Raw genomic sequence first — 57,671 nt, 5'->3', positions numbered from 1 at the left:
GTTAGTTAATCAGGGATATAAATTTACAGCGACTAAAATAACAAGTGAATTTTCAACAAAAGATTATTATGAAAAATCGGATTTTAGAAAAATTAATATACTTGCTATGACTGAGAGCGGAGATATTACATTTTTTACTACAACTGGACAACCTAAAGTTTCTGAAGGGGATTATATAGTATCACTTACTCCTCCTGATGAAATGGGATACAATGAAATAAATTTTGAAAGTTTTGAGAAATATGAAAAGGTACTAACAAATATAAGAGATAAGTTTCAAAAAAATTTCAATAATTAGAAATTACGAAGAATATTGCTTTTTGTATATAAATATTGTTAAGTTATGAAAATATATTTTTGAAGTTAGTATATTAATTAAATTATTTGCTGAAAAGAAATTATAAAATAGACTTTGGATATGTTTCAATTCAAAGTCTATTTTTATATATAAAATTAAAAAATAAATATGATTGTCTATATTTTTTTGACAAAAACATATTCGACTAAGTTAGTATCTTCATTTGAAAGTTTTTCGTTGAATTTGTAAGCATCAATATCGAAGTTTTTTAATAGTTTGTAATTGTCAATCCTGTTTTTAATTATATAATTAATCATATTACCCCTAGCAGTTTTTGATGCAGTTGCAAGTGTTTTTAAGGTATTATTTTTTTCAATCTTAAATATGCAGGTGATGTATTTTACATTATCATCGACATATTTTTTCACACATTTAGAGTATTCATCTGATGCAAGGTTTACAATTACACCATTAGAAGCTCTTTTTAATGATTTATATAACTTATCTGACCAGTATTCATATAGGTTTTTGTGTCCATCTATATTTATTTTTGTCATCATTTCCAACCTATATGGATAGATTGAGTCCAGTGGTTTCACTATCCCATAAAGTCCGGAAAGTATTCTAATGTGCGAATTAGCATATTGTAAATCATCATCTGTTAAACTGAATACATTTATATTTTGATACTGTAAACCGCTGTAGCTTAAAATGGCCGGTGTGCCGTTCTTATCAAATTTAAAGTTTATAAATCTATCGTAGTTTAGCTTTGCAAGTTCACTTTTTATTTTCATAATTTTACTTATTTCATTTACATCAAGTGTTTTCAGCTTGTTAACTATGGATTTTGATTCAATTATGTATTCAGGGCTTGACGTGCCTGATATATCAATGTCATTAAAACCCTTAGCTGGCGATATAAAAGTAATCATAGGTTTACCCCTTTCAAAAATAATCATATTATATAGTATTTATTATATCAATTTTTTTTATTTTTAATAGACCTGAGCAATAAAAATTATTTATATTCCATATTGAAAAATTGATATAAGATGTTTTTATAAAAATAAATATTTTGTATTAAAATATATATTTAAATTTCAACCCAATTATAAATATTGCATATATTAGTAAAAACAGAATATTTATTATTGATAATAGAAATAAAGTTCGTGAAAAATGGGCTTTTTTTGAAAAAAAATAAATAAACTATTGAAAAAGTCTGTATATTAGGATATTATTTTAGTATAAAGTTCGTATTATTTAGAACTATAGTTAAAAAAATGAGTATAAAAGAAGTTTTTTAAAATGAAATTTAGAAAAATTATAAATATTATTTTTAGTAAAAGGAGAATTATAATGAAAATAGCAGTTATTATGGGATCAAAATCCGATTATCCGAAGTTGGAAAGTGGAATCGATTTATTAAAAAAATTTGGGGTTGATGTTGTGGTTAGAGTACTGTCGGCACATAGAACTCCAATAGAATTGACTGAATTTCTTGAAGAAATAAAGAATGATACAGATGTAATAATCGCAGCTGCTGGAAAAGCAGCTCATCTTCCGGGAGTAGTAGCAGCCCAATCTTTAATTCCTGTAGTTGGTTTGCCTATTAAATCATCTACAATGGACGGACTTGACTCGCTTTTATCTATGGTTCAGATGCCAAGTGGCATACCTGTAGCAACTGTTACAATAGATTCAAGTATTAACGCTGCATTGATGGCTATGCAGATGGGAAGTATAAAATTCCCTGAATTTAAAGAGAAAATAGCTGATTATAGAAGGGAAATGGCAGATAAGGTCTTAGAGGATGATGCTAGTTTAAGATAGTTAATGGTGATTGGTATTTATATAATTTAAGAAGGAGATTTTAATAATGTTGACTTATAAGAGTTCTGGTGTAGATATTGACGAGGGAAATAGAGCAGTTGATTTGATAAAGGGAAAAATAAAAGGAACATATGATTCAAATGTAATTGGCGATTTGGGGAATTTCAGCGGATTATATTCTTTAAAAGACTATATGGGTATGGAAGAACCAGTATTACTTGCCTCAACGGATGGAGTGGGTACTAAACTTAAAATTGCCCAAATGGTCGACAAACATGATACTGTAGGTATAGATTTGGTGGCTATGTGTGTAAATGATTTGATCTGTCAAGGTGCTAAACCGATGTTTTTTCTTGACTACATTGCACTGGGCAAGCTAGTTCCTGAACATATAGAAAAAATAGTGGGTGGAATTGCCGATGGATGCAAAATCAGTGGATGTGCTCTTATAGGTGGAGAAACAGCTGAAATGCCTGGTATGTATGGAGAAGATGATTACGATTTAGCCGGATTTTCAATAGGTATAGCAGATAAAAATAAAATAATAAGCGGTAAGCAGGTTAAATCAGGAGATGTACTTGTGGGAATTTCTTCCAGTGGAGTTCATAGTAACGGATTCTCTTTTGTGAGAAAGATATTTTTAGAAGAATATAAAATGAGTTTGGAAAAAAATATAGAAGAATTAGGTATGACTTTGGGAGAAGCATTACTGACTCCTACAAAAATATATGTGAATTTAGCTTTGGATTCTATAAAAAATCACAATATAAAGGCTATAGCCCATATTACAGGTGGTGGCTTAGTGGAAAATATAGTGAGAGTAGTACCAAAAGGTCTAGGGCTTGATATAGATGCAAAATCCTGGAAGAAACCTCCTATTTTTGAAATGATAGAAGGATTTAACGCAGTTGAAAAAAGAGAATTACACAAAAGCTTTAATATGGGAATAGGGCTTGTAATGATAACAGATAAAGAAGAGGCGGAAAAATTAGTAGATTTTATAAATAATAGAAAAAGTGATAATGTTCCTTTTGTTGAAGATAAATATAAAGAGCTCATGGATGATAAAGCTTATATAATAGGAAGTGTTACAGACAGACATGAAGGAGTAGAATTTGATTTTTAGGGGGTCCAAGATGAAGAATATAGCCGTTTTGATTTCAGGTGGTGGATCTAATCTTCAATCTATTATAGATGCAATTGAATCGAGGGAAATCAAAGGAAAAATAAGTGTAGTAATATCTAATAAAGAGAATGCATATGGACTGGAAAGGGCTAGAAAACATAATATAAAGGCTGTATTTTTAAATGACGAAAGAGAAATAATAAATGAATTAAAAAAGAATGAAGTAGATCTAATAGTTCTTGCCGGATTTTTAAAAATACTTAGCTCTGAGTTTACAAATTCTTTTGAAAATAAAATTATAAATATTCATCCATCTCTAATTCCTTCGTTCTGTGGGAAGGGATTTTATGGATTGAAAGTTCATCAGGCAGCAATTGATTATGGAGTGAAAGTTAGCGGTGCAACTGTTCACTTTGTAGATGAAAATGCAGATACAGGCGCTATAATTGCACAAGATACGGTAGAAGTTTATCCCGAAGATTCAGCAGAGGATTTACAAAAAAAGGTCTTAGAAATAGAGCATAAAATTCTTAAAAAAGTAGTCAAAGATTTTTGTGATGATAAAATAAGAAAAAAAGACAGGGTTGTGTTTATAGATAAATAGTATGAGCAAATAAAAAAATAAAATTTTGATAATAGTTTTATTCATTAACATTCATTTTTTGTTTAAAAGATGATATTGTAAGACAGTTGGATATTGATTTTGGAGGTATTTATAGGATGAAAAGAGCTTTAATAAGTGTTACAGATAAGACGGGTGTAGTAGAGTTTGGTAAAAAATTAAATGAGTTGGGGTATGAAATAATATCTACAGGCAATACTTTTAAGAAACTTCATGAAAATGGTGTTAATGTAATTCAGGTTGAAGAGGTAACAAATTTTCCTGAAATACTTGATGGTAGGGTAAAAACACTAAATCCGTATATTCATGGTGGAATATTGTATAGAAGAGATTTACACTCTCATGTAAATACTGTAAAGGAACATAATATAGGTTCAATAGACATTGTTGTAGTAAGTCTTTATGATTTTGAAGGTGCTGTAAGAAGTGGTAAATCACATGAAGAAATAGTTGAAAATATAGATATAGGTGGTCCTTCTATGATAAGATCCGCGGCAAAAAATTATAAAGACGTTACTGTAGTTGTAGATATAGCCGATTATCCAAAGGTAATTGAAAAATTGGAGAATGGTGGCTTAACCATTGAAGACAAAAGAGAGTTTGCTTATAAGGCTTTTGCTACTACTGCCAGATATGATGCTCTTATATCTTCATATTTTGCAGAAGTAGTTGGCGATAAATATCCTGAAATCCTAAATCTAACATTTGAAAAAGAAACTGAACTTAGATATGGTGAAAATAGTCATCAAAGAGGATTTTTATATATTCAGCCTAATGCAAAAAATCCTATATTGAATTATGAACAATTACACGGAAAGGAACTATCTTTTAATAATATAAATGATCTTGCAGGATGCTTGGAATTTATGAGAGAATTTAGAGATTCCAAGGAAGTTTGTGCAGTTGCAATTAAACATGCAAATGCCTGTGGGGTAGGGCTTGGAAAAAATACTTTAGAAGCATATACTAAGTGTTATGAATCAGATAAGATATCAATTTTTGGAGGTATTGTAGGCATTACATCTACTGTAGATAAGGCTACTGCAGAGATGTTAAATAGTATATTTTTGGAGATAGTTGTGGCTTATGATTTTGAACCGGAAGCTCTAGAGATACTTGAAAAGAAGAAAAATATAAGATTATTAAAACTGAAGAAAATAGAAGAAAGTTTGCAAACGTATGATATGAAGTATCTTGATGGTAAGCTTCTTCTTCAAGATAAGGATGTAATTATTGCAGAAAAGCAAGAAGTTGTAACAAAAAAACAGCCTACTGTACAAGAGTTAAAAGATATGGAATTCGGAATGAAGGTTGTAAAGAATTTGAAATCGAATGCAATAGCAATTGTAAAGGATGGTCAGACTCTTGCAATGGGATGTGGTCAGACTTCAAGAATATGGGCATTAAGCAATGCAATAGTAAATAATAAAGATGAAAAGAATTTTGAAGGTGCAGTTCTAGCTTCTGATGCATTTTTCCCATTTGATGATTGTGTCAGATTAGCTGCGGAATATGGAATAAAGGCAATCGTACAGCCGGGTGGTTCTATGAGAGATGAGGATTCAATAAAGGCTTGTAATGAATTGGAAATCAGTATGGTATTTACAGGTATAAGACACTTTAAGCACTAAGATTATTTTATATAGGAGGATATCATGAAAGTATTAGTAGTAGGTGGTGGCGGAAGAGAACACGCGATTTGTTGGAAACTGAATGGTGAAAAAAATGTTGAAAAAATATATTGTGCACCGGGAAATGCCGGAATTGCGGATGTTGCAGAGTGTGTTGATATAAAAGACACAGAACTTGAAAAACTAGCTGATTTTGCTATACAAAATAAGATAGATCTTACCGTTGTGGGGCCGGAGGTTCCTTTAGTAATGGGAATTTCTGATTTATTTGCAAGTAAAGGACTAAGGGTGTTTGGTCCAGATAAAAGCTGCTCTAGATTAGAGGGGAGTAAGCTCTTTTCAAAGGAATTTATGGTAAGACATAATATACCAACTGCAAAATACAAAGAATATACTGATATAAACAAGGCAATAGATGAAATAGATAGTTTTGGATATCCGGTGGTGATTAAAGCGGACGGATTGGCCGCTGGAAAAGGTGTCATAATACCTACGAATAGAAAAGAGGCCATAGATACTCTGAATATGATAATGAGGGATAAAAAATTTGGTGATTCCGGAAATTTAGTAGTTGTAGAAGAATTTTTGACTGGAATAGAAACTTCCATTTTGGCATTTGTAGATAAAAACACAATAATACCGATGGAAAGTGCTAAAGACCATAAGAAAATTTATGAACTTGAAACAGGACCAAATACGGGTGGTATGGGAACTTTTTCACCAAGCACTATTTACAATGATGAACTGGCAAAAAAAGTATACGATGAAGTGCTTATGAAATCATTAAAAGGATTTCAGGAAGATGGGCTGGAATTTAGAGGGATATTATTTGTTGGTTTGATGATAACTCCGGAAGGTGAAAAAGTACTGGAATATAACTGTAGATTTGGAGATCCTGAAACACAGTCAGTTCTTATGAGACTTGATTCCGAATTAAGTGAAATAATGTTGGCTATTACCGAAGATAGATTAGGTGAAGTGGAAATAAATTACTCTAATGATGCTGCGGCTTGCGTTGTGCTTGCTTCTGGAGGCTATCCGGAAGAATATGAAAAAGGTAAAGCTATAAGAGGACTTGAAGATGTAGATGATAGCATAGTTGTATTTCATAGTGGTACAAAACTATCCAATGGTGAAATAGTAACCAATGGAGGTAGAGTTTTAGGTGTGTGTTCGAGAGGTAAGGATGTAGAAGCGGCTGCAAAGAATGTTTATAAGAATATAGAAAAAATATCATTTGAAGGAATGCACTACAGAAAGGATATAGGAGTTAATTATGAGCAAGGTAAATAGAGTTTTTGTTGAAAAAAAAGACGGGTTTGATTTAGAATCTGTTGCAATGCAAAACGATATAAGGGAAAGTCTACATATAGATATAGGGAAAGTAAGAGTAATAAATAGATATGATATAGAAAATATAAGTGAGAGTTCTTATAAAAAAGTAGCTGAAACTATACTTTCCGAGGCTAATTTGGACAATGTATATTATGAAGAGATTCCAAATATTACAAATGAGAGAGTATTTGCTATTGAATATTTGCCGGGACAGTATGATCAAAGAGCAGATTGGGCTAGTATGTGCGCTGAAATAGTAAATGATGGAAAAAGGCCAAATATAAATTCTTCAAAGGTAATCGTAATTGAAGAAGGTATAACTGATGATAAATTTGAAAAAATTAAATCATACCTGATAAATGCAGTAGACAGTAGGGAAGCATCTTTAGAAAAACCTGAAACTCTTGAAATGGAATATGAAAAGCCGAAAAAAGTAGAGATATTAGACGGCTTTACAGAACTTGATTCAGATGGCCTTTTAGAATTTCTTCAAAACAATGGTCTAGCTATGACCATAAAAGATTTAAAGTGTATTCAGAATTATTTTAGAAATGATGAGAAAAGAAATCCTACAATTACTGAAATAAAAGTTCTCGATACTTATTGGTCAGACCATTGTAGGCACACAACATTTATGACAAGATTTTCTGATGTGAAAATTCCCGAAGGCAGATTTACGGATATAGTAAAAGATACATATAATAAGTATTTAGAAGATAGAAAATTTGTATATGGTGATAGAGAAAAAGATATTTGCCTGATGGATATAGCTACAGTAGCTATGAAGAAACTTAAAAAAGAGGGAAAACTGGATGACCTTGATGAAAGTGAAGAAATCAATGCTTGTAGTATAAATATAGATGTTGAAGTAGATGGTAAAAAAGAAAAATATTTATTGATGTTTAAAAATGAAACACATAACCATCCTACTGAGATTGAACCTTTTGGTGGAGCTGCAACTTGTCTTGGAGGGGCGATAAGGGATCCGCTTTCAGGTAGAAGTTATGTGTATCAGGCAATGAGAGTGACAGGTTCAGCCGATCCTAGAGCATCATTAGAAGAAACTCTTCCCGGAAAATTAATGCAAAAAAAGATAACTACAGAAGCTGCCAACGGCTATAGCTCTTATGGTAATCAAATAGGTATACCGGCAGGTCAAGTTGTCGAAATATATGATGAAAATTTTGTGGCAAAGAGAATGGAAGTTGGTGCAGTAATAGCAGCCACACCGAAAGAAAATGTAATCAGAAAAAGACCGGAAGCCGGGGATGTAATTATTTTACTTGGTGGAAAAACCGGTAGAGATGGTTGTGGTGGAGCCACAGGTTCTTCGAAGGAACATAGTGAGGAAAGTATTTCGACTTGTTCTGCTGAAGTACAGAAAGGTGATGCACCTAATGAAAGAAAAATACAAAGGTTTTTTAGAAATCCTGAAGCTGCAAAGATGATAAAGAGATGCAATGATTTCGGGGCAGGTGGTGTATCTGTTGCTATAGGAGAAATTGCTGATAGTTTAGAGATAGATCTTGATTTGGTACCAAAAAAATATGAAGGTTTGGATGGTACAGAGTTAGCTATTTCCGAATCACAAGAAAGAATGGCGGTGGCAATCGAGGTTTCAAATAAGGAAAGATTTATTGAATTGGCAAAAGAAGAAAACCTTCAAGCAACTCATGTAGCTACAGTTACAGATTCCGGATATTTGAGAATGAAATGGAATGGTGATTATATAGTAAATATAAAAAGATCATTTCTAGATACTAATGGCTCTAAACAGGATGCTGATATAGAGGTTATGGCTATTGATGAAGAATCAACTTATATAGATTTAACAGAGGTGACTTCAAAATATCAAAGCCTTGAAGATAAGTTTATAAATGCATTTAAAGACTTAAATATCTGTTCACAGAGAGGAATGATTGAAAAATTTGATAATTCTGTAGGTGGAAATACTGTTATAATGCCTTATGGTGGAAAATATCAGGCTACTCCAAATAACGGTATGGTGGCAAAAATTCCCGTGCTGAAAGGGGAAACTAATACATCCTCTATAATGACTTTTGGATATAATCCTAAAATTGGTAAATGGTCTACTTTTCATGGTGCATTAAATGCAGTTGTAGAGTCCGTATCCAGATTAGTTGCCCTGGGTGGAGATTATAGTACAGCCAGACTTACTTTTCAGGAATATTTTGAAAAATTAGGAAAAGAAGCTACTCGTTGGGGAAAACCATTTGCAGCATTACTTGGTGCATACTATGCTCAGACAAATTTTGAAATTCCAGCAATAGGTGGTAAGGATAGTATGAGTGGAACGTTTAAAGATATAGATGTACCTCCTACTTTAGTTTCGTTTGCAGTAAATACACAAGATGCAAAATATATAGTTTCTCAAGAATTTAAGAAATCAGGCAATTTAGTTGTATTAGTTGAAACTCCTTATAAAGACTATGCATTTCCGGATTTTGATATAATGAAAAAGAATTTCGATGTAATTCATAATGCTATAATGTCTGAAAAAATTCTTTCATCTTTTGCATTAGGATATGGTGGTGTAGCTGAAGCCATTGCTAAGATGGGGTTTGGTAATAGAATAGGAATCAGTTTTGATGAAGATGTTGCAGATTTATATTCTGATAAAGATGAATTATTTAAACAGTCATATGGAAGTATATTAATTGAAATAGCTAAAGAAGATATAAATGTACTTGATGGTTCAAATTATATAGTTATAGGTGAAACTACAGATAATTCTGTTATTGAAATTTTTGGTGAAGAAATAGACCTGGTCAAGTTATATAATGAATATGATAGTGTACTAGAATCTGTTTTTCCGACAAAGGCTAAGAAGTCAATTACTTCTAATATAGAGAATATCAGCTTTAAGAGAAGTGGAGAAGTGGCAAAATCTTCAATTAAGATTGCAAAACCTAGGATTTTTATACCGGCATTTCCAGGTACAAATTGTGAATACGATTCCGCCAGAGCATTTGAAAGAGCAGGCGGAGAGGCTCATATAGGTGTATTCAGAAATATGAATTATTCTGATATAGAATCATCTATTGATATGATGGTTGAACAAATTAACAGGAGTCAGATTGTTATGTTACCCGGTGGATTTTCTGCCGGCGATGAACCGGATGGTTCAGCTAAATTTATAGCTACTGTATTTAGAAATCCAAAGATTGAAGAAGCTGTAATGAAACTTTTAAATGAGAGAGACGGATTGATGATAGGTATATGTAATGGATTCCAAGCTCTAATAAAATTGGGTCTTGTTCCTTATGGGGAAATAAAAATACCATCAGCAGATATGCCTACCCTTACTTATAATAATATAGGTCGTCATCAGGCAAAAGTGGTTCAAACAAGAATAGCATCAAATAAGTCTCCTTGGTTTGCTGATACAGAAGTAGATGATATTCATTCGATTGTAATATCTCATGGAGAAGGTAAATTTGTGGCAAGTGATGAAGTTATGAAGTCTTTAATAGAAAATGGTCAGATAGCGACACAGTATGTCGATTTAAGAGGAAAAGCAACTTATGATATAGATTTTAATCCAAATGGATCCTATTATGCCGTAGAGGGAATCACTTCAGCTGACGGTAGAATTTTAGGGAAAATGGGTCACTCTGAAAGAATAGGGGAATATGTAATGAAGAATATAGTAGGAGAGAAGGATCAAAAATTATTTGAATCAGGAGTAAAATATTTCTTGTAATTTAGATATTCTGATATATTCTTATATAAATGCATCACAAATTTTTATAGTAGGTTTATAATACTACGGTTTAAATTAAGAAGTCATTTCATTTGTATGGAATGGCTTTTTAATTTTGAGAAGTTACCAGTGTAGTAGGAAAATATAAAAAAAGATAAATAGTAACTATTTTCATTGATAAAAGCTGATTTTGATTATAAAATATAATTAGATACCAACTTTTAATGTAAGTATTTCATATTATAAAAATGTTTTTATTGCAATGGATAGTGGGTAAACTAATGATATTAGACAATTACAAAAGAAGGAGAAAAAAATGATTAATATAGGAGCACATTTATCTATTGCAAATGGATATTTAGCGATGGCAAAAGAAGCGACGGCAATGGGAGCGAATACATTTTCGTTTTTTACTAGAAATCCTAGAGGAGGCAAGGCAAGAGCGTTAGATATGGATGATATTGCTGCATTTAATAAATATATTACAGAAAATAAGTTTGCTAAATTGGTTGCACATGCGCCTTATACATTAAATGCTGCAAGTTCTACTGAAAAAACGAGGGATTTTGCTTTTAAAGCAATGAAAGAGGATTTAGAAAGAATGGAGTTGATACCGGGAAATTATTATAATTTTCATCCGGGAAGTCATGTTAAACAAGGGAGTCAAAAAGGAATAAAGCTTATTTCAGAGCTTTTAAACGAGGTTTTAAATGAAGAAATGACAACAACTGTATTATTGGAAACAATGGCAGGAAAAGGAACTGAAATAGGAAGAAATTTTGAAGAAATTAAAGAAATTATTGATAAGGTTAAACTAAAAGAAAAGATAGGGGTTTGCTTGGATACTTGTCATGTAAACGATGGCGGATATGATATAGTTAACGATTTGGATGGCGTTATTGAGGAGTTTGATAGAATAATAGGACTGGAAAAGTTAAAAGCACTTCATATTAATGATAGTAAAAATCCCATAGGAGCTCATAAAGACAGACATGAAAAGATTGGAGATGGTTTTTTAGGAATTTCAACATTTGAAAAAATAGTAAATCATCCCTACTTAAAAACTTTGCCTATGATATTGGAGACACCAAATGACTTTGAAGGTTACAAAAGAGAAATAGAAATTTTAAAGAATTTAGAAAAATAAAAAAGTATTATCAATTAATATGATAAAAAATATAATTGAGAACGTAAAAATATTGAAAATCAATAAAAATAATCAAAATTTAACTTGTAATTGAAAATAAAAGTGGTATAATATAATTAAAAAAAGAATGGAGTGATGCTGATGTTAGTATGTAATAGAGGATATATTTGCACTTTATTTTTATTAGCTAGTATTTTAGGTAAAAACAAAAAAGGTTCATTAGGGTTATATTCTAAAAATAAATTAAATACTCTTGAACTTCCATCTTTTAAGAACATATTGGAAGTTAGAAGTTCTGTAAACGGAAGAATAAGATTTTTTGTTCCTGTTTTGAAATCAAATTTGGAGTTAGCTGAGCTTTTGACATCTCAGGTAAAAAAGATTTCTGTAATAAAAAAATGTGAAGTGAATTTAGTCACAGGTAGTGTATTAGTGGAATATGATTCCGATAACCTAGATGCTCAAACACTGGAGGGGGTAATAATGAAATTACTTTCTTTAGATGAAAAGTTAGATGAAGGAAGAACCTCTGAAATTGAAAAAAAAGTAGGAACTTTTAAAAATGCAATTAATAATGGAGTATATGATTTTACTGGAGGAATTTTAAATATTAAATCATTAATGGCATTATTATTTTTAGGAGCCGCTGTTTACGATGTAAAAAAGATGGGCGCAAGGAGAACTCCTGACTATATCACGTTTTTATGGTGGACTACTACATTATTTATGTAAGGATGATAGAATATGATTAAGTTTAAAACAGCTTTAATTAATATGCTTTTCAGGTTTGAAATACTTTCAGATTTACCGGGGAGACTAAGATTAAAAGTAAATAATCACAAAAAGATACCGCCAGAAGCTATACAATATCAAGATTATGGAATAGAAGCTATAAAAAAATTGGATGGAATAAATAATATAAAAATCAATAATATTATTGGTACTATATTAATAGAATATGATAAACGAAAGTTAAATTCCAAGATGATTGTGAGTTGGCTTAATGCTGTAAAAAAATTAGCTTTAGATAATGAAAGCTTAATTAACAGCTTGGAAGGGAAAACGGAGGATGAAATAAAAAATATTCTTTTTAGTTTACTTGAAAACTATATGAAGATTAATAGTATTAAGTAAAGGAGAGTGAAGTTTTGATACAGTTAGGTAATAAGGTTTTTTCGCTGAAAGGAAAGATGATTTCTAATATTAGTGGAAGATGCCGTATCAAATACAATGGATTGAAATATATTTCTGACAAATATGAAGATCTTATGAATGAAATATATGATATTCATTATATAAACTTTGTGCAGATTAATTCTGCAACAGAAACTATTTTAATTAAATATAATGAGAGTGAATCTTTTGATAGTGTATCAGATTTGCTCGAAGTTCTTGATTTTATAGTAGAAAAGTATTCGCTGGATATCTATAAAGGATATTTAGATAAAAAAAGTAGTGAGTCAAATGCCAAGTATAGTGCTGAAAACAGTTCTTCAAAAAAATTGATGGGAAGGTTGATTTTAAATGGAGTAGTGATACTTGGTACAAAAATTATTGGTGGAATGAATTTTCCTGTAGTGAATAGACCTATCTATGATAGATTCACCACTATACCCGCTTTGACGAGCTTAGCACTTACTTCCCCACTTTTAAAAACTTCATGGGAGGGATTGGTTGAAACAAAAAGACCAAATGCTGATTTTTTAACGGTTACGTCAATTGTGGCAAGTTTACTATTAGGAAATAGCATTTCAGCGCTTACTATAATTGCGCTTTCGGATATAGCCGAATTTATGACTGCGTATACCGTAGAAAAAACAAGAAGTTCCATAAAAAATCTTTTGAGTTTGGAACAAGATATTACATGGAAAATAAATGAAGATGGCAGTATAGAGAAATGCAGTGTTGATAAATTGAAAAAAGGTGATAATGTCGTAATTCATACAGGTGAAAAAATATGCGTGGACGGCGAAGTAGTCGATGGTGAAGCGATTGTGGATTTGAGTTCTGTTTCAGGCGAATATATGCCGGTTATTAAAAAAACCGGAGATAAAGTATTTGCAGGAGGACTGATAAAAAACGGAACAATAACTGTAGAAGCTGAAAAAGTTGGCGATGATACTGTTATTTCAAGAATAATAAATTTGGTGGAAAATAGTGCTACTCAACAGGCACCAATTCAAAAATATGCAGACAAATTTTCAAACTATTTGGTACCGCTTAATTTATTGCTAAGTGCCGTTGTATATGGTGTTACCAAGAGTAGTACAAAAGCATTAAATATGTTGGTAATAGACTATTCTTGTGGTATAAAACTATCGACTGCAACTGCGTTTTCTGCATCGATTAATACGTCTGTAAAAAATGGTGTGTTAATTAAAGGTGGTGCATTTATAGAACAACTTACTTTGACAGATACTATTGTACTCGATAAGACAGGTACAATAACTGAGGGAAAACCAAGAATAAAAGATATCTACCTTGCAAATGGAGATTATACAGAAAAACAGCTTGTAGAGTATGCTTGTTCTGCAGAAGAATCTTCTTCTCATCCCCTATCTTATTGCGTATTAGAATATGGTAAATTGCTAGGGATAAAAATACCTAAGCATGGAACTATTGAGACTGCAGTTGGAAGGGGAACTTATACGGAAGTAGATGGAAAAACAGTCAGAGTTGGTAATCTAAAATTTATGCAGGAAAATGGAATTGAACCGGATAGGGGAGCAATTGAATTTGCAGAAGGTGCAACGCCTATCTTTGTATCATATGGTGAAGATTTCATCGGTGTATTAGGAGCTTATGATAAGCCAAGAAAAAATATAAAAAGAGCTATCAACATGATGAGATCGAATGGTATAAATGAAGTTACGATACTTACTGGTGATATGAAAAAGCAAGCACTAGAAGTTTCCAACAAGGTTAATGCAGATAGTTTTAGAGCAGAGTTATTACCTGAAGATAAGGCGGATCAAATATTAAAAATGAAATCTGAAGGTACTAGCGTAATAATGGTTGGTGATGGTATAAATGATGCACCGGCTTTATCTTATGCGAATGTAGGAATCTCACTGGGAAGTAAATCTACTGATGTTGCAATTGAGACATCTGATATAGTAATAAATTCAGATAATCCGCTAATGATTCCTAAAGTTATGGAATTATCCGGAATGACAATGGATATAGTTAAGCAGAATTTTGCACTCGTTATAGGAATAAACACTGTAGGGCTGATATTGGGAGCAACAAGTAATATTTCTGTGTTTTGGAGTGCGGTAATGCATAATATGAGTACAATTTTCGTGATTGGAAACTCTTGCAGGTTGTTATTCAACAAATCTCTGAAAGGAGTAAATTAATATGGAAAAGTGTTATTGTAGAAATTATGTGAATATAGATATTGTTTTTTCAATATCGGGAAGGCTTAGATTAAGAGTAAGAAAAAATCCAAACAATCCGATTGATTTACTAAAGTCTTTGAAAAGAGAAGGAATGATTATTAAGGGGAGTTTCAATGAAATAACTCATAATTTTCTATTAGAATATGATGCGGAAAATATCGACTTAAAGAAGCTTATATTGAATTTCTGTGGTATATATTCAAAGGATATAAGAATTAATAATATGAAGGTTAATTTTAGAATGTCAAAAAAGAATAGTATTGGATATAGTTCAATATTATCACTTGGTTTCATTGTTTTGGATTTGAGTTCGCATTATTTGGGAATTGGCGGAAATGCAATGAGATACAAGAATTTTATACGATGGTGTGCTGTTGGTTCCACTATAGGTGCTATATTTGAACATGGATATAATGAGCTTAATGAAAATGGAGCATTCGATCCGGAAGTAATGTCAATAATGTATTTATTTAACTCAATTAACAGTGGGACAGTAGTTAAAAATGACGGAACACCAGCAGGCCTATATTCTCCAGCAATTGCTTGGGGTATTACATTTGGAAGACATATATTAACCAGGAATAACCAATCCATAATGATAGGTACCGTCATAAGAGGAGATGAAGTCAAAGTAGTAGAGGAAAATAATAGAACATTTTTTTTCAACCAATTTTTAGGTTCATGCTTGGATGTGTATCAAAATGTAAGTGTAAGGAGAAGTTTTTTGAGATAAATCAATTGAAAATAAAAAATTAATTGATTGTAATAAATGATAATAATGAAATTTAGGAGGTAAATAAAATGATGATGAGAAATAGGGCAGGATTAGTAAAAGGAATTGCTATAGGTGTTGGTGTTTGTGCAGCTGGATACCTAATTTATAAACAAAATGAGGAAGCGGTGAACGCATTTTTAAATAATCATGGGTTTAATATAGAAAGTGATAAGGGAACTGATTATTATTCAATGTCTCTAGAAAAATTAATGGAAACTAAAGAGGTAATTGAAGATATTATAGCAGAAAAAGATTTAACTGGAATAACAATGGTTTCTACAGAAGAAGTTTAATAAAATTTATTATTTTCAATAGTAAACGTATTGACAATGTTTTCATAATGTGTTAAATTTTAGTTAGTTAAATAAATAATTAGAATTCTTCAGGGCAGGGTGTGATTCCCTACCGGCGGTATAGCCCGCGAGCCTTTATGGCATGATTTGGTGAGATTCCAAAGCCGACAGTATAGTCTGGATGAGAGAAGAAAAATCATTATGTGTATTGTGAATTTTTGCTCTGAAATGTGTATCATTTCAGAGCATTTTTGTTATATATTGACTTATAATAAATTATTGGGAAATCATACCGGATAAGCTAATAATATAGTAAATAAATAACATTATATGATACTTACTCTTTTGAAATAGACCTTGAATTATTCAAGGTCTATTATTTTTCTGAAAAATCAGGAGGGATGATATTGAATAGTATAGATAGCAAATATATGAGAATAGCTATTAAATTGGCAAAAAAAGGTGAGGGAAAAGTAAATCCAAATCCACTTGTAGGTGCAGTGATAGTAAAGAAAGGTGAAATAATATCTAAAGGATATCATAGAGGCTATGGACAATTACATGCAGAAAGGGATGCCTTGAACAGATGTATTGAAGATCCGAATGGAGCAACTATGTATGTTACCTTAGAACCGTGTTGTCATCATGGTAAAAATCCTCCTTGTACTGATGCTATTATCGAAAGTGGTATAAAAAAAGTAGTGGTAGGTTCAAATGATCCAAATCCACTGGTGATGGGAAGAGGTTTTGAGATTTTAAAGGAAAAAGGTATAGATGTAGTTAATAATTTTTTAAAAGATGAATGTGATGAATTAAATGACGTTTTTTTTCACTTTATAAAAAATAAGACACCTTATGTTGTGATGAAATATGCTATGACTATTGATGGTAAAATAGCCACTTCTTCCGGTAAATCAAAATGGATAACTAATGAGAAATCCAGATATAACGTTCATTTAGATCGAAATAAATACAGTGCTATAATGGTTGGAATTGGTACGGTAATGAAGGATGATCCCATGCTCGACTGTAGAATAGACGGTGGTAGAAATCCGATAAGAATAATATGCGATAGCCACTTAAGAATAAGTGAAAATTCCAAAATAGTTAAAACGGCTAAAAGAAATAGGACAATTATTGTAACGAAGTGCAGGGAAAATAAAAAAATAGAAATTCTTAAAAAAAAGGGCTGTGAAATATTACTGGATAATAGTATAGAAAAAAAGATAGATTTGAATTGGCTAATGAATGCATTAGGTAGTATGGAAATAGACAGCATTTTGTTAGAAGGAGGTTCGCAGTTAAATTGGTCTGCACTAAATTCCGGGATTGTAAATAAAGTACAGGCATATATTTCTCCTAAAATTTTTGCAGGCGAAAATTCTCCAACTCCCATTTCCGGAGCAGGAATATTGGAACCTTCTGAATCTATTAAATTAGTAAATGTTAGAATACGTAATTTTGATGAAGATTTTTTAATTGAAGGTGAGATGAAAAAATGTTTACAGGAATAGTAGAAGAAATAGGTAAGATAAAAAGGATACAAAAAGGTGCCAAGTCTGCTATATTAACGATATCAGCGAATGAAATTTTAGAAGATGTCAACTTGGGAGATAGTATAGCAGTAAACGGTGTTTGTCTTACTGTCACAGATTATGATAAAAATCAATTTAGTGTAGATGTTATGCATGAAACTTTAGATAGATCATCACTTGGTAAATTATATTCCGGTTCAAGAGTAAATCTTGAAAGAGCGATGAGTATAAATGGAAGATTTGGTGGTCATATCGTATCCGGTCATATTGATGGAATAGGCAGGATATCAGGCATAAAAACAGATGATAACGCAGTTTGGTATACGATAGAAACGAAATCAAAAATATTAAAATACATAATAGAAAAAGGTTCAATAGCTATAGATGGAATAAGCTTGACAGTGGCAAATGTAAATGATAAAGATTTTAGTGTGTCTATAATTCCACATACTTTATCTAATACAATATTAGGGGATAAAAAAATAGGCGATGTAGTAAACTTAGAAAATGACTGTATCGGAAAGTATGTTGAGAGAATGCTTGCATTTAATAATAACGATGAAAGTGAAGAAAAAGAAAAAATAACCTTAGATTTCCTTTTAAGTAAGGGGATTATATAAAAAAAACAGTTAAATTGGTTTAAGGAGGTATTTATTATGTTTAAATTTAGTACAATTGAGGAAGCAGTAGAGGATTTACGTAAAGGTAAAATAATACTTGTGACAGATGATGAAGATAGAGAAAATGAGGGTGATTTTATTTGTGCGGCCGAATTTGCAACTACTGAAAATGTAAACTTTATGGCAGTTCATGGAAGGGGTTTAATATGTATGCCTATGAGTATAGAATATGCCAGAAAGCTAGACTTACCTCAAATGGTTACTACTAACACTGATAATCATGAAACGGCTTTTACTGTTTCAATTGACCATATAGATACAACCACAGGTATTTCGGCAGTTGAGAGAGGATTCACTGCAAGGGAATGTATTAGAGAAGACATAAAACCAAGTGATTTTAGAAGGCCTGGTCATATGTTTCCACTTACAGCCAAAAAAAATGGAGTCTTAGAAAGAAATGGTCATACAGAAGCCACAGTAGATTTACTTAGAATAGCAGGGCTGAAAGAAGTTGGATTGTGTTGTGAAATAATGAAAGAAGACGGAACAATGATGAGAAAAAGTGAATTGATTGAACTTGCGGAAAAGTTCGATATAAAATTCACTACTATTAAGGAATTACAAAATTACAGAAAAAAGAATGAAAAACTGGTGGAAAGAGCAGTAATAGCAAACTTACCTACAAAATACGGCGAATTTAAGGCATATGGATATGTAAATAAAATTAACGGGGAACATCATATAGCTCTTGTAAAGGGGGATATTGGCGATGGGAAAAATGTTCTTTGTAGAGTGCATTCAGAGTGTCTTACAGGAGATGTTTTTGGTTCTATGAGATGCGATTGCGGAGATCAATTGGCATCGGCCATGAAGCAAATCGATTCAGAAGGAAGAGGTATACTTCTATATATGAGACAGGAAGGAAGAGGTATAGGTCTGATTAATAAATTAAAGGCATATGTACTTCAAGAGCAAGGAATGGACACGATGGAGGCAAATTTAGCCCTAGGATTTGACGCAGATTTAAGAGATTATTTTGTAGGAGCTCAAATATTAAAGGATTTAGGAGCAAAAACTCTTAGACTATTGACTAATAATCCGGATAAAGTATATCAGTTAAGCGATTTTGGAATGGAAATAGTTGAAAGATTGCCAATTCAAGTTCAAGCTAATAAGCATGATTTCAAGTATCTTGAAGCTAAGAAAAATAAAATGGGACATATTCTTGACCTATCTAGTATATAGCATTAATAAATATAAAATTATATTACAACTTAAATAATAGATTATATAAAATAAGGGGGTAAAAAAATGAATGTTTTTGAAGGTAGATTAGTAGCAGATGGAGTAAAAATAGGAATAGTTGCCGGACGTTTCAATGAATTTATAACGTCTAAATTATTATCGGGAGCAGTCGATGCATTGACAAGACACAATGTTGATGAGGATAATATAGATGTTGCCTGGGTTCCGGGTGCATTTGAAATTCCTTTAATTGCATCTAAAATGGCAAAATCAGGAAAGTATGATGCAGTGATATGTTTAGGAGCTGTAATTAGAGGAAACACTTCCCATTATGATTATGTTTGTAGTGAAGTATCAAAAGGAATTGCACATATTTCACTAGATAGCGAAATACCTGTTATGTTTGGAGTAGTTACAACTGAAAATATAGAACAGGCTATTGAAAGAGCTGGTACTAAAGCCGGAAATAAGGGATTTGATGTAGCTGTAGGAGCAATAGAAATGATCAACCTAATAAATGAAATTAGATAAGGTAAGTATAAAATTTTGTTATTAGATAAATAAAAGGACCGGAATTTTTAAACTGATTGAACTTATCCAAAAAAAAGTTGGATTTAAAATGATTTGGATATAGTTTATTCAAAAATTCCGGTTTTTTGTAAATTTATAATTATACTATTTTGCTTCTTCTTCAAAATCTTTGTACATTAATGAAGGTTGAATTCCTGTATTATTCTGATATTTTCCACTTTTATACAGATCAAATTCGCCCAGAATATCATGATAGTAAATTTGACAAATTTGTGTATTAGGATATATTCTAATAGGCTGAACGCAGAATATTTCCAAGGTCCAGTAACCTGCAAAACCAATATCTCCAAATCCGGCTGTTACATGTATAAAAAGACCTAATCTGCCTGTAGAAGATCTTCCTTCAAGCATTGGAACAAATTTTTCGGTTTTAGTGAATTCATTAGTTCTTCCAAGATAAAGTTTATTAGGTTCCAAAAGAAGGCCTTCTTCCGGAATTTCTATTTTTTTAACTTTATTAGGAACCTTCATATCTAGTATTTCATTTTCGTATACTAATAATTCATTATATAATGACAGATTATAGCTATTCGGATTAACTTTATTTTTATCAAATGGTTCAATAATTATATTATTTAGCTCAACATTTTTTAGTATTTCCTTACCGGATAATATCATAGTTTTTCATCCTTTCATAATTAATGTATAGATTTATTTTATCAAATAAATAGAAAAAAGTCATTAAAACAAATTGAAAGTTATAAATTCAATTTCGCTATTTTTTAATTATCTTCAAATATAAACTAACTTTTATAAATATGCAATGGAATTATATTAGATAGTAAAGTCAATTTTAGAGGATAAAACTTTATATTTACTTAATAACTTTTATTTGATAAACTTTATTATATAAGAGAAAAGTAATGACAGATTTATAAGGAGGATATTTTTATGTTAGAAGTAGGTTTAAAACATAAATGTGAATTGATTGTTGACAAAAACAATACTGCTGCATCAGTAGGTAGCGGTGGATTAGAAGTATTTGGAACTCCATATATGGTAGGATTGATGGAAATGACTTGCAAAGAATGTGCACAAAAATACCTGGATGATTCACAGGGAACGGTTGGGATATCGATTTCTACAAACCATAAGGCTGCAACACCAATAGGAATGAAAGTTACTTGTGAGTGTGAGCTAATTGAAATTGATAGATCTAGATTGGTTTTTTCAGTGAAGTGTTTTGATGAATTAGATGAAATTGGAGAAGGAAAACATGAGAGGTTTATAATTGACAATGAAAAATTCTTAGCCAATGTAAATTCAAAAATTGAAAGAGCAAAAAAATAAATGATTTTTAAGTTACCATTTTATTAATAAAATGGTAACTTTTTATTTTTTGTTGTTTTAACAATATTTTGATGAATAATTTTATGCTATAAATAGAAATATAGTGTAAAAGTGATAAATAAAAGGTATAAAAAAACTAAATTATACTGCGTATAATATATTCTAAATTGAGAGGTGAATAGTAATGAATAAGTATTTTTCAATAGATGATAAGATATTTGATATTATTCAAAGTAATCCTAAGTCAATGAATTTTTTTATAGCAAATGGTTTTGAACAATTTAATGATAAAAAAATCTTTGAAAAGATGTCAAAAAATGTAAGTTTATCTATGGCTTTAAAATTAAAAAAAATGAATGTGGAATTATTTGAGGAAAGACTGGTTTCTTATTTAGATAATCAAATGAACAATATAGATTTGGATTTATTTAAAGTGAAAAATAAGAAAAAAGCAGATGTAAATATAGAAGGGGTATTACCCTGCCCTATAAGAATTCCGCTTTTAGAAAAATTTGAGTTATGGTTAAAAGAAAACAGGATTGAACTGGATTACAGTATTGATTATGAATTGAAATCTGCAAATTTAGGGTTAGACTGGATAAAAGAGCAAGTTAAATCAGGTGATATTGATAAAGTTCCCGATATTTTGATGTCTGCAGGTTTTGACTTATTTTTCGATAGAGAGTTAATGGGACAATATTTAGATAAAGGATTGTTTGAATCTCAAGTTGGAGAAATAAATTCGGATTTTTGTAATGAATATATAGATATTAGAGATCCTCAAAATAAATACATAATAACAGGTGTGGTACCTGCAGTTTTTCTTGTCAATACTAAAGAATTAAGAGGAAGAAAAGTACCAAAAACCTGGGATGATATTTTAAGTCCGGAATTCGAAGATTCTGTGGCAGTTCCTATGGGAGATTTAGATTTATTTAATGCACTTGTAGTAAGTATATATAAAGAATATGGAATGGATGGAATAAAACGATTAGCAAGATCCTATATGAAAAACTTACATCCGGCAGAAATGGTAAAGGCAAAAGGGAAAAGCAAATCTCAAAATCCCGTTGTAAGTATAATTCCTTATTTTTTCACTCAGATGATCCAAGGAGAAGAGCAGATTGCTATATGGCCTGAGGATGGTGCTGTAATCAGTCCGATATTCATGATAGCTAAAAAGGATAAAAAAGAAAAAACTCGACCTGTAATAGACTTTTTTATGTCTTCGGAAATAGGAGAAGTTTTTTCAGCTAATGGAAAATTTCCATCGACTAATAAAAATGTAGACAATAAATTATCTGAAGACAAAAAATTTAAATGGGTAGGTTGGGATTTTATATATAATACGGATATAGGTTCATTGTTAAGAGAATTAGAACATAATTTTAATGAATATATTTTAAAGTAGGTGAGAGTATGAATTTGGTAGTTTTTTCCGGTCCTCCATCATCTGGAAAGACCAGTGTAATTATAAAGACAATTGAGTCTTTAAAAAATCAAGGAATAAAAGTAGGTGTTGTTAAGTTTGATTGTTTACACACTGACGATGATATATATTATGAAAAAGCAGGTATACCCGTAAGAAAAGGACTTTCGGGTTCACTTTGTCCGGATCATTTTTTTGTTTCAAATATAGAAGAAGTAGTTCAGTGGGGAAAATCAAATAAACTGGATTTATTAATAACTGAATCAGCAGGTTTATGTAACAGATGTTCTCCATACATAAAAGAAATAAAGGGGATTTGCGTGATAGATAACCTTTCCGGAATAAATACACCAAAGAAAATTGGACCCATGCTTAAAGCGGCGGATATTGTGATTATAACTAAAGGTGATATAGTATCTCAAGCCGAAAGAGAAGTGTTCGCTTCTAAAGTAAATTCCGTGAATCCAACCGCTATTACTATGCATGTTAACGGATTGACTGGACAGGGAGCTTATGAATTAAGTACATTGTTGACAGAAGAAAAAAGGGAAATAAATACAGTAAAAGGAATGAAATTGAAATTTCCTATGCCATCAGCATTGTGTTCATACTGTTTAGGTGAAACCAGAATAGGGGAACAATACCAGATGGGAAATGTCAGAAAGATAAACCTGGAAGAATCGCATCAAAAGAAGTAATTCAATATATTGGGGGATAATATGAGTAAAATAGATACATTGAAAATAAAAGAAATTATAAATAAATATCCATTTGTTGAATCTTATTTTGAGGAGAATAAACTGGATATAAAAGGATTTGAAAATTTTACATTTATGCAATATTTAGAACATTTTGAGGAAAGTGAAATAGAAGATCTGGCATTAGATTTAAACAAGTTAGAGATTGATTTAATAGAATATATTGAGCAAATGAAATCTTTTTTAGGTATAGAAGAAAGTAACAATGTAAAAAAGCTTTCGATTTTAGCCGGTACTAATAAGTTTGGAGAAAGAGAAAACTATAAAAGACTGGACATAGAAAAATCGGAAATGATAGCAATAGTGGGTCCTACAGGATCAGGAAAATCCAGGCTATTGGCTGATATTGAATGGGCAGCACAAAATGATACACCAACAAAAAGAAGTATATTAATAAACGATGAAGTACCCGATAAAAAATGGAGATATTCATCTAATAATAAACTGGTGGCACAGTTATCTCAAAATATGAATTTTGTGATGGATCTTTCTGTAAAAGAATTTTTACAACTTCATGCAAAAAGTAGAATGGTAGAAAATATTGAAGAAATAGTCGAAAAGATTATAATTGAAGCCAATAAGCTGGCCGGTGAAAAATTTAATATGGACACTCAAATTACAGCTTTGAGTGGTGGTCAGTCAAGGGCTTTAATGATTGCTGATACCGCAATATTATCATCTTCTCCGATAGTATTAATAGATGAAATAGAAAATGCCGGAATTGATAGAAAAAAAGCTCTCGAGTTATTAGTTTCATCAGACAAGATTGTTTTAATGGCGACACATGATCCGATGCTCGCATTACTTGCGGACAGGAGAATAGTTATAAATAATGGAGGTATTGCAAAAATTATCAATACATCTGTTGAAGAAAAGAAAAAGTTGAAAGAATTGGAGGAAATAGATAGAAAGATTCAGGAGTTGAGAAAATCTCTTAGATATGGGAAAAATATTAGCTAAATTATTAAATGGTGTATATATAAAATTTGAAGGGAAAATATTTTTGATAAGTTATGGGAACTATTAAAAATATTTTTCTCTATTTTTTATGTATAAAAAAATTATTAATTAGAAAATAGAGCTAGTTTTATTAAATGAAATATATTATATTACAAATAATATTAAAAACTATTTATTTTTATTAATAAAAATGCTATAATTTTACTAGAATATAATAAAAATGCTTTTAGTTCTAATAAAATGAATTTTATATTGAATAATTATTAAGAGTAAAGGGGTTCTTTAATCTATAATTTATTAAATTTTATAAAAATTTATATAAACTCATGAAAGGAACAAACTATGAAAAAAATAAACTCAAAGTTGTCATTTTTTTTGGCAATTTTTATATTTTTGGGATCTTTTGCTGCTTTAACTCAGCAGATTTATGCAAATAAAGATGTAAAAATCTTTAAATCATTATTGAGTAAGCAAAACAAGTTTAGTAACTCTATTAATAATGAAAAGAAAGATATTTTGAAAAAAGATATAAAATCAGATTACAGTTTAGATTCGAAATTTGCATCTATTAGCCTCAAAAATAAAGAAAAAAGAAATTTATCCACGGAAACTTTTGCAGATAGAGAAAAATATTCTTGTGAAATAACACTTGATCCACTGGCAAATGGAAAGAAAGAATATTTTTGTAATGAAGAAATATTATTATATTCGAATTTATCTTTAAGTGGTGGTTCAACCACTTTAGAAAAAGGTGGATATATGCTTATTACTTTGCCGTGTAAAATATTTAAAAGACCCAAAGAGAAAGATATTTCAAAAGGATTTGATAAGCTTATAAGCGTTGGAATAACGGGAGATGAAGATTTTTATTATATAAAACTTAAACTAGATACAATACTAGCAGGTAATAGTGGAGCATTGCCATTTAAGGTAAGGTTTAAAGAAAATTCTTTGAAAAACATGGATAAACATAATATTTCAATAGGACTCTATAATACAGAAGGAAAAGTGTTAGATAAAAATAATTTTGAACTTATATCACGTGCTTTAGTGCCTGGAATTATTGACTGGACATTGAGACCGGTGGTATTGAAAAAAGAACCTATAGGTGGAATTATTCAAGAACAAATAGAACAATTTGAAGTGAGGCAGGAAATTATAACTGATTCAAATAAAATAGATATTAGAAGGGGAAAAATGGTTGTCACAATGCCTCTAGGTCTAGTGCCTACGGATTCAAATTGGGTTAAAATAGGAGAAAATAAATATGAAAAGATTTTCGATAATATAAATACACCACCATTTGTAAGTGCAAATATTGGTGGACTTAAATATTCTAAAGATTTAACATTCGAAGTAGTTTATACAAAATATATAGAAAAATTAGATGGTAGTGGATGGGAAGAAATTAATACTGCCAAGTTTAAAAATAATGTAAAATTACCACCAAAACCAGTAGATCCAACAGAATCAAAAGCTGAGGTTTATATTGACTATGAATATATTCCGCGATTATTAGATAAAAATCTAAATGTAATTCGTGAAGGAAATAGACTTTCCCTTCCTTTCACAAAAGAAGATATTGGATCTTTATATGTTGCAGAAAGTTATAAGCCTGAAAGATATGTAATACTTAAAAGGAAAGACGAAAAGGATCCTATAAAATTTGTTATAAAAGAAATTTGGTATAATGTTCCTAAATCTTTATATCCAAAGAGTATACGTTTGATTAATGCCACTTCAACTCCTATGCCATCTGATATACGTGTTGTTGGTGAAGTAGGAAATGAGATAGATGAGTTGACGAACAATTGTATGGTTATTAATGCTGATGATATGCATACGGGGAAAAAATCTGCGAAATGGCAAGATATACCAGAAAAACCATATACTGCCCTTAGAATAACATTTCCAGGAGAAGGAGTTATTTTTGAAGGAAAGGAAAATTTTGAAAAATTTATAAATGGTTTTGCGTTTGAAAGATTGAGTAAAATAGGTTCGGAGGTTTATGAGGATTTTCAAAAAAAGATTGAAAAAGGCGACTCTCCAAGAGAGAGTTACTATCCTAGAAAAGGTCTTCGTTGTGAAGCCAATACAGAAGTAACTTATTCTCAAAGAAAGAATGAAATAGTTACAACAGTTCCTTCTGGAAATCAAGCTTTTCCTAATATAACATTTGATGCTAATTATTTAAAAATAAAAAAAGGAATACTTTCTGTTAAAAGAAAAAATTCTGGAGATTCTGATTGGGGTTCAAATGGTGCAAATAATTTTTATGCAGGTAATGAGATTGGACTTTCAAGTGATTTTTATTTAGAAAGAGTAGGGGATGTGGAAAATGTTGAAACTAGAAATCTGACCCTTAATTACTTGGTACCTATAGGTATCGAGCCTCTAAGAGAACAAAAAGATTTTTCGGAAATAAAAATTAAACCTTCAAATTTAAAAGGATATCAATTGATAATAGCTAAACCTAGAAAAATTACGTATCCTGAATTAACTAAATACAGTAATTTTGTGAGTAATTCCTATACTATTGGATTTGAGGTAAAACCCTGGTGTGAACAAGGAATTCATAAATGCTATCATGCTGTTTTAATAGATAATAATACACCCGTTTATAATAAGGGTAGAACTAGAGGATATATAATGGAGGGAAAAGCTGAGAAGCCCTTTATTGGAATTCATAAAAATGGCGAAAATCATCCAATCGATTCTTCAGCATTAACTCAGTTTGAATCTAAGGAAATATCGATATCTCCACCACAACAACTTATTGGATTGACAAAAGTAAAGTTATCAGAAGAAAATGATGACTCATACGGTCATTCTACGGGAAGGAAAATTACAAAAAGTACTAGAGAAGCGAGTGTGGATTTTCGTCAGGAATTTAAAAATGATTCATTATCAGATATTAGTAAGATGACTTTTTTAAATATTCTTCCTAGAAAAGGTGATCTCGCACCTTCACCAAATAAAGATGGTAAATATAGTCCAAGAGGATCTTCTTTTGAGTTACCTCTTATAAAACCTGTATCTAATGACTTGTTTGATTTATATTATTCTACAGAATTACCGGGTAAAACCATTGAGGAAAACATGATAAAAACGTTTGTTAAAAAACCTAATGACTATTCAAAAGTTACTATGATTAAAGGGGTTTTAAAACCTAATGCTATTATTGAAAAAGGAAAGAAAGCGTATGTAGTTACCAGACATAAACTACAAGCAGAAAAATTGAATCCTAAAGAATATGCTGCAAATTCCATGGCATTTATTATATCAGACAGATTGGAAGAACAAGGATTGGTGGAAGGATATGAAGCAAGAGTTAATGTTTTTTCTCCAATTCGTGACGTTAAAATTAAAAAGATAGATGAAAATACATCAGAACCTTTACAAGATGTTGGATTTACTTTATACAAAAAAGGAGAAGACAAACCATTTTTGGGGGAATTATTCACTGATAAAAATGGGATAATTAATTTTCCGAATTTAGAGGTAGATCAGACCTACGTTTTAAAGGAAAGTACTGTTCTTAGAGAATATATGAAATTGAAAGACATTGAATTTACAGTAAAAGAATACAAAGTGATTATTGACAATGAAGAAAGAGATTTCATTTTAATAAAAAATAGAAAAAAAATTATGCCTCAGACAGGTGGTATGGGTACTATAAGTTTTGTAACTTTAGGGATTGTAATCATGGCAGGTTCAGTATGTTATAAAAAAAGAAAAACTGGAGAAATTAAAGAATTTAAGACTTGCAGACACACATAATCGATATTTAAAGCTGATAAAATTGTAAACTTCTTATAGTAAATTTGAAAAAAAGAGTGGTTTAGTTTAATATACAAGGATGCTAAAAGTATATGAGATGACAGTTGACATATAAATATTAAATAGAATTAATCAAGATTTGACTATGTAGATGAGAACATCTAAATTTATTTTACTAAAAAGATTAAGACATCTGTAAGTAATTTTTCTGTCAATATGAAGATTTAAAGTGGTGATATAAATAAAATTTATTTTGAAACAATATATTACTTACATAGTTTTAGATTATTATAAAATATTGAAAATAAAAATATAATATAGATTTAGAAAAATTCAATTACGAAAAAAAAGGAGTAAAAATATTAAAAATTGGGTATTTATAAAATATTCTAAAAAATTTCTATATAATTAAAACAGTATTTTTATATATAGAAATTTTATATATAGAAATTTTATATATAATTAAAATAATAGGAGGAAAAAATGAAAAAAAAATCTAAAAAAATAGTATCGATTTCTCTTGCATTGATGTTGTCTATTTCATATTCATCAACAATTTTATATGCAGAGAACAATGTTTTTGACACTGAAGTTGTTGAAAGTACGGTGAATTTAGAAATGTTTTCAGAGGAAAACAAATATAATGGTACTGTTGAATTTATGAATCAGTGGACAGGAGAATCATCAAAAAGAGTTAATACAACTAGAAATTTTACAGTAGCAACTGATAAACTAGGAAACCCTGAGTCAAATCCGGGGTTATTTAGAGGGGCCGCAAAAATATTTTTAGGTTGGTCAGATAAAGAGCCTGTAAATAATGGTGAACTTGCTGATGGTGCTAGATTATTTTCAACAGAGGATACGATAGCGACAGTGTTTCCTAATGGTATACCAGAAAATGCTAAATTATATGGGGTATATTTTAGTTTAAATGATCCGGAAAAACCTATTCCAGGTGACAATTTTGGTTTAGGATTTGCTTTGTTGAGTGGTATAAATAAGATAAAAATCAATAATAACAAGATAGCTATAAATCCTGATATGGAAGGAAATGATATACTTCCAGACACAAAGACAGTTGAATTAAAAAAGGAAGCAAATGAAGATATAACTATTTTGGATGAATATTCTAAAAAGGATGATGTCGATCATATAAACGAAGTGGTATTAAAAGCACAGTTTGAGATGGATAATACTACTGCTATGCTAGTTTATAAAAATCCTTGGGTTGGTTATGCTGGTCATGTGCTGACATCCGGTTATAATGCTAATAAAAAGGATGGAGGAAATTTCAAAACTAGTGATAGAGATGCCGGTTATACGTATGTAGATTTAGAGGTAAATTTAGATCCCCAGTTTACTGTTCCAGAAAAATTATATTTAGAATTTAAAGGTTATTCTTGGAGACCTTTATATGTGTTTGGAGAAAATAAAATTCTTTTAAATGTATTAAATCCTGCGGATGATACAAATTTAGGAAATAATAAGGATAGTTTTAATACTCTTATAAACAATGTAAATCCAAAGGTGAAGTTTGGTGTAGAAACAAAAGGAAATCATAAGCTAACTATTAGAACCATTATTAGACATGATGACGAAAATGGAGTCAAAGAAAGAATTGAAGAGAGTAGCATAACTCCTGAGCCAAATGGAACTATAGCAGAAAAAATACTTGAAAATATGACTCTTAGAACTCTTACAACAAAAGAAATAAAAGCAATTGCACCGGCTAAATCAAAAGTAGATATAAATAAGAGCGTTATTAGAATTGATGATTCTGTTGCCAAGACTTTAGCAGATACAGATGGTGTTAACAAAATACCAGTTATAGGTATTATTAGAGGTATGGCAGTTGCCGATGCTGGTAAAGTAAGTTTTCTTACGCTTAAAAAAACAAATAAAATTGACGAAGTTTCATCAAATACTTTATCAATTGGATATAAGCTAAAAAAAGTTAGTCCTGGAGGTGGAGGATCAGATACTCCTAAACCAAAGCCAGAGATACCTGATAGAATAGATGGTAAAGATAGAGTAGAAACAGCTGTAGAAGTAAGTAAAGAATTATATCCAAATGGAGCAAAAGCAGTAATCCTTGCAAATAAAGATAAGTTTTCAGATGTATTAACTGCAGTGCCATTTTCAGTACAGATAAATGCACCGATATTATACACAAACATTGTTGACTTACCGGAAATAACATCAAAAGAAATACAAAGATTAGGACCAACTCATGTTTATATAAATGGTGGAACATCATCAGTATCAAAAGAAATAGAAGAAAATTTAAAGAAAAAGGGATATGTGTTGCATAGATTTAATGGTGTTGATAGATATGATACAGCGAGATTGATAGCTGATAGAATAAGAAGTGCAGGGAATAAAAATGTAGTGGAAATAGCTTCAGGAGAAGTATTTCCAGATGCATTATCAATGTCAATGCTTGCAGTAAAACACAATGCACCAATATTACTATCAAAGAAGAATGATTTAACAAATATAACTAGAAGAACTTTAGATGCTTGGGATATAGAAACAATTTATATAGCAGGCGGAAAGAGTACAATTTCTGGAAAGATTGAAAATGAATTAAGATCAGGTTTCAAGTTAGATATAAATAAAAAAGTTATTGGAAATGGAACTTTTGGAAAATATGATGGTAAATTCAGCGGAGCTAAAAATGGAACGAGATATGGTGGAGTAAATAGATATGAAACATCTGCTATAATAGCAAAAGCTGCAATACCAGATGCTACACTAGGTATAGTCACAAGTGGGGAAATATTTGCCGATGCATTAATAGCGGGACCATATGCAGGAAAACATAAAGCACCAATACTATTAACGCATAAAAATTCAGTACCAAAAAGTGTAGAGAACTATATTAAGTTAGCAAAAATAACTAAATTTAAAGCAATAGGTGGAATAAGCACTTTAAGTGAATATGTATTGACATACTTATCTGGGATTAAAAAATAATTTTTTGTATGTATTAGCGCATTATAAAATGAATAAATTGTTTTAAAATATTAATAGAAAATTTCTTGAATTATAATTAAGTAGATAAGATATTTGTAAACAAAAATAAATAACCACTGGCTTATGTATATTTCTTGTTTAGATGTAAAAATCTAAGTTTTGAGAAAATAATACATAGACCGGTGGATTTTTTATTTGTAGAAAGTAAAAAACAGAAAATTACAAAAATTTATATATTTATTGAAAACTTATTAAAACCAGTTCAATTTTGAAGTATAATATAGTTAACATACTTATTTTTTATTAGTATAAGTTTTGATTAAACTTTTTAGTTAGCAAGTAATATATTGTCTAATGCATAATAGGAAGAAATTAAATTATACTGATTTTTGGAAGGATTTTATTGATGATATTAATGAATGTTAAATATTGCAAAAAAAGCCGGAATTTCAAAAGATTAGGATAATTCTTGATGGAGGTGTTGGATTTCAAAAAAACTTATGAACAAAATTTAATGGTGCTCAATAGGACATATGAGCTTTGTAAATATGATTTGCCGGTTAGAATAGCCACTTCTAAAAAATCCGTGATAGGTTTAATCATAATAAGCCCATTGATAAAAGGGTGGCTGGACATTAGCATCAACGGCAATGGAGTAATGAAGTGAGCTTCTTTTGTAAGAGTTCACTATGTAGAACCAAATTGTGATTTGATAAAGATGGTAAAATCTATAGTCAACGAGAGTAAATGGAGTTTATAGGAGAAGTCTAGAGGAGGGAGAAATTATGGATAAGATAAAATTAGAAAGTATTGAATTTTACGCATATCATGGAGTATTTGAGAGTGAAAAAAAACAAGGACAAGTATTTAGTGTGGATTGTGAAATGGAAGTTGATACATCAAGTTGTGGCGATAATATATACAAGACCGTAAATTATGGTGATGTTGCTCTTGATATTAGAAATTTTTCAATAAGTAATAAATATGATTTGTTGGAAACAATGGTAAATGATTTGGCAAAATTTCTTTTACTAAAATACGATTTGGTAAAATCAATAGAGCTGATTGTCCATAAACCAAATGCTCCTATTCCTGTGAGATTTTCCGATGTGAGTGTGAGAATAAAAAGGGAAAGAAGTATCTGCTATTTGGCTATATGTTCTAATTTGGGAGACAGAGAAGCAAATTTAGATCTACTATCTAAAGAAATAAAAAAAGATTCATATATTAAAGAAATGAAAAAATCGACATATATTGAAACGAAACCATATGGAATATTAGAACAATCGGATTTTCTAAATGCTGTTGTAAAAATAGAAACAATATATACACCTTATGAGCTTCTAAAATTTTGCAAAAAAGTCGAGAAGAAGTCTGGAAGAAAAACTACAAGGAAATTGGGAGAAAGAACTCTTGATGTAGATATTTTAATATTTGGTGACAAAATTATTTTTGAAGAAGATTTAAAAATACCCCACCCGGAAATGCATATAAGAGAAAATGTTTTAAAGTCTTTAGAAGAAATCGAGCCATATTTGGTTCATCCTATAAAAAAACTAAATATTTTAGAAATGATAGATTTGATCAAAGATAATGATTAATTTTTTATTATGTTTGTGTTAGGAGGGGGCCGCAATTATTGAGAAATATATTGAAAAAAGCGTGTTGAGGCAGATAAAATTAGTAGAATATATTTATGAGTTAAAGTTTTTATCAGTCAATGAATTAGCCAAAAGATTGGAAATTACTATAGCAACTTTAAGTGAAGACTACAATGTGATTTGCAAAATTCTTGATGAATATATATTTTATTCAAGTTTAAGTGATGGAATGTTGACTGTTTTATTTAAACATGGATGTGACAGATATGATTTAATTAGAACACTATATAATGAATCAGATTTTTTAAAGGTATGTAAAAACTATATATTGGGGATAACAAGTTGTGCAATTATTTCTGATAAATATCATTTTTCATATAGTAAAACGTTTAAAATAAGAAAAAAAGTCGAAGATTTCTTTATACTATCGAAGATTATGGACGATAATAAAAACTTCATAGATAATGAGATAAACCATAGAATGGTGAAAATTGCTGTTTTTGTGAGATTAGGGATTCCAGAGGAGATATATAAATCTGAGTATTATCCGGAAGTAGAAAAACTGGCAAGAATATTAAAGGATAGAGTTTGCCCAAGACTTGATAAAGGTGATGAAAATTTTCTAAAGCTTACAATTTCCGTTATGTTTGAATCAGTTAATAGGGGAGTCGATTTATATTATAACCAATATGATTTGTTTAAAGACGGATATATTTATAAAGATATAGAAAGAACTGTAAAAGAATTGGGCTATAACAGCTTTTTTAATAAATATGAAATAGCTTTTTTATCCATGATTTGTATAGCATTGCCATTGAACCTGGATAGCTATGATGCGGTCTACTTTCATTATACGTATATGAGAAAGAAAATATTAGAGTCTTTTCCGGAAGTGTCGAAAATCGAAAAACTAATACTAGATGAATTTAATGTGGATTTAGATATTATTAATGATATACTTTTTAAAAGACCCTTTTTAAAATTTTTTTATCTATGGAAAATGAATATATCAGCATTTATTTTAGAAAGACATTTTTATTTGAATACCGAACAGATTAAAATTGTGGGAAAATTAAAAAACATATTAGAAAGGTGTTCTAATGAACTTGAGGAAGAAGTATTTGATGTTCCTGAAAATATAATAGATATGTTAGGAATACAGATTCTTTTCAATGTTTTGTTTTCAAAGGAAAAAAAACAAATATTAATAGTGGCGGAAAACGAAGCAAATCATATAATTTATAGAGAAACTCTGAAAAAATTAATTAATCCTAATATTAATAGTATTAATAGTACTTTGTATTATAACATAGATGATATACCACCATATATAGATTGGAAGCCATATGTGATTTTATGTGATAGGGGATTAATACCTAATGAGAATAATTGTAGATATTCGGAAATATTTCCGGTTTCATACTATTCGTTATATGAAGATATTTCTAGGTTTTTAAATTATTTACATAGAAGTCATTATGGAATAGTAGAATAATTATTTTGTGGAGGTATTATGGATTTTAACATATTTAGAAATACAAGAATTTTTAGTGGAATAAACGAAGTTGAACTAAAAGAGATGTTTGATTGGTTAGGATATACTGATAAAAAATACTTAAAAGGAGAAACAATTCTACATGCTGGTGAACAGATAAATTCAATGGGTATAATAATAAAAGGTAGTGTTAATATAGAAAATAATGATGTATGGGGAAATAAAAGTATATTTGATAATGTGACAAAAGGTCATGTATTTGGGGAAGTGTATGCTTGTACAATAAATGAAGTATTAATGGTTGATGTAGTTGCAGCCGAGGATACTGAAATAGTATTTTTGAATTTATCAAGATTATTTGATAACTATACATATAACTATACTTTTCAAGATAAATTACTTGCAAATTTACTTAAAGTAATGTCTGGTAAAAATCTTAATCTTAGTAGAAAAATTGCTCATACATCATCAAAAGGGATTAGAGGAAGAATTGTTTCGTATCTTTCTTATATGTCAATAAAACATGGTAATAATAAATTTGAGATACCTTTTGATAGACAACAACTAGCTGATTATTTATGCGTGGATAGAAGTGCCCTTTCAAATGAGTTGAGCAAGATGAAAAAAGAAGGTTTACTAAATTATAAGAAGAATAAATTTGAAATAATAAGTGAATATGAATTTGATTTCTATTAGATTTTGTTAAATATAGAACAGATGTGTCTATTCTAATAGATTTGTCTGTACAGGTATTAAAAAAGTATTTAAAATATGATATAATTAAAAGTAGTGATTTTTAATTATATCATATTTTTTATGCGATTAATTTTAAATAAACTTTATATTTGTAACTCAAGGAGGTAAATCATGAGAAGGTTATCATCTGTTATATTGAGTATTGGTGTGATTTTATCGTTGAATGTTAATATTTCTGCGTTAGATAGTCAAAATTTAGATAAATTAGAAAAAGAAGAGAGTATTTTACAGTATTCAGAGGAAAATATAAAGGTGGATGATTTTTTGAATAATGGGAAATTGGATTCTATTGAAGTAAAACCAAACACCGTAAAATTTGAGGAAAATAGAAATGATAAAGATAGTGATGGCACGCAAAAAAAGGCTGATGTAAACACAGAGGAAAATCAAAAAATAAAGAATATTAATGTAAAGAGGATTTATGGTAGAAATAGATATCTTACATCTGTTGAAATAAGCAAAATGTATTTTAGTCAGTCAGAAATAGTTGTTGTGGCAAGCGGACAGGGATATATAGATGCCTTAGTGGGTGGTTCTTTAGTATCTCAGTTAAAGGTGCCATTATTACTGGTTAAAAATGACAAGATACATTCATATGTGAAGGATGAAATAAAAAGATTAAATGCAAAGAAAGTTATTTTAATAGGTGGTGAAAAGACAATTTCTTCAAAAGTAGTTAAGGAAATAACTTCTATTGGTCCTAAAGTTGATAGAATAAGTGGAGCAAATAGATATCGTACTGCAGAAAAGATTGCTTTTTCGAGATACCATTATCATACGGAATTAAATAATATTAATCTGCCTATAGGTGAAAATTATGTAGGTATAGATTCTAAAGATTATCCGGATGCTCTTATAGCGGCATCAATTGTAGGTCAAATCAGTGGAAATTATCTTTCCTACATGATTCCAAATGCTAAAAATAATTCGCTATCAAAGGATTATTGGATAGTGTTCGGTGGTGAACAATCCATACCATATGGAAAGTATGAGAAATATAGAATTAAGGGTGGCAATAGGTATGAAACATCTGTTGAAGGAGCAAGGAAGTTTGAATTATTAACAGGAAAGAAATTGAAGACTGTTATACTTGCTGATGGAAGAAAATATCCGGATGCTTTAGCTGCTTCTACAATTGCCGGTAAAGAGGGAGCAACTGTACTATTAACTAGAAATGATAGATTACATAAGTCAGTAATAGAATTTTTAAAAGAAGGAAATATAGAGAATGTGATAATTGTTGGAGGTTATGATTCAGTTGGTTTAAAAATTCAAGAAGAAATAACAGGACTTAAATTTTAATATTATAACTATATATTTATTGTATTTAGGAGGGGTGTTATATTCTAAAAATAACAATATTTATAGTACTATATTAAAAACAATTTTCTTAAGTTATTAAAATAAAATAAAATTTTTATAAAGTTTTGCTTTGTTTTTCCTTTTTGCAAGATAAATGTGTTAGCATATTTTAGTAAAGGCATAATATTTATATTTTGTTATTAATAATATATCTTTTGCGATTAAAAAAAATCTGTTAGGGTATTATGAAAAAGGAGAATAAAATGGAAAACTGTATTAAATTTAAAGAAGATAAAAAATACCTGTTTATATTAAGTGTAGCTATTTTTGCTCATACATTTTTATTTAGTATATTAAGTTGTTTTTCTAGTCTTTTTAATATAAAGATGGATGAGGGATTTTTGACATTAAGTATAGCGTTATTATCTTTACTACCTTATTTTCTTATATATGGAACTAGAAGTATAGGGAATGAAATAAAAACGGATAGAATTAAATTTAGTATAAAAGAGATAGTAATTATTTTTGCAGTAATTATTGTTTTAAATCAGTTAGCATCAATCTTGATATATGAACTAGAACCATTGTTGAACTTCATCGGGCTAACGGGATTAGACGATCCTTCAATGGAGATGTCTAATACTGCAGGAGATTTCATTTATTCAATTATTGGTGCGCCTGTTATTGAAGAAATAGCATATAGAGGAGTAATAATGAGAAAGCTGGAAAAATACGGTGCATATTTTGCTATAGCCACATCTTCTTTACTATTTGGACTCATGCATATGAATTTGTCACAATCATTTGTAACTTTTTTTATGGGATTTGTACTTGGATATTCAGCATATAAATATTCCTTGAAATTTAGCATTATTATTCATATGTTAAATAATCTTTCTGTTGAATTGACATCATATGTTTCAAAAAGTAATGAATGGCTTTCAAATTTTTTAGATTACTTTATATTTATCTCATCTTTTACAATTTTTTTATTTATTTTGGTAAAAAATCGTAAGGAGATATTTTTAAAAGTAAAAAAGCTTTTTGTACAATTAAAGGAGTCTAGAGTAGAAATAAAATCGGGTAAAAGAGTAAATCACTCATTATTATTTTTCACTAGAATAGGTGTGATAATTGTATTGATTTTTGATATAATCGCCATTGTTATATAATCTATAATACATGGTTTATATAATTCTAAATAATTGCACACAAGATAAATTTATTATATATTTTACTACACAAAGAGAATATGGCATATGCCATATTCTCTTTGTCTTTATATCTAAAATTTTATTCAATATTGAGTTTTCCTTTTAATAAGTAATAAGTAATTGAGTATGCAATTATGCCCATTACCAAAATAATTAAAGTTTGTGTAGTAAGCAAAGATTGAAAATGTTTTAATATTATACTCATTGATGAAGAAAAATTATTTGCTACCTCAGGATTATTTAAAGCATCCAATGTTTTGATAGACTTATCGGAAGGTGAGAATAGAAATCCTTGTAAAACAGATATCAATATATAAAGGATAACTCCAACCAATATTTTTTTATTTACAAAACTTTTCAGGTGAGCAACAGCAACACATAAATATATAATAAAAGTATTAGCAAAAGAAGATATTATTTCTAATAATATAAATAGCATTATTACTATTGTTAACTCATTAGAAAATTCTCTCCAGAATTGTTTTATCTGTAAAAACGCCTGTCCAGAGCTTTCAGCATCTACTATATTAAATAATGGTATGGTTATGAGTGCTATAGCTAAAATTAATACTATAAAAGATATTATATTCAATATCAGCATTGTAATTGCTTTGGAAAATATGATTTTATGAGTGCTAACTGGAAGAGTATTTGTTAAATAACCTTCATCTCCATAAAAACCAGTTGCAAACCTCTTAACAGTAATATATAAAAGCATAATTGTCAAAGTAATAATTACAGCCATAGTTGCAAATACCATTATTCCTGAAAAGATTCCAAAGGAACTGGATATTTCTTCACTTTTAAAAGAAAATGAAAGTGAGATTGCATTTATAGAAAATATTACAAGTAATGCGATATATATAGGTATAAAATACCTAATAGAGCTTTTTAATTCATATTTTATAAGTTTTCCTAACATTTGAATACCTCCCTAAATAGTGCATCTACAGATTTTCCTTCTTCGTTTCTTATATAATCCGTATTTTCATGTAAAACAATTTTTCCTTCATTTAGGAATGCTACTTCGTCACAAATTCCTTCTATATCGCTTATTAAATGCGTTACAATTAAAAGTGTAGAATCTTCAGGAAAGTTATTTATTATTGTTTTTATTATATAACTCCTAGCTGCCGGGTCAACTCCTCCAATTGGTTCATCAAGTATATAAAGTTTTGCGTGTCTTGACATTACAAGAATAAGTTGAACTTTCTCTTTTGAGCCTTTTGAAAGATTCTTTACTTTGTCATCCAGATTTAGGTTCAAGTCGGCCAGCAATTTAAATGCCTTTTCAATATCAAAATCATAGTACATTTCATCAAAAAATTCTACAATATCTCTAATTTTCATCCAATCATTTATATAGGTTCTTTCAGGTAAATAAGAAACTATTGCTTTGGTTTCTATTCCGGGTTCATATCCGTTTATTTTTATAGTTCCGGAGTCCGGCTTTAATAATCCGTTTATAGTTTTGATTAAAGTAGATTTTCCACTTGCATTTGGGCCTAAAAGTCCAACTATTTTGCCCGACTCAAGATCAAAATCCAAGCCATCAAGTACTTTTTTTCTTCCATAAGATTTATGTAAATCTCTTATTTCTAATAGCTTTTCCATTATTTATTCCCCTCCAATATTTTTTTAAGTGAAGAGTATATCTCTTCTTTTGTGTAACCTTCTTTATAAAGTTTTTCGAGCATGTTTCTTATTTCGTCATCAATATGCTTTTCTCTTATTGTCGATATTAATCTTACATCTTCAGTGACAAATTTTCCAACAGCTCTTTTAGATACTATCAGACCGCTACTTTCTAAATCAGCAAGAGATCTTTGAACTGTGTTAGGATTTACCTGATACAGATCGGCCAAGCCTCTGACTGAATCAAGTTTGTCTCCTGGAGAAAGTTCACCTGAGAGTATTTGGCTTTGCAATCTATCTATGAGCTGAATATAGATAGGTATATTATTATCAAAATCCTGCATAAACAACCTCCTTGTATTATTGTATTAATTAATTAATACAATAATACAATTGACACGGTAAATTGTCAATACTTTTTTGAAAAATTTATATAAAAATTCTATTTCGTTTTTGATTAGATTATAAAAGTCCATTTATTAATCCTTATGATATTTAAAACTGATTTTATTACACAATCAAAATTATAATCAAATAATAATAATTTACAATTAACTTATTTTTTGATATAATTTAAATATAAACAGGCGAATTATGTTTTTATAAGGAGATTGATTATGAGGTATTTTTACTTGGCAATAGGTTTTGTTGCTTTTGGACTGGGTATAGTAGGAGCATTTCTTCCTGTATTACCAACAGCTCCTTTCTTATTAGTAGCATCTTTTGGGTTTGCAAAAGGATCGGAAAAATTTGATAGATGGTTTAAATCTACAAAATTGTATAAAAATAACTTGGAATCTTTTGAAAAAAACAGATCAATGACGATGAAAACCAAGGTAAAAATATTGGCTTTTGCCACTATAATGTTGTCAATAGTATTCTTTAAGTATGAAATATTACCTATGAGAATTATGATAGCAGTGTTGCTTTTGCTAAAATATTATTATTTCTTGGGAGTTGTAAAGACAACGGAGCAATCGTAAGAACTAATTTTGTTTTTCAAGTAAGAAAATAGTTTAAATATTTAGGGTTAATAGGATTATGGAGTAGGGATTTTGAAACCCTACTTTTTTATTAAAAAAGTAATAAAGCAATATTTTAATAGAAAATAGTCTTATTTATATTCTTGTGATATAATAAGTTGAGAATTTTAAAAAATAATAAATGATATTATGATAGATAATTTTTATGACAAAGTTATTGAGATTAAAAAATAAGTAAAAAGAGGTATTTATGAGCAAAAAATATTTACATATCTTATCTTTTGACGGTCTTTCAAAAGTAGATATAGAAAAAATGAAGAAATTTCCTACATTTTCAAAATTTTATGAAAATGCTTCCGGATGTATAAATGTTAAAAGTGTATATCCAAGTCTAACATATTGTGCTCATGCAAGTATAAGTACAGGGGTATATCCAAATAATCATGGTATTATAAATAATACAAAGATGCAAATGAATAGGGTAAGTCCTGATTGGCATTGGTATGAGAAAGATATAAAAGTTCCAACTTTTCAGGAAGTTGCTAACAAAGCCGGTTATTCAATACTATCGATACTTTGGCCGGTGACTGCAGGCTCAAAAAATATTAAATATAATATGCCGGAAGTAATGGCTAATAGAAAATGGCAAAATCAGATAATGGTTTCGCTTATAAGTGGAAGTCCGCTTTTTCAAATAGAGATGAACTCGAAATTTGGAAAATTGAGGAATGGTATTAGTGAACCCGAATTAGATAATTTTTCTCATGCTTCATTTTTATATTCAATAAGTAAATATAAGCCCGATATAAATATGGTTCATTATATTGATTTAGATTCTCAAAGGCACGATTACGGTTTTGATTCTAAAGAAGCAAATGATGCTTTAAAAAGGCTTGATGGAAGATTGGAAGATTTGATAAAAAAACTAAAAAAAGAAGGTATTTATGAAGACTCGGTGATAGTTGTCTTGGGTGATCATAGCAGTAGAGACATACATAGCAAAATATATTTAAATACATTATTTAATAAGGAAAAACTATTAAGTAAATGTGAAGATGGAACAATATCTTCATATAAAGTGGTTTGCAAATCTTCAGATGGTTCTGCATATATCTATGCAGATAATGAAGTTTCAGATGATAAAATTCTCGAAATAATAAACCCATTAGTAGAAAATAATATAATAGAAAAAATATATATTTCTCAAGAGGCTGGAGAATTTGGTGCAGATAGCAATTGTAGATTTATGTTGGAAGCGGCAGAGGGATATTTTTTTGCTAATCCTGTAAGAGAAAAAGTGATAATGACTTCTGAAGAGTCAACAAAATACAATGAAAAGTTATATAGAAATAATCATGGTTTTAGCCCATATACAAAGAAAGACTATGAAACAGTATTCTTAGTGTCAGGTAAAGGAATAAAAAAAGGTGTTTTTATTGATGATATGAATTTAGTTGATGAAGGTCCGACATTTGCGGCTATATTAGGATTGGATATGAAAAATGTAGACGGAAGAGTGTTGGAAGAATTATTGGAGGATTAAGGTGTTAAAAATAACTAAAAAAGAAAAAAGCTGGATATTATATGATTGGGCGAACTCTGCATTTGCGCTTACGATAATGTCTACAATTTTACCCATTTATTTTACAAATATGGTGGGAGAAGTCGGCTTATCTAAAGAATTAGCAACATCATATTGGGGATATACAAACTCCATTGCATCATTAATTGTTGCATGTCTGTCGCCACTTATGGGTGGTTTGGCAGATTATATGGGAATGAAGAAGAAATTTTTTACAGTATTTTCTATGTTAGGGGTTGTATTTACAGGGCTACTCGCATTTATACCATATGGTATGTGGATGCCTCTTATGATTACATATGTAATATCATTAATAGGTTTTTCTTTAAGTAATGTGTTTTATGATTCTTTTATTACGGATATTACTATTGAAAGTAAGATGGATGTAATTTCTTCCCTGGGATTTGCTTTTGGGTATATAGGTAGTACAATACCGTTTATTCTCTGTATGGGACTTATTATGGGGGTACAAAAAGGGGTAATACCATTAGGAATGGTATTTACAACAAAGATATCTTTCGTAATTACTGCAATATGGTGGTTTGTATTTACATTACCGATGTTAAAAAACGTAGAACAGGTTCACGGAAAGCCATATGTAAAATTCAAGCCTTCTGAAACTTTTAACAAATACAGGGAGAGTTTTAAGAGAGTAAAGAAAAACAAAAAAGCGGTAATATTTTTATGTGCATATTTTTTCTATATAGACGGAGTAGATACTATTATCAGAATGGCGGCTAGTTTTGGTACGACATTGGGAATAGATTCGACTACATTATTAGTTATATTATTAGTTACTCAATTTGTGGCTTTTCCATTTGCTATTATCTATGGAAAGCTTACGTCTATTTTCAGGGCAAAAATAATGCTGGTTGTCGGAATAATAATATATATGATAATTTGTGTATTTGCATTTTTTATGACTTCTGCAAGGGAATTTTGGATATTATCCATGTTGGTAGCAAGTTCTCAAGGAGGAATTCAGGCTTTAAGCAGATCGTATTTTGCGAAAATAATACCTAAAGAAAATTCAAATGAATATTTTGGTTTTTACAATATTTTTGGCAAATTTGCCGCAATAATGGGACCTGCTTTGGTAGGTATCATTACTCAATTGACAGGAAATGTAAAAAACGGAGTACTAAGCTTAATCATGCTGTTTGGAATAGGTTTGATATTATTGGTGAAAAATAGGTAAAAAATATAATAAAGTTTATAAAAAATATTTAAAATTTTTCTTATTTTGGAATGTTTGATTTTTATAGAATTGATTTATAGGATTGAAGTCAGGAAAAAATTCAATATAATAAGTTAGTTCAGTTAATTGTTTGAAAAACATTATTCATTGGGTATATTTATTACTAGATTAGGAGGTAGTAAAAAATGAATAATGTTTTTTCACTTAAAATAACAGATATAATTGATGAAGGTAGCAATAGAATGACTTATTTATTAGAAAAGCCGGATGATTTTAAATGGGATGAAGGAAGTCATATCTCTGTTGCTCTAGATGGATATAAAGTTAACGGTAAATTGGATAATAGGATGATTAGAAAATTTTCGATATTCACTATGGATTACGAGAAAAGGATAGGCATAACGACCAGACTTGATAGCAGTGAATCAGAATATAAAAAGAAAATGTCGAAATTTTGTATAGGTGATTTGTGTCATATAATTGAATATGGTTCAAGAATGAAACTTAGAAGGGAGAATCGACCGGTTGTATTGATATCTATGGGAGTAGGTATGGCAACTATGAGGCCATTAATAAAGTCTTTTTTAGATGATGAAAGCGGTATTCCTTATATTACAAATATAGTGGTCAATAAATCGAGTGACTATCTATATAAGGATGAATTGGAAGTTTTAGAAAATGATAAGTATAAAACTATTAATTTCAAAGGAAGAAAAGAATTAAAAAATGGTTTAAAAGAAATGGATTTTAATAATGCCATTTTTTATGTTGTTGGAAGTAAGGATTTTTTAAAAAGTACAATAGAAATACTTAAAACAAAAGGTGCTGATAATAAAAGTGTAATGATAGATAGAAATGAAGGAATTATAGATTTATACTTTGATGAAAATGACTATGAATCTATGAAAGTTAAAAATTATGGTATATCTAAAAAATTTGTTCCTCTTGTAATTCCAAATGGCTGTGCCTGCGGTGGAAATTGCACCTGTAAATAACCGATAAAAAAAGTAAAATGTCTTATAATAAATTATTTTTTAATACTATACTATTTATAGTCTATTAGTATAATATATAGTGTATCTGTGTAATATATTTGAAAAATCAGTTTATATAGGGCATTTTTTAATGATATTTAATCCATTTTCGTGTATAATGTAAACTTGAAAGATTATAATATGAATAATAGTGAGGTAGCGGAAATGGACAGAAAAAATGAAAATAAGTATGTTGCAATACAATTATTGGGGATAAGTTTTTTATCAAGTGCAGCAATATGGGTTAAATTATGCTCTGTACCGCCTATTAATCAAGGATTTTATAGAATGTTGATAACTTTGATATTACTTTTGCCATTTACATGGACCAGTTTGAAGAACGTAACAAAAAAACAGTTTATACTGGCATTTTTAGGTGGTTTAAGTTTGGGTGGAGATGTTTTATTTTGGAATTTATCACTAGGTTCTACATCTGTTGCAAATAGTGCTTTATTAATAAATCTTACAGTCTTTATAGTTTCTCCATTATCTTATTTTTTATTTAAAGAAAAGATAAAGAAAAAGTTCTTACTGGGAGCAGTGATAGCTTTTATCGGAGTTGTAATAGTTATATTGACATCTGCAAAAAGTAATGGACAATCTTCTATTATAGGTAACATGCTTGCTATACTGGCATCAGTATCATATTCCGGGTATGTGTTATTTATCTATAAAGTGAGGGATTCGCTTAATAACAATGCTGTTGTATTAATATGTACATTTGGCGCTATGGTATTTTTATTTCTTACAATGCTTCCAAGTGAAGGAATAGTCATTCCGAGTGGTTCTAAAGATATATTATTGATACTAATGTACGCAATATGTTCACAAATATTGGGGCAGGGATTGGTTTCAATGTGTCTGGGAAAACTAAATGCAACTTTAGTGACAGTAATATCTCTAATAGGAATTGGAATTTCATCCTTTTATGCATTCCTGTTTGTTGGAGAAACTTTGACATTAATAGAGATAATAGGTATGATAATTACAATTATAGGTGTATTTATAGCAAAGCAGGCATCTCAAAATTAACTTTATTTTTGACTACAGGCAGTATTTTTTATTTCTAAAATGTGTATTAACTGTACATATAACACTAAGTTTTGAAACAAATTATTTAATGGAGATGTGTTTTAAATTAATATAATTTGTGATATAATCAAATGTTGTATAGTGTAAGCATTGTATAACAGCATTTATTATGTATTTATAAATAAATAAAGGAGATGAAACGATGGGTCGTATACACAATATCGAAGCTAGAAAAGGAAAACAGGATGCAGCCAGAGCAAATGTATTTACAAAGCATGCAAGAGCTATTTCAGTTGCAGCAAAAGAAGGCGGAGGAGATCCAGAATACAATGCAGCATTAAAAGCTGCAATAGTCAAAGCTAAATCAGATAATATGCCTAATGATAATATCGATAGGGCTATTAAAAAAGGAATCGGTAGTGGCGAAGGTGAAAACTATGAATCAATAGTTTATGAAGGATATGGACCTGGTGGAGTAGCAGTTATTGTTGAAACTCTTACAGATAATAAGAATAGAACGGCGGGTAATGTCAGATATTATTTTGATAAAAACAATGGTAATTTAGGTACTCAAGGATGTGTATCTTTTATGTTTGATAGAAAAGGTCAGATATTTATTTCCAGTGATGATGCAGAAGAAGAACAGTTAATGGAAGATGCTCTAGATTTAGGAGCCGAAGATTTTATTCCGGATGACGGAGGGTTTGAAATAATAACGGCACCGGAGGATTATACTTCTGTAAGAGAAGGATTGGAAGAAAAGGGGTATAAGTTTATATTTGCAGATGTAAAACTTATCTCACAGACTATGACAGCCCTTGATGAAGATGGACAAATAAAATCAATGGAAAAATTATTGGATATGTTAGAGGCTGATGATGATGTGCAAAATGTTCATCACAACTGGGAATTACCGGAAGCTTAGTATTTTAGAAAGTGGTGTATTATGGAAAACTTGGGTGTGGAATTCAATGTAACCAAATCGAATTTAGAAGTATATAATATAGGAACTTTTGCATTCAATTATAGAGAGTTGGAAGAAAATGGAGAAAATATAATTGAAGTAGATGTATATAAGGCAAGTGGGCCTGTAATACTTTATATTAAAACTTATAAAGCTCCATATATTCCGGAAGCATCTCCGGTTGAAATGTGTGAAGCTCTTTATGAAGAGTTTTATATGCAAAAAGAAGAATAGAGATTTAAGAGCTTATACTATTAGTATGGGCTCTTTTGTAATAGAGGAGGATGATTTATATACATCTGATATTTTGTTTTTGATATTTATGAGCATAGAATAAAAAATGTTTTAATGAGGTTTGAAATATCTGAAAAGTGGTATTCTTATAGTAGAGTAGTTAAATCGGAAAAAGATGATTAGGAGGTAGATTATGAATATAGGAGATAAAGCGTTAGATTTTACTTTGGAAGATAAAGACGGCAATAAAATAAGTTTGTCCGATTTTAAAGGGAAGAAAGTTGTATTGTATTTTTATCCTAAGGATAATACATCCGGCTGTACAAAACAGGCTTGTAATTTCAGAGATAATTATCCTCATTTCATAGAAAAAGGTGCAGTGGTAATTGGCGTAAGTAAGGATAGTATAAAATCACATATTAACTTTGCAAGTAAGCACGAATTGCCTTTTATATTATTATCGGATCCTGAAACTGAAGTCATTCAAAAGTATGGGATATGGAAAGAGAAAAAGATGTACGGAAAATCATATATGGGTGTAGTAAGGACTACATTTTTAATTAATGAAGATGGAATAATAGTGGATATAATGGATGGAAAGAGATTAAAGACGTCTACAAATGCCGAAGATATATTGAAAAGTGATTTTCTGAAATAAGAATTTAATATAATATATGAAAACTGGGAGAAATGCATCTCCCTTTTTCTTTTTATGTCAATAAAAGTAGCAATGAAAAGTAATATGATATATGATAAAATAATAATTAAGGTTTTAAGTGTATTATACTAGATATAAATAATAAATTTGGAGTATTAAAACAATATGAAAGAAAAAATGGATATAAAAAATTTAAGTAATGATGATGTTAAATCAGATAGAATAAAACTGATTGATTTAAAACTGGAACAAGCTAAGGGAAATCTTTCAGAAGAAACGGCTTCAGAAATAATCGATAATTTTATTGAAGAAATAAATTATCATGCAGATTTATACTATAATAAAGATAATCCTGAAATAAGTGATATTGAATACGATAGATTGATGAACGCACTTATTCTATTAGAGAATATTTATCCCAATTTGAAAAGGGAAAATTCACCTTCAGTAAGAGTTGGAGGAGTGGCTCTGGAAAAGTTTGAACAATATACACATGAAAATCCTATGCTAAGTTTAAGTAACGTGTTTTCAGAAGGTGAAATAAGAGATTTTGATAGAAGAGTAAAACAGGGTTGTAGTGGTGAGGTACAGTATGTATTGGAGTTTAAAATAGACGGTCTTTCTGTGGGTCTAACATATGAAAATGGAAATTTGAAAATAGGGGCAACAAGAGGTGATGGATATATTGGAGAAAATGTTACCGAGAATATAAAAACCATTAGAACTGTTCCTATAAAAATAGCCGAAAATAGAAAATTAATTGTCAGAGGGGAAGTTTATATTTCCAAAGAAGATTTTGAAAATATAAATAAGTATCAGGAAGAACACGATCTGACTATTTATGCAAATCCTAGAAACTTAGCTGCCGGTTCCCTAAGACAATTAGATTCAAAACTCGCTGCTAGAAGACCTTTGGATATGTTTGTATTTAATCTTGAGAATATAGACGATTTAGATATCAAAAAGCATAGTGATTCATTTGAGTATTTGAATTCACTGGGATTTAGAGTGGGTGAACAATACAAGGTTTGTAATACTGTAGAAGAAATATTGGAATATATAGACTACTGGACTAAAAATAGAGAAAGTCTTGGTTTTGAAATTGATGGAATAGTAATTAAGGTCAATTCAATAGCTCAAAGAGAGGAATTGGGGTATACTGCAAAAAGTCCTAGATGGGCAACGGCATATAAATTTCCCGCTGAAAGAAAAAAGACAAAACTAGTGGATATACAGGTTGAAGTGGGAAGAACGGGCACTATTACACCTACCGCAATATTAGAGCCGGTCAGATTGGCAGGAACAACTGTAAGTAGGGCTACTCTTCACAATGAAGATTATATAAAAGACAGAGATATAAGAATTGGTGATACTGTATGGGTTCAAAAAGCAGGAGAAATTATACCACAAGTAATAGAAGCGAGTATTGAAGAAAGAACGGGAAATGAAAAAATATTTGAAATGCCAAATCATTGTCCGGTTTGTGGCGAAGAAACCGTAAGATTAGAAGGAGAAGCTGCTGTAAAATGCATTAATATTTCTTGTCCTGCCCAAATTAGGAGGGGAATAATACATTTTGTTTCCAGAGATGCTATGGATATTGATGGTATGGGTGAATCTATAATCACAATGCTATTGGAAAATGAAATTATTAAAGATATATCAGATTTATATTATATGAATCCTGAGGATATAATAAAATTGGATAGAATGGGAGAAAAGTCCGTATCTAATCTTATGAATTCTATTGAAAAATCTAAGAATAATGAACTTTGGAGATTGATAAACGGGTTGGGAATAAAATTTGTCGGTGTTAAGGGAGCCAAACTCCTTGAACAGAGATATTCGAATTTAGATGAAGTAATAAATGCCAACATAGATGAACTTAAGCAAATAGATGAATTTGGTGAAATTATGTCTGACAGTGTAGTTAAATTCTTTGATGAGGAAAAAAATATTGAGACAATTGAAAGGCTTAGAAAAGCAGGGCTTAATTTTAATTCAGACAAAGAAAAATATAGTGGGATTAACAAGATATTTGATTCTATGAAAATAGTACTGACAGGGACTTTGCCTACTTTAAAAAGAAATGATGCAAAAAAATTGATTGAGGCAAGAGGGGGAAAGGCTACTTCAAGCGTAAGTAAGTCCACGACTTTTGTTCTTGCAGGCGAAGAGGCAGGTTCTAAATTAGATAAGGCAATTTCTCTTGGAGTTAAGGTAATAGATGAAGAGAAATTTATGAAATTACTGGAATTGAAAAATAAAGAAGAGGTTCTGGAAAAATTATAAGGAGAATATAATGAGCATAAATGTAGAAGATAAAATCGACGTTAAAACAAAAATTGAAACAGAAAAAGAAATTAAGTTAGAAAATAATATAAATATTGATAAAGATATGCTTAGAATTGATGGAAGAAGAAATGATGAGATAAGAAATATAAAAATAACCAGAAATTTTACAAAATATGCTCAAGGATCGGTTTTGATTGAAGTCGGCAATACTAAGGTTATATGTACAGCCTTTGTAGATGAATCGGTACCACCATTTATAAAGGGAACCGGAGAAGGATGGATAAGTGCTGAATATTCAATGCTTCCGAGTGCAACTGCCACAAGAAAGAGAAGAGATGTCAATAATGGCAAAGTGGATGGAAGAAGCCAGGAAATACAGAGATTAATAGGCAGAGCCGTCAGATCTGTTGTAAACCTGTCTTTATTAGGGGAAAGGACTATCTGGATAGATTGCGATGTTATTCAGGCTGATGGAGGTACCAGAACAGCATCAATTACAGGAGCTTTTGTGGCAATAGCCGATGCTTTATTCACTCTTGTAAAAAATGGCGAAATAAAAAGTATGCCTATGAATTCTATGATGTCAGCAGTAAGTGTAGGAATTGTAAATGGTGAAGTTCTATTAGATATATGTTATGATGAAGATTCTAATGCAGAAGTAGATACAAATGTCGTTATGAACAATAAAGGTGAATTTATTGAATTACAAGGAACCGGAGAAGAAAGGCCTTTTACTAAAGATGAGTTTTCCAAAATTATTGAATATGCGGAAAAAGGAAACAGAGAATTGATGAGAATTCAAAGGGATATTTTAGGAGAAGTTGCTGACAGCATAATTGGATGTGAATATGAAAGAGAAGCGGTTATAGCTACGGGAAATACTCATAAATTAAAAGAAATAAGAGATATGGTAGCCGATTTGAACTTTGATATTAAGTCGCTTAAAGATGTAGGTTTGGATGGGATAGAAATTATAGAAAATGGAAAAACATTTGAACATAATGCTTTTATTAAAGCCAGAACAATTGCAAGAAAAACAGGTAAAATAGCTATTGGAGATGACAGTGGTATAGAAGTGGATGCTTTAAATAAAAGGCCGGGAGTTTATTCTGCGAGATATGCGGGTGAAAATGCCACTGATGAAGAAAATAGAGCCAAGATGTTTGAAGAACTAAAGGGAATTCCGTTTGAAGAAAGAACGGCAAGATTTGTCTGTGCAATTGCAGTAGTTTTTCCAGATGGAAAAGAAATGCTTTCCAGAGGAAAGGTAGAGGGGAAAATAGCCCTTGAAGAAAGGGGAGAAAATGGATTTGGATATGACTGTATGTTTATTCCGGAAGGATATGAACATACATTTGGTGAACTTTCTTCGGAAATAAAAAATGGTTTAAGTCATAGAGGAAGATCTTTAGAAGAGATGAAATTAAAACTTAAGGATATACTTGAAGAAAGGATGATATGATTCCAATGAAGGTGATAATATTATCAGATACACACAGGGCAAAAAATAATATGGATAAATTAGTTCCGTACATTAAAGAAAATGTAGATATGATAATACATGCCGGTGATAATTTTAGGGATTCTGTTTATTTGTCGAACGTCTGTGAAAAATTCTATAGCAGTTGCAGGAAATTGTGATTTTGACAATGTGGAGGAAGAGTTAATTTTTGAATTAGAGGGTATAAAAATATTACTTACTCATGGTCATAGACATAGAGTAAAATACGGCATTGAATTTTTGGTGGATTATGCAAAATCTAAATCTGTAAATATAGTCATATTTGGACATACGCATAAGAAAGAGAATAGAATAATTGATGGAATACAGTTAATTAACCCCGGAAGTCTATCACTTCCAAGAGATGGTATAGATCAAAGTTATGTTATTATGAATATAAAAAATGGAGTTTACGACTTTGAATATAGATTCCTATAGGCTGGTATTGGTAATTTTTTTATTAAAAGACGTGCAATAATACGTATTTTATAGTATAATTAGTATGTTAAAATATGCTTATAAATTTAATCGATAATTTATAAAGTACGAAAATAATAGTAGGAGGATTTTTATGAAACCAGAATTTATTAAGAAAGATGGCAATTCTGTAACTTTCGAAATAGTAATTGAAGCTGCAGAATTTGAAAAGGCTATAGATAAGGCGTATAAAAAAACTAAATCAAGATATAATATTCCAGGATTTAGAAAAGGTAAAGCACCTAGAAAGATTATAGAATTAAACTACGGAAAGGGTGTATTTTTTAATGATGCTTTAGATATAGTATTGCCGGAAGTATATCCTGATGCAGTTGAAGAATTAAATTTAGCTGCAGTATCTCAGCCGGAAATGGATATAAAGGATATAAATGAAGATGGTTCAATAGTAATGGTTGCAGTGGTTGATGTTAAACCGGAATTCACTGTAGAAAATTATTTTGGAGTAGAGTTAGATAAAGTAGAAAAAATAATATCTGATGAAGATATAGATGCCGAACTAAAAGCCCTTCTTGAAAAGCAGTCAAGAATGGTAAGTGTTGAAAGACCGGTTGAAAATGGAAACATCGCAGTTATTGATTTTGCAGGTACTTTAGATGGAGTTGCATTTGATGGTGGAACTTCTGAAGGATACTCATTAGAAATAGGTTCCGGAACTTTTATACCGGGATTTGAAGAGCAAATAATTGGTAAATCAGTAGGTGATGAATTCGATGTAAATGTTACTTTCCCAGAGGATTATCCAACGGAAGAACTTGCAGGAAAGCCGGTTGTATTTAAGGTTAAAATAAATGAAGTAAAGGTAAAAGAACTGCCTGAACTTGATGATGACTTTGCAAAGGATACTACCGAATTTGAATCACTTGCAGAATTAAAAGAAGATATTAAGAAGAATCTTCAGAAAAAAGCAGATGAAGAATCTGAAAATGAAATGAAAAATAAAGTGATTGAAAAAGTAGCTGAAGGTGTTGAAATAGATATACCTGAGTCAATGATTGAATATCAATTAGACAGACAATTGGAAGAAATCAATATGCAATTGAGTTACCAGGGCTGGTCTTTAGATAAGTTTATGGAATTATCCGGTCAATCTATTGAAGAATTGAGAGATTCTAAAAGAGATGAGGCTAAATCTATAGTTAAGAACTCTTTAGTAATTGAGAAAATAGTAGAATTAGAAAATATAGAAGTAACAGAAGAAGATATAGACAAAGATATTGAAAAGATGGCTAATATGTACCAGATAGATGTAGAAAGAATAAAAGAATCTATTGGTGAAGCAGAAAAAGAAAGTATTTCAGGAAGATTGAAAAATGAGAAAGCAATTGATCTTCTATTAGAAAAAGCCAACCTTAAATAAAAAGTGATTTAAAAAGGGGATGACTCAAAAGTCGGTGTTTTTATATTTATCAATATAAAAGTTTCCATTTTCAGTGGTACTAATTTTGATAAAAGAAATTTTTGACTTATAGTCAGCCCCTTATCTAAAATAGAGAAAAGGAGGAATATTATGGCGTTAGTACCTTATGTTGTAGAACAGGATGGTAGGGGTGAAAGATCATATGATATTTACTCAAGACTTCTTAAGGACAGAATAATATTTTTAGGAGATGAAGTGAATGATACCACTGCAAGCCTAGTGGTTGCACAGATGTTATTTTTAGAGGCGGATGATCCGGATAAAGATATACATTTATATATAAATTCTCCAGGTGGAAGTGTTACAGCCGGAATGGCTATATATGATACTATGCAATATATAAAAGCGGATGTAAGTACAATTTGTATAGGAATGGCTGCATCTATGGGGGCTTTTTTGCTTGCTGCAGGAGCTAAGGGAAAAAGATTTGCATTGCCTAATAGTACAATAATGATTCATCAACCACTTGGTGGCTCAAGAGGTCAAGCGACTGATGTAGAGATACATACAAAATATTTATTAAAGACTAAAGAAAAATTAAATAAAATTTTATCGGAAAGAACCGGTCAGCCATATGATATAGTAAAGACAAACACAGAACGTGATAACTTTATGAGTGCAGAAGAAGCAAAAGAATTTGGATTAGTTGATGAGGTTATTTCTGAAAGGATATAGTCTTACAAGGAGGTGAAGTGATTGCCAAAGCAAGATAATAATAAACAATATAAGTGTTCTTTTTGCGGTAAGCATCAAGATCAGGTAAAAAGAATAATTGCAGGTCCGGGCGTATATATTTGTGATGAGTGTGTAGAGTTATGTAGCGAAATAATTCAAGAAGAAATAGATGGTGTAACAGAATGTTTTGAGGGTACCCTTCCTAAACCGGCGGAAATGATGGAAATTCTAAATGATTATGTGATAGGCCAGCAAAGTGCAAAGAAAGCACTATCAGTGGCAGTGTATAATCACTATAAGAGGATTTATAGCGAAAAAAAGAAATCCGATAGCGTTGAGATTCAAAAAAGTAATATATTACTTCTTGGTCCGACAGGTTCGGGAAAGACTTTGCTTGCCCAGACTCTTGCAAAAATATTGAATGTGCCATTTGCGATTGCAGATGCAACTTCTTTGACTGAGGCTGGTTATGTAGGTGAAGACGTTGAAAATATTGTACTTAAGTTAGTTCAAGCAGCTGATTTTGACATAGAAAAAGCTCAAAAGGGTATAATATATATTGATGAAATTGACAAGATTTCCAGAAAATCCGATAATCCTTCAATTACCAGAGATGTAAGTGGTGAAGGTGTACAACAGGCTTTACTTAAAATTCTTGAGGGTACTATTGCCAATGTTCCTCCTTCCGGCGGAAGAAAGCATCCACATCAGGAATTTTTAAAAGTAGATACTACTAATATATTATTTATACTAGGTGGTGCCTTTGATGGTATCGAAAAAATAGTACAAAAACGCGGAAAAGAAAAAGTTCTGGGATTTGGTGCAAAAATTGAAAGTAAGAGTGATTTGGATATAGGAAAATTATATGCCAAAGTTATTCCGGATGATTTGCTGAAATTTGGATTAATACCTGAATTTGTAGGTAGAATACCTGTTCTGGCAACTCTGGATTTATTAGATGAAGATTCTTTAGTAAAGATACTAACAGAACCGAAAAACTCTTTGGTGAAACAGTATACCAGATTATTTGAATATGATGATGTGAAAATAGAATTTGAAGAAGAAGCACTGCGTTCAATTGCAAAAAAAGCCATTGAAAGAAATACCGGTGCCAGAGGACTTAGAAGTATTATAGAACATGTCTTAATGGATACTATGTTTGAAGTTCCATCTATTGAAAATTTAGAAAAAGTTGTTGTGACTAAAGATAGTGTAGAGAATGAAGATGTAAAACCATTGATGATATTTAAAGATAATAGACAAATAGTCAATGATTCACCAATAAATGAATAACTTTTATTTCTAAGTAAATAAATCTCTCAATATAAAAATATTGGGAGATTTTTATTTTTTCGGTTTTAGTTTTTTAGATATATAAACAGAATTAATATGTTATTTTTGCAAAAAAATGATAATAAGAACTAAAAAATTGCATAAAAATATAAATAACTATATAATATCTGTTATAATATATGTACAATATGGTATAAGATAAATAACCGATAAAAAATTAGTTTTGTTATTGTAAGAGTTATTTTGGACAATAGATATAAGCTATGTAAAAAAATTGAGAGGAGAATAATATGAAAGATTTTAATGATTTATTAAATCCGTTGGAATTGCTAAAAACAATTAATGCTGTAAATAATGGCGATAAAAAGGCTATTGAAAAGCTTAAAAAAATAGAAAAAGAACACGAAATTTTTGGTGGAGTATATGAAAATTCAACAGAGAATTCAGATTATAAGCCAAATAATGAAACATTGGAACTGAAATCTGATTTTGAAAATGGAGATGGCAATGAAGGCGGATTCCATGATGATGGAAATTTTGGGAACGATAATGGTGATGGTGGAGAAGGAAAAAAGAAAAAAAAGGTAATATCATACGGAAGAAAAAAGGAAATGCCTATGATTCCTTTAAGAGGTATATCAATATCTCCATGCATGTTACAATCATTTGACATAGGAAGATTTAATTCAATTGAAAGTTTTGAAATGGCGATGTTGGATGATGAAAAGATATTTCTAGTAAGTCAGTTTGAAACAGATATAGAAGAGCCTTCTATGGATGATCTTTATTCTATAGGGACTATTTGTAGCATAAAACAGGTAATCAGAACATCGGATACATCTATTAGAGTTTTAGTTGAAGGACTTGGTCGTGCAAAGTTAAATTCCATGACTACAAATGAAAATGGAGCATGGATAGGAAATATAACACCTATAAAGTTTAAAGAGGAAAATATAGATTTTGATGAAAAAATGCATTTGGAAGCATATTCAAGGGCGATTGTAAGTCAGTTTGAAGATTATATGAGGATAGCCACTGATATACCTACTGATGCTGCCTTGGACATTTCTGATGCAAGTGGATATTCTATGATTGCCGATATCATATCTTCAAGTCTTTTTCTGAAATTTAGAGATAGACAAGATTTGTTAATAACATTGGATATTTTAGAAAGAATGAAGAAGTTGCATATATTACTTACTCAGGAATTGGAAGTAATAAAGATAGATAAAAAAATAAGTCAGGATGTAAAAAAACAACTTAATAAAGTTCAGAAAGATTATTACTTAAGAGAGCAGTTGAAGGCAATACAAAAAGAATTGGGCGAAGAGGACTATGAAGAGGAAATAGATGAATATAGAAAGAAACTGGAAGAATTAAAAATACATAAAGATACTTATGAAAAAATTTCCAGGGAAATTGAAAAATTTAATAGAACACCTATGGGTTCTCCGGATTATAATGTTTCGAGAAATTATTTGGATATTATATTCTCGCTACCTTGGAATAAGGAATCTAGAAATAGATTTGATATAAAGAAATCTGAAAAGATATTAAACGAAGATCATTTCGGTCTTGATGATGTAAAGGAAAGAATATTGGAATATCTTGCGGTAAGAAAGCTTTCAAAAAATTTAAAAGCCCCTATTATATGTCTTGCAGGACCTCCGGGAGTTGGAAAGACTTCCATTGCAAAATCAGTGGCAAGATCTTTAGGCAGGCCTTTTGTTAGAATATCTCTGGGAGGATTGAGAGATGAAGCGGAAATTAGAGGACACAGAAGAACTTATGTGGGAGCAATTCCGGGTAGAATTATAAATGCTATTAGAGAAGCAAAGGCTAAAAATCCTGTTATTTTACTAGATGAAATAGACAAAATGAGTAGTGATTTTAAAGGAGACCCTTCTTCAGCAATGCTTGAAGTACTGGATCCTGAACAGAATAAATATTTTACAGATCACTATTTAGAACTTCCTTTTGATTTGTCAAAAGTATTATTTTTAACGACAGCAAATGATCTTAGATCTATTCCAAGACCTTTATATGACAGAATGGAGGTTATTGAGATAGAAGGCTATCTTGAAGAGGAAAAATTAGAGATAGTGAAGAGATATATACTTAAGAAACAGTTAAAAGAAAATGGACTGGATAAGAATTTTATTACTATAGATGACGATGTAATAAAGTATATAATCAATAGATATACCAGAGAATCAGGTGTGAGACAACTTGAGAGAACAATTGCGAAACTTTGTAGAAAAGTAGTAAAGGAAATGTTTGAAAATCCAAAATTGGAACCTGTAAATATGACAAAAGAATTAGTGGTGAAATATCTTGGTTCTGAAAAATTTAAAGAAGATCCACTAGACTTGAAACCACAGATTGGAGTTGTTAATGGAATGGCCTGGACATCTGTAGGTGGTGTTACTTTGGAAGTAGAAGTTAGTACACTACCTGGAAAGGGTGAAATAGTATTGACAGGTCAGATGGGAAATGTAATGAAAGAATCTGCCAGAACAGGTATTTCATATATAAGATCTATTTCTGATGAACTTGGAATAGAAAAAGAATTTTATAAGAATAAAGATATACATATACATTTACCTGAGGGTGCTACACCAAAAGATGGTCCATCTGCCGGAATTACAATGACTTTGGCTACTATATCATCCCTTACAGGAAGGGCAGTTCCCGGAAATATAGCCATGACCGGAGAGATAACTTTGAGAGGTAGAGTTCTTGCAGTCGGTGGAATACGTGAAAAAGTATTAGCAGCTTATAGAATGGGAATAAGAAAAATTATAATTCCAAAAGATTGCAAATCTGATTTAGACAAAATACCGGAAAATGTAAAGGATGATATAGAATTCGTACTTGTAGAAAATATGAGTGAAGTATTAGATGTTGCTTTAATGGATAAAGAATAGGGGTAGTT

Annotated in this window: 50 protein-coding genes and 1 riboswitch (1 of these 51 only partly in view); of the genes, 45 read left to right on the top strand and 5 right to left on the bottom strand. The window is 30.3% G+C overall.

Going from position 1 to position 57,671, the window contains the following annotated elements:
• A protein-coding gene (locus HLB29_RS05905; RefSeq protein ID WP_185624236.1) for a cation:proton antiporter crosses the window boundary here: on the top strand, nucleotides 1–298 show its end. The gene continues 1,598 nt to the left of window position 1, outside the view; only the last 298 of its 1,896 coding nucleotides appear in the window; its start codon lies beyond the left edge, outside the window; its stop codon occupies nucleotides 296–298.
• Nucleotides 299–474: 176 nt separating this feature from the next.
• Here the strand turns inward: HLB29_RS05905 and yaaA are convergent, their stop codons facing one another.
• Nucleotides 475–1,230 carry a peroxide stress protein YaaA gene (gene yaaA / locus HLB29_RS05900; RefSeq protein WP_185624235.1) on the bottom strand — a complete coding sequence of 252 codons (756 nt, stop codon included), beginning with the start codon at nucleotides 1,228–1,230 and terminating at the stop codon, nucleotides 475–477.
• Between the two features lie 427 nt (nucleotides 1,231–1,657).
• On the opposite strand from yaaA, the gene purE reads away from it, so the two are divergent.
• From purE to ribH, 16 genes are all read left to right on the top strand, one after another.
• Nucleotides 1,658–2,131, top strand: a complete 474-nt coding sequence (gene purE, locus HLB29_RS05895) for a 5-(carboxyamino)imidazole ribonucleotide mutase (protein ID WP_185624234.1) — start codon at nucleotides 1,658–1,660, stop codon at nucleotides 2,129–2,131.
• A gap of 46 nt (nucleotides 2,132–2,177) precedes the next feature.
• Nucleotides 2,178–3,257, top strand: a complete 1,080-nt coding sequence (gene purM, locus HLB29_RS05890; protein WP_185624233.1) for a phosphoribosylformylglycinamidine cyclo-ligase — start codon at nucleotides 2,178–2,180, stop codon at nucleotides 3,255–3,257.
• A gap of 10 nt (nucleotides 3,258–3,267) precedes the next feature.
• Entirely contained in the window at nucleotides 3,268–3,861 is a 594-nt protein-coding gene (purN, locus tag HLB29_RS05885; RefSeq protein ID WP_185624232.1) for a phosphoribosylglycinamide formyltransferase, read from the top strand.
• A 116-nt stretch (nucleotides 3,862–3,977) separates the two neighbouring features.
• Complete coding sequence (gene purH / locus HLB29_RS05880; RefSeq protein WP_185624231.1) at nucleotides 3,978–5,510, top strand: bifunctional phosphoribosylaminoimidazolecarboxamide formyltransferase/IMP cyclohydrolase; 1,533 nt, start codon at nucleotides 3,978–3,980, stop codon at nucleotides 5,508–5,510.
• Between the two features lie 24 nt (nucleotides 5,511–5,534).
• The gene (gene purD, locus HLB29_RS05875; RefSeq protein WP_185624230.1) at nucleotides 5,535–6,803 is read left to right on the top strand and encodes a phosphoribosylamine--glycine ligase; all 1,269 of its coding nucleotides are present in this window, start codon (nucleotides 5,535–5,537) and stop codon (nucleotides 6,801–6,803) included.
• Entirely contained in the window at nucleotides 6,787–10,569 is a 3,783-nt protein-coding gene (locus HLB29_RS05870; protein WP_185624229.1) for a phosphoribosylformylglycinamidine synthase, read from the top strand. Before purD ends, HLB29_RS05870 begins: the two co-directional genes overlap by 17 nt.
• Nucleotides 10,570–10,885: 316 nt before the next feature.
• Nucleotides 10,886–11,716, top strand: a complete 831-nt coding sequence (locus HLB29_RS05865; protein ID WP_185624228.1) for a deoxyribonuclease IV — start codon at nucleotides 10,886–10,888, stop codon at nucleotides 11,714–11,716.
• Between the two features lie 141 nt (nucleotides 11,717–11,857).
• Entirely contained in the window at nucleotides 11,858–12,448 is a 591-nt protein-coding gene (locus tag HLB29_RS05860; protein ID WP_185624227.1) for an HMA2 domain-containing protein, read from the top strand.
• Between the two features lie 12 nt (nucleotides 12,449–12,460).
• A complete protein-coding gene (locus tag HLB29_RS05855) occupies nucleotides 12,461–12,850 on the top strand; it encodes an HMA2 domain-containing protein (RefSeq protein ID WP_185624226.1) in 390 nt (129 codons plus the stop codon).
• 14 nt (nucleotides 12,851–12,864) lie between these two features.
• A complete protein-coding gene (locus tag HLB29_RS05850) occupies nucleotides 12,865–15,075 on the top strand; it encodes a heavy metal translocating P-type ATPase (RefSeq protein ID WP_330604429.1) in 2,211 nt (736 codons plus the stop codon).
• A 1-nt stretch (nucleotide 15,076) separates the two neighbouring features.
• Nucleotides 15,077–15,850 carry a hypothetical protein gene (locus tag HLB29_RS05845; protein ID WP_185624225.1) on the top strand — a complete coding sequence of 258 codons (774 nt, stop codon included), beginning with the start codon at nucleotides 15,077–15,079 and terminating at the stop codon, nucleotides 15,848–15,850.
• Nucleotides 15,851–15,918: 68 nt separating this feature from the next.
• Nucleotides 15,919–16,185 (top strand): hypothetical protein, encoded by a 267-nt coding sequence (locus tag HLB29_RS05840; protein WP_185624224.1) that lies wholly within the window; start codon nucleotides 15,919–15,921, stop codon nucleotides 16,183–16,185.
• Between the two features lie 81 nt (nucleotides 16,186–16,266).
• A riboswitch (FMN riboswitch) is annotated at nucleotides 16,267–16,382 on the top strand.
• A 204-nt stretch (nucleotides 16,383–16,586) separates the two neighbouring features.
• Nucleotides 16,587–17,699, top strand: a complete 1,113-nt coding sequence (gene ribD, locus HLB29_RS05835) for a bifunctional diaminohydroxyphosphoribosylaminopyrimidine deaminase/5-amino-6-(5-phosphoribosylamino)uracil reductase RibD (RefSeq protein ID WP_243155096.1) — start codon at nucleotides 16,587–16,589, stop codon at nucleotides 17,697–17,699.
• Nucleotides 17,684–18,340, top strand: coding sequence for a riboflavin synthase (gene ribE, locus HLB29_RS05830; RefSeq protein WP_185624223.1), 657 nt, complete (start codon nucleotides 17,684–17,686; stop codon nucleotides 18,338–18,340). Before ribD ends, ribE begins: the two co-directional genes overlap by 16 nt.
• Nucleotides 18,341–18,376: 36 nt before the next feature.
• On the top strand, nucleotides 18,377–19,585 hold the full coding sequence (locus tag HLB29_RS05825; protein ID WP_185624222.1) for a bifunctional 3,4-dihydroxy-2-butanone-4-phosphate synthase/GTP cyclohydrolase II: 1,209 nt from the start codon (nucleotides 18,377–18,379) through the stop codon (nucleotides 19,583–19,585).
• A gap of 66 nt (nucleotides 19,586–19,651) precedes the next feature.
• The gene (ribH, locus tag HLB29_RS05820; protein WP_185624221.1) at nucleotides 19,652–20,116 is read left to right on the top strand and encodes a 6,7-dimethyl-8-ribityllumazine synthase; all 465 of its coding nucleotides are present in this window, start codon (nucleotides 19,652–19,654) and stop codon (nucleotides 20,114–20,116) included.
• Nucleotides 20,117–20,260: 144 nt separating this feature from the next.
• Here the strand turns inward: ribH and dcd are convergent, their stop codons facing one another.
• Nucleotides 20,261–20,794 carry a dCTP deaminase gene (dcd, locus tag HLB29_RS05815; protein WP_185624220.1) on the bottom strand — a complete coding sequence of 178 codons (534 nt, stop codon included), beginning with the start codon at nucleotides 20,792–20,794 and terminating at the stop codon, nucleotides 20,261–20,263.
• Between the two features lie 273 nt (nucleotides 20,795–21,067).
• Here dcd and HLB29_RS05810 point away from each other — a divergent pair, with 273 nt between their 5' ends.
• The 12 genes from HLB29_RS05810 to HLB29_RS05755 all read left to right on the top strand — a co-directional run bounded on the left by HLB29_RS05810 (nucleotide 21,068) and on the right by HLB29_RS05755 (nucleotide 37,695).
• Entirely contained in the window at nucleotides 21,068–21,466 is a 399-nt protein-coding gene (locus HLB29_RS05810) for a thioesterase family protein (RefSeq protein WP_185624219.1), read from the top strand.
• A gap of 184 nt (nucleotides 21,467–21,650) precedes the next feature.
• The gene (locus HLB29_RS05805; protein WP_185624218.1) at nucleotides 21,651–22,877 is read left to right on the top strand and encodes an ABC transporter substrate-binding protein; all 1,227 of its coding nucleotides are present in this window, start codon (nucleotides 21,651–21,653) and stop codon (nucleotides 22,875–22,877) included.
• Between the two features lie 8 nt (nucleotides 22,878–22,885).
• Complete coding sequence (locus HLB29_RS05800) at nucleotides 22,886–23,593, top strand: GTP-binding protein (RefSeq protein ID WP_185624217.1); 708 nt, start codon at nucleotides 22,886–22,888, stop codon at nucleotides 23,591–23,593.
• A 21-nt stretch (nucleotides 23,594–23,614) separates the two neighbouring features.
• Nucleotides 23,615–24,613, top strand: a complete 999-nt coding sequence (locus tag HLB29_RS05795) for an ATP-binding cassette domain-containing protein (RefSeq protein WP_185624216.1) — start codon at nucleotides 23,615–23,617, stop codon at nucleotides 24,611–24,613.
• A gap of 342 nt (nucleotides 24,614–24,955) precedes the next feature.
• Nucleotides 24,956–28,393 carry a prealbumin-like fold domain-containing protein gene (locus tag HLB29_RS05790; protein ID WP_185624215.1) on the top strand — a complete coding sequence of 1,146 codons (3,438 nt, stop codon included), beginning with the start codon at nucleotides 24,956–24,958 and terminating at the stop codon, nucleotides 28,391–28,393.
• Between the two features lie 483 nt (nucleotides 28,394–28,876).
• A complete protein-coding gene (locus tag HLB29_RS05785; RefSeq protein WP_185624214.1) occupies nucleotides 28,877–31,369 on the top strand; it encodes a cell wall-binding repeat-containing protein in 2,493 nt (830 codons plus the stop codon).
• A 472-nt stretch (nucleotides 31,370–31,841) separates the two neighbouring features.
• Nucleotides 31,842–32,036: a hypothetical protein gene (locus HLB29_RS05780; protein WP_185624213.1), complete on the top strand. Its 195-nt coding sequence runs from the start codon at nucleotides 31,842–31,844 to the stop codon at nucleotides 32,034–32,036.
• A gap of 118 nt (nucleotides 32,037–32,154) precedes the next feature.
• Nucleotides 32,155–32,970, top strand: a complete 816-nt coding sequence (gene folK / locus HLB29_RS05775; RefSeq protein ID WP_185624212.1) for a 2-amino-4-hydroxy-6-hydroxymethyldihydropteridine diphosphokinase — start codon at nucleotides 32,155–32,157, stop codon at nucleotides 32,968–32,970.
• A gap of 61 nt (nucleotides 32,971–33,031) precedes the next feature.
• Nucleotides 33,032–34,465 carry a hypothetical protein gene (locus HLB29_RS05770; RefSeq protein ID WP_185624211.1) on the top strand — a complete coding sequence of 478 codons (1,434 nt, stop codon included), beginning with the start codon at nucleotides 33,032–33,034 and terminating at the stop codon, nucleotides 34,463–34,465.
• A gap of 18 nt (nucleotides 34,466–34,483) precedes the next feature.
• Entirely contained in the window at nucleotides 34,484–35,161 is a 678-nt protein-coding gene (locus HLB29_RS05765) for a Crp/Fnr family transcriptional regulator (RefSeq protein WP_185624210.1), read from the top strand.
• Between the two features lie 171 nt (nucleotides 35,162–35,332).
• Complete coding sequence (locus HLB29_RS05760) at nucleotides 35,333–36,523, top strand: cell wall-binding repeat-containing protein (RefSeq protein WP_185624209.1); 1,191 nt, start codon at nucleotides 35,333–35,335, stop codon at nucleotides 36,521–36,523.
• 263 nt (nucleotides 36,524–36,786) lie between these two features.
• Complete coding sequence (locus HLB29_RS05755) at nucleotides 36,787–37,695, top strand: CPBP family intramembrane glutamic endopeptidase (RefSeq protein WP_185624208.1); 909 nt, start codon at nucleotides 36,787–36,789, stop codon at nucleotides 37,693–37,695.
• A 121-nt stretch (nucleotides 37,696–37,816) separates the two neighbouring features.
• Here HLB29_RS05755 and HLB29_RS05750 read toward each other — a convergent pair whose 3' ends face one another.
• From HLB29_RS05750 to HLB29_RS05740, 3 genes are read right to left on the bottom strand one after another with little or no spacing between them, the layout of a single operon-like run.
• Nucleotides 37,817–38,659 (bottom strand): hypothetical protein, encoded by an 843-nt coding sequence (locus HLB29_RS05750; RefSeq protein WP_185624207.1) that lies wholly within the window; start codon nucleotides 38,657–38,659, stop codon nucleotides 37,817–37,819.
• Entirely contained in the window at nucleotides 38,653–39,351 is a 699-nt protein-coding gene (locus HLB29_RS05745) for an ABC transporter ATP-binding protein (protein WP_185624206.1), read from the bottom strand. The genes HLB29_RS05750 and HLB29_RS05745 overlap by 7 nt, the downstream gene beginning before the upstream one ends.
• Nucleotides 39,351–39,716, bottom strand: a complete 366-nt coding sequence (locus HLB29_RS05740; protein WP_185624205.1) for a GntR family transcriptional regulator — start codon at nucleotides 39,714–39,716, stop codon at nucleotides 39,351–39,353. Before HLB29_RS05740 ends, HLB29_RS05745 begins: the two co-directional genes overlap by 1 nt.
• Before the next feature lie 273 nt (nucleotides 39,717–39,989).
• On the opposite strand from HLB29_RS05740, the gene HLB29_RS05735 reads away from it, so the two are divergent.
• From HLB29_RS05735 to lon, 16 genes are all read left to right on the top strand, one after another.
• The gene (locus HLB29_RS05735) at nucleotides 39,990–40,355 is read left to right on the top strand and encodes a YbaN family protein (protein WP_185624204.1); all 366 of its coding nucleotides are present in this window, start codon (nucleotides 39,990–39,992) and stop codon (nucleotides 40,353–40,355) included.
• A 250-nt stretch (nucleotides 40,356–40,605) separates the two neighbouring features.
• On the top strand, nucleotides 40,606–41,898 hold the full coding sequence (locus HLB29_RS05730) for an alkaline phosphatase family protein (RefSeq protein WP_185624203.1): 1,293 nt from the start codon (nucleotides 40,606–40,608) through the stop codon (nucleotides 41,896–41,898).
• Between the two features lies 1 nt (nucleotide 41,899).
• On the top strand, nucleotides 41,900–43,135 hold the full coding sequence (locus HLB29_RS05725) for an MFS transporter (RefSeq protein WP_185624202.1): 1,236 nt from the start codon (nucleotides 41,900–41,902) through the stop codon (nucleotides 43,133–43,135).
• Nucleotides 43,136–43,320: 185 nt separating this feature from the next.
• Complete coding sequence (locus HLB29_RS05720) at nucleotides 43,321–44,130, top strand: ferredoxin reductase domain-containing protein (RefSeq protein ID WP_185624201.1); 810 nt, start codon at nucleotides 43,321–43,323, stop codon at nucleotides 44,128–44,130.
• 180 nt (nucleotides 44,131–44,310) lie between these two features.
• Nucleotides 44,311–45,201: a DMT family transporter gene (locus HLB29_RS05715; protein WP_185624200.1), complete on the top strand. Its 891-nt coding sequence runs from the start codon at nucleotides 44,311–44,313 to the stop codon at nucleotides 45,199–45,201.
• Nucleotides 45,202–45,403: 202 nt separating this feature from the next.
• Nucleotides 45,404–46,126: a YebC/PmpR family DNA-binding transcriptional regulator gene (locus tag HLB29_RS05710; RefSeq protein WP_185624199.1), complete on the top strand. Its 723-nt coding sequence runs from the start codon at nucleotides 45,404–45,406 to the stop codon at nucleotides 46,124–46,126.
• Between the two features lie 21 nt (nucleotides 46,127–46,147).
• Complete coding sequence (locus HLB29_RS05705) at nucleotides 46,148–46,399, top strand: hypothetical protein (RefSeq protein WP_185624198.1); 252 nt, start codon at nucleotides 46,148–46,150, stop codon at nucleotides 46,397–46,399.
• Nucleotides 46,400–46,589: 190 nt separating this feature from the next.
• Nucleotides 46,590–47,057 (top strand): thioredoxin-dependent thiol peroxidase, encoded by a 468-nt coding sequence (gene bcp, locus HLB29_RS05700; RefSeq protein WP_185624300.1) that lies wholly within the window; start codon nucleotides 46,590–46,592, stop codon nucleotides 47,055–47,057.
• Nucleotides 47,058–47,222: 165 nt separating this feature from the next.
• Complete coding sequence (ligA, locus tag HLB29_RS05695) at nucleotides 47,223–49,349, top strand: NAD-dependent DNA ligase LigA (RefSeq protein ID WP_185624197.1); 2,127 nt, start codon at nucleotides 47,223–47,225, stop codon at nucleotides 49,347–49,349.
• Between the two features lie 106 nt (nucleotides 49,350–49,455).
• On the top strand, nucleotides 49,456–50,814 hold the full coding sequence (gene rph, locus HLB29_RS05690) for a ribonuclease PH (RefSeq protein WP_185624299.1): 1,359 nt from the start codon (nucleotides 49,456–49,458) through the stop codon (nucleotides 50,812–50,814).
• Between the two features lie 5 nt (nucleotides 50,815–50,819).
• Entirely contained in the window at nucleotides 50,820–50,993 is a 174-nt protein-coding gene (locus HLB29_RS09715) for a metallophosphoesterase family protein (RefSeq protein ID WP_279287997.1), read from the top strand.
• Nucleotides 50,959–51,291, top strand: a complete 333-nt coding sequence (locus tag HLB29_RS05685) for a metallophosphoesterase family protein (RefSeq protein WP_330604425.1) — start codon at nucleotides 50,959–50,961, stop codon at nucleotides 51,289–51,291. The genes HLB29_RS09715 and HLB29_RS05685 overlap by 35 nt, the downstream gene beginning before the upstream one ends.
• 133 nt (nucleotides 51,292–51,424) lie before the next feature.
• A complete protein-coding gene (gene tig, locus HLB29_RS05680; protein ID WP_185624196.1) occupies nucleotides 51,425–52,708 on the top strand; it encodes a trigger factor in 1,284 nt (427 codons plus the stop codon).
• A gap of 150 nt (nucleotides 52,709–52,858) precedes the next feature.
• Nucleotides 52,859–53,443: an ATP-dependent Clp endopeptidase proteolytic subunit ClpP gene (clpP, locus tag HLB29_RS05675; RefSeq protein WP_185624195.1), complete on the top strand. Its 585-nt coding sequence runs from the start codon at nucleotides 52,859–52,861 to the stop codon at nucleotides 53,441–53,443.
• A gap of 21 nt (nucleotides 53,444–53,464) precedes the next feature.
• Complete coding sequence (clpX, locus tag HLB29_RS05670; protein ID WP_185624194.1) at nucleotides 53,465–54,736, top strand: ATP-dependent Clp protease ATP-binding subunit ClpX; 1,272 nt, start codon at nucleotides 53,465–53,467, stop codon at nucleotides 54,734–54,736.
• Nucleotides 54,737–55,347: 611 nt separating this feature from the next.
• Nucleotides 55,348–57,663 (top strand): endopeptidase La, encoded by a 2,316-nt coding sequence (gene lon, locus HLB29_RS05665; protein WP_185624298.1) that lies wholly within the window; start codon nucleotides 55,348–55,350, stop codon nucleotides 57,661–57,663.
• Nucleotides 57,664–57,671: the final 8 nt, after the last annotated feature.

Source organism: Peptostreptococcus canis, assembly GCF_014229965.1.
GTDB classification, from domain to species: Bacteria; Bacillota; Clostridia; order Peptostreptococcales; family Peptostreptococcaceae; genus Peptostreptococcus; species Peptostreptococcus canis.
The sequence above is the reverse complement of the archived record's forward strand: the minus strand, read 5'-3'. Positions and strand labels throughout refer to the sequence as shown.

Coding starts and splice junctions, on each gene's coding strand:
- clpP (WP_185624195.1), top strand. CDS start 52,859: ATGGCGTTAGTACCTTATGTTGTAGAACAGGATGGTAGGGGTGAAAGA.
- rph (WP_185624299.1), top strand. CDS start 49,456: ATGCTTAGAATTGATGGAAGAAGAAATGATGAGATAAGAAATATAAAA.
- HLB29_RS09715 (WP_279287997.1), top strand. CDS start 50,820: ATGAAGGTGATAATATTATCAGATACACACAGGGCAAAAAATAATATG.
- ribE (WP_185624223.1), top strand. CDS start 17,684: ATGTTTACAGGAATAGTAGAAGAAATAGGTAAGATAAAAAGGATACAA.
- HLB29_RS05840 (WP_185624224.1), top strand. CDS start 15,919: ATGATGATGAGAAATAGGGCAGGATTAGTAAAAGGAATTGCTATAGGT.
- HLB29_RS05735 (WP_185624204.1), top strand. CDS start 39,990: ATGAGGTATTTTTACTTGGCAATAGGTTTTGTTGCTTTTGGACTGGGT.
- purE (WP_185624234.1), top strand. CDS start 1,658: ATGAAAATAGCAGTTATTATGGGATCAAAATCCGATTATCCGAAGTTG.
- HLB29_RS05870 (WP_185624229.1), top strand. CDS start 6,787: ATGAGCAAGGTAAATAGAGTTTTTGTTGAAAAAAAAGACGGGTTTGAT.
- HLB29_RS05745 (WP_185624206.1), bottom strand. CDS start 39,351: ATGGAAAAGCTATTAGAAATAAGAGATTTACATAAATCTTATGGAAGA.
- HLB29_RS05710 (WP_185624199.1), top strand. CDS start 45,404: ATGGGTCGTATACACAATATCGAAGCTAGAAAAGGAAAACAGGATGCA.
- purN (WP_185624232.1), top strand. CDS start 3,268: ATGAAGAATATAGCCGTTTTGATTTCAGGTGGTGGATCTAATCTTCAA.
- HLB29_RS05805 (WP_185624218.1), top strand. CDS start 21,651: ATGAATAAGTATTTTTCAATAGATGATAAGATATTTGATATTATTCAA.
- lon (WP_185624298.1), top strand. CDS start 55,348: ATGCCTATGATTCCTTTAAGAGGTATATCAATATCTCCATGCATGTTA.
- HLB29_RS05730 (WP_185624203.1), top strand. CDS start 40,606: ATGAGCAAAAAATATTTACATATCTTATCTTTTGACGGTCTTTCAAAA.
- HLB29_RS05810 (WP_185624219.1), top strand. CDS start 21,068: ATGTTAGAAGTAGGTTTAAAACATAAATGTGAATTGATTGTTGACAAA.
- HLB29_RS05715 (WP_185624200.1), top strand. CDS start 44,311: ATGAATAATAGTGAGGTAGCGGAAATGGACAGAAAAAATGAAAATAAG.
- HLB29_RS05755 (WP_185624208.1), top strand. CDS start 36,787: ATGGAAAACTGTATTAAATTTAAAGAAGATAAAAAATACCTGTTTATA.
- HLB29_RS05705 (WP_185624198.1), top strand. CDS start 46,148: ATGGAAAACTTGGGTGTGGAATTCAATGTAACCAAATCGAATTTAGAA.
- HLB29_RS05855 (WP_185624226.1), top strand. CDS start 12,461: ATGATTAAGTTTAAAACAGCTTTAATTAATATGCTTTTCAGGTTTGAA.
- folK (WP_185624212.1), top strand. CDS start 32,155: ATGGATAAGATAAAATTAGAAAGTATTGAATTTTACGCATATCATGGA.
- yaaA (WP_185624235.1), bottom strand. CDS start 1,230: ATGATTACTTTTATATCGCCAGCTAAGGGTTTTAATGACATTGATATA.
- purD (WP_185624230.1), top strand. CDS start 5,535: ATGAAAGTATTAGTAGTAGGTGGTGGCGGAAGAGAACACGCGATTTGT.
- HLB29_RS05720 (WP_185624201.1), top strand. CDS start 43,321: ATGAATAATGTTTTTTCACTTAAAATAACAGATATAATTGATGAAGGT.
- HLB29_RS05790 (WP_185624215.1), top strand. CDS start 24,956: ATGAAAAAAATAAACTCAAAGTTGTCATTTTTTTTGGCAATTTTTATA.
- ribH (WP_185624221.1), top strand. CDS start 19,652: ATGAATGTTTTTGAAGGTAGATTAGTAGCAGATGGAGTAAAAATAGGA.
- HLB29_RS05740 (WP_185624205.1), bottom strand. CDS start 39,716: ATGCAGGATTTTGATAATAATATACCTATCTATATTCAGCTCATAGAT.
- HLB29_RS05825 (WP_185624222.1), top strand. CDS start 18,377: ATGTTTAAATTTAGTACAATTGAGGAAGCAGTAGAGGATTTACGTAAA.
- HLB29_RS05865 (WP_185624228.1), top strand. CDS start 10,886: ATGATTAATATAGGAGCACATTTATCTATTGCAAATGGATATTTAGCG.
- purH (WP_185624231.1), top strand. CDS start 3,978: ATGAAAAGAGCTTTAATAAGTGTTACAGATAAGACGGGTGTAGTAGAG.
- purM (WP_185624233.1), top strand. CDS start 2,178: ATGTTGACTTATAAGAGTTCTGGTGTAGATATTGACGAGGGAAATAGA.
- dcd (WP_185624220.1), bottom strand. CDS start 20,794: ATGATATTATCCGGTAAGGAAATACTAAAAAATGTTGAGCTAAATAAT.
- HLB29_RS05765 (WP_185624210.1), top strand. CDS start 34,484: ATGGATTTTAACATATTTAGAAATACAAGAATTTTTAGTGGAATAAAC.
- HLB29_RS05760 (WP_185624209.1), top strand. CDS start 35,333: ATGAGAAGGTTATCATCTGTTATATTGAGTATTGGTGTGATTTTATCG.
- HLB29_RS05795 (WP_185624216.1), top strand. CDS start 23,615: ATGAGTAAAATAGATACATTGAAAATAAAAGAAATTATAAATAAATAT.
- HLB29_RS05800 (WP_185624217.1), top strand. CDS start 22,886: ATGAATTTGGTAGTTTTTTCCGGTCCTCCATCATCTGGAAAGACCAGT.
- HLB29_RS05780 (WP_185624213.1), top strand. CDS start 31,842: ATGGAGGTGTTGGATTTCAAAAAAACTTATGAACAAAATTTAATGGTG.
- HLB29_RS05785 (WP_185624214.1), top strand. CDS start 28,877: ATGAAAAAAAAATCTAAAAAAATAGTATCGATTTCTCTTGCATTGATG.
- ligA (WP_185624197.1), top strand. CDS start 47,223: ATGAAAGAAAAAATGGATATAAAAAATTTAAGTAATGATGATGTTAAA.
- HLB29_RS05845 (WP_185624225.1), top strand. CDS start 15,077: ATGGAAAAGTGTTATTGTAGAAATTATGTGAATATAGATATTGTTTTT.
- tig (WP_185624196.1), top strand. CDS start 51,425: ATGAAACCAGAATTTATTAAGAAAGATGGCAATTCTGTAACTTTCGAA.
- HLB29_RS05860 (WP_185624227.1), top strand. CDS start 11,858: ATGTTAGTATGTAATAGAGGATATATTTGCACTTTATTTTTATTAGCT.
- HLB29_RS05750 (WP_185624207.1), bottom strand. CDS start 38,659: ATGTTAGGAAAACTTATAAAATATGAATTAAAAAGCTCTATTAGGTAT.
- ribD (WP_243155096.1), top strand. CDS start 16,587: ATGATATTGAATAGTATAGATAGCAAATATATGAGAATAGCTATTAAA.